Source organism: Duganella paludis (genome assembly GCF_054461335.1).
The window spans coordinates 5,111,221-5,167,201 of sequence record NZ_CM136922.1 but is presented as its reverse complement, the minus strand read 5'-3'; the positions used below and the strand labels follow the sequence as shown (position 1 = coordinate 5,167,201).

Annotated in this window: 49 protein-coding genes, 1 tRNA gene and 1 other RNA gene (2 of these 51 running past the window's edge); 26 read left to right on the top strand and 25 right to left on the bottom strand. The window is 64.4% G+C overall.

Annotation, left to right across the window (positions count from 1 at the left end; all coding sequences use genetic code 11):
* A protein-coding gene (locus ACXZ1M_RS22810) for an FAD binding domain-containing protein (RefSeq protein WP_459049894.1) crosses the window boundary here: on the bottom strand, positions 1-418 show its start. It extends 536 nt beyond the left edge of the window; only the first 418 of its 954 coding nucleotides appear in the window; the start codon lies at positions 416-418; its stop codon lies beyond the left edge, outside the window.
* The gene (paoA, locus tag ACXZ1M_RS22805) at positions 415-1,056 is read right to left on the bottom strand and encodes an aldehyde dehydrogenase iron-sulfur subunit PaoA (protein ID WP_459049893.1); all 642 of its coding nucleotides are present in this window, start codon (positions 1,054-1,056) and stop codon (positions 415-417) included. The genes ACXZ1M_RS22810 and paoA overlap by 4 nt, the downstream gene beginning before the upstream one ends.
* 186 nt (positions 1,057-1,242) lie before the next feature.
* Between paoA and ACXZ1M_RS22800 the strand changes: the two genes are divergently transcribed.
* Positions 1,243-2,340: an alkene reductase gene (locus ACXZ1M_RS22800; protein WP_459049892.1), complete on the top strand. Its 1,098-nt coding sequence runs from the start codon at positions 1,243-1,245 to the stop codon at positions 2,338-2,340.
* Between the two features lie 16 nt (positions 2,341-2,356).
* On the opposite strand, the gene ACXZ1M_RS22795 is transcribed toward ACXZ1M_RS22800, so the two are convergent.
* Together ACXZ1M_RS22795 and ACXZ1M_RS22790 are read right to left on the bottom strand one after the other, a co-directional pair.
* The gene (locus ACXZ1M_RS22795; RefSeq protein WP_459049891.1) at positions 2,357-5,152 is read right to left on the bottom strand and encodes an ATP-binding protein; all 2,796 of its coding nucleotides are present in this window, start codon (positions 5,150-5,152) and stop codon (positions 2,357-2,359) included.
* A gap of 367 nt (positions 5,153-5,519) precedes the next feature.
* The gene (locus ACXZ1M_RS22790; RefSeq protein ID WP_373991327.1) at positions 5,520-5,732 is read right to left on the bottom strand and encodes a hypothetical protein; all 213 of its coding nucleotides are present in this window, start codon (positions 5,730-5,732) and stop codon (positions 5,520-5,522) included.
* A 96-nt stretch (positions 5,733-5,828) separates the two neighbouring features.
* On the opposite strand from ACXZ1M_RS22790, the gene ACXZ1M_RS22785 reads away from it, so the two are divergent.
* The gene (locus tag ACXZ1M_RS22785; protein WP_459049890.1) at positions 5,829-7,748 is read left to right on the top strand and encodes a DUF4214 domain-containing protein; all 1,920 of its coding nucleotides are present in this window, start codon (positions 5,829-5,831) and stop codon (positions 7,746-7,748) included.
* An 11-nt stretch (positions 7,749-7,759) separates the two neighbouring features.
* Here the strand turns inward: ACXZ1M_RS22785 and ACXZ1M_RS22780 are convergent, their stop codons facing one another.
* The 3 genes from ACXZ1M_RS22780 to ACXZ1M_RS22770 are packed head-to-tail and all read right to left on the bottom strand — an operon-like array spanning position 7,760 to position 12,170.
* Positions 7,760-9,637, bottom strand: coding sequence for a hybrid sensor histidine kinase/response regulator (locus tag ACXZ1M_RS22780; RefSeq protein WP_459049889.1), 1,878 nt, complete (start codon positions 9,635-9,637; stop codon positions 7,760-7,762).
* Positions 9,637-10,242, bottom strand: coding sequence for a YfiR family protein (locus ACXZ1M_RS22775; RefSeq protein ID WP_459049888.1), 606 nt, complete (start codon positions 10,240-10,242; stop codon positions 9,637-9,639). Before ACXZ1M_RS22775 ends, ACXZ1M_RS22780 begins: the two co-directional genes overlap by 1 nt.
* A gap of 5 nt (positions 10,243-10,247) precedes the next feature.
* Positions 10,248-12,170, bottom strand: coding sequence for a TonB-dependent receptor plug domain-containing protein (locus ACXZ1M_RS22770; protein ID WP_459049887.1), 1,923 nt, complete (start codon positions 12,168-12,170; stop codon positions 10,248-10,250).
* A gap of 191 nt (positions 12,171-12,361) precedes the next feature.
* On the opposite strand from ACXZ1M_RS22770, the gene ACXZ1M_RS22765 reads away from it, so the two are divergent.
* From ACXZ1M_RS22765 to ACXZ1M_RS22755, 3 genes are all read left to right on the top strand, one after another.
* Complete coding sequence (locus ACXZ1M_RS22765; protein ID WP_459049886.1) at positions 12,362-12,733, top strand: hypothetical protein; 372 nt, start codon at positions 12,362-12,364, stop codon at positions 12,731-12,733.
* On the top strand, positions 12,734-12,949 hold the full coding sequence (locus ACXZ1M_RS22760; RefSeq protein ID WP_459049885.1) for a hypothetical protein: 216 nt from the start codon (positions 12,734-12,736) through the stop codon (positions 12,947-12,949).
* Positions 12,950-13,041: 92 nt separating this feature from the next.
* Positions 13,042-13,503, top strand: a complete 462-nt coding sequence (locus tag ACXZ1M_RS22755) for a nuclear transport factor 2 family protein (RefSeq protein WP_459049884.1) — start codon at positions 13,042-13,044, stop codon at positions 13,501-13,503.
* 38 nt (positions 13,504-13,541) lie between these two features.
* On the opposite strand, the gene ACXZ1M_RS22750 is transcribed toward ACXZ1M_RS22755, so the two are convergent.
* Both ACXZ1M_RS22750 and ACXZ1M_RS22745 read right to left on the bottom strand, forming a co-directional pair.
* Entirely contained in the window at positions 13,542-14,102 is a 561-nt protein-coding gene (locus tag ACXZ1M_RS22750) for a lipocalin-like domain-containing protein (protein ID WP_459049883.1), read from the bottom strand.
* Positions 14,099-15,115, bottom strand: a complete 1,017-nt coding sequence (locus ACXZ1M_RS22745) for an AraC family transcriptional regulator (protein WP_459049882.1) — start codon at positions 15,113-15,115, stop codon at positions 14,099-14,101. Before ACXZ1M_RS22745 ends, ACXZ1M_RS22750 begins: the two co-directional genes overlap by 4 nt.
* Before the next feature lie 185 nt (positions 15,116-15,300).
* On the opposite strand from ACXZ1M_RS22745, the gene ACXZ1M_RS22740 reads away from it, so the two are divergent.
* From ACXZ1M_RS22740 to ACXZ1M_RS22705, 8 genes are all read left to right on the top strand, one after another.
* Positions 15,301-16,947 carry a 3-(methylthio)propionyl-CoA ligase gene (locus tag ACXZ1M_RS22740; protein WP_459049881.1) on the top strand — a complete coding sequence of 549 codons (1,647 nt, stop codon included), beginning with the start codon at positions 15,301-15,303 and terminating at the stop codon, positions 16,945-16,947.
* A 32-nt stretch (positions 16,948-16,979) separates the two neighbouring features.
* Positions 16,980-19,136: a TonB-dependent receptor gene (locus tag ACXZ1M_RS22735; RefSeq protein ID WP_459049880.1), complete on the top strand. Its 2,157-nt coding sequence runs from the start codon at positions 16,980-16,982 to the stop codon at positions 19,134-19,136.
* Between the two features lie 16 nt (positions 19,137-19,152).
* Positions 19,153-20,022, top strand: coding sequence for an alpha/beta fold hydrolase (locus ACXZ1M_RS22730; protein WP_459049879.1), 870 nt, complete (start codon positions 19,153-19,155; stop codon positions 20,020-20,022).
* 85 nt (positions 20,023-20,107) lie between these two features.
* Positions 20,108-20,944, top strand: a complete 837-nt coding sequence (locus tag ACXZ1M_RS22725; protein WP_459049878.1) for an SDR family oxidoreductase — start codon at positions 20,108-20,110, stop codon at positions 20,942-20,944.
* A complete protein-coding gene (glpD, locus tag ACXZ1M_RS22720; RefSeq protein ID WP_459049877.1) occupies positions 20,941-22,503 on the top strand; it encodes a glycerol-3-phosphate dehydrogenase in 1,563 nt (520 codons plus the stop codon). Before ACXZ1M_RS22725 ends, glpD begins: the two co-directional genes overlap by 4 nt.
* Positions 22,496-23,983, top strand: a complete 1,488-nt coding sequence (glpK, locus tag ACXZ1M_RS22715; RefSeq protein ID WP_459049876.1) for a glycerol kinase GlpK — start codon at positions 22,496-22,498, stop codon at positions 23,981-23,983. The genes glpD and glpK overlap by 8 nt, the downstream gene beginning before the upstream one ends.
* Before the next feature lie 3 nt (positions 23,984-23,986).
* Positions 23,987-24,697 (top strand): triose-phosphate isomerase, encoded by a 711-nt coding sequence (tpiA, locus tag ACXZ1M_RS22710; RefSeq protein ID WP_459049875.1) that lies wholly within the window; start codon positions 23,987-23,989, stop codon positions 24,695-24,697.
* 167 nt (positions 24,698-24,864) lie between these two features.
* Positions 24,865-25,461 (top strand): RNA polymerase sigma factor, encoded by a 597-nt coding sequence (locus ACXZ1M_RS22705; RefSeq protein ID WP_459049874.1) that lies wholly within the window; start codon positions 24,865-24,867, stop codon positions 25,459-25,461.
* On the opposite strand, the gene ACXZ1M_RS22700 is transcribed toward ACXZ1M_RS22705, so the two are convergent.
* Entirely contained in the window at positions 25,458-25,988 is a 531-nt protein-coding gene (locus tag ACXZ1M_RS22700) for a molybdopterin-dependent oxidoreductase (protein ID WP_459049873.1), read from the bottom strand. The genes ACXZ1M_RS22705 and ACXZ1M_RS22700 overlap by 4 nt on opposite strands.
* A gap of 118 nt (positions 25,989-26,106) precedes the next feature.
* Between ACXZ1M_RS22700 and ACXZ1M_RS22695 the strand changes: the two genes are divergently transcribed.
* Positions 26,107-27,366, top strand: a complete 1,260-nt coding sequence (locus ACXZ1M_RS22695; protein ID WP_459049872.1) for a DUF2325 domain-containing protein — start codon at positions 26,107-26,109, stop codon at positions 27,364-27,366.
* Between the two features lie 24 nt (positions 27,367-27,390).
* On the opposite strand, the gene ACXZ1M_RS22690 is transcribed toward ACXZ1M_RS22695, so the two are convergent.
* Entirely contained in the window at positions 27,391-27,738 is a 348-nt protein-coding gene (locus ACXZ1M_RS22690) for a winged helix-turn-helix domain-containing protein (RefSeq protein WP_459049871.1), read from the bottom strand.
* 109 nt (positions 27,739-27,847) lie between these two features.
* On the opposite strand from ACXZ1M_RS22690, the gene ACXZ1M_RS22685 reads away from it, so the two are divergent.
* Positions 27,848-28,219, top strand: a complete 372-nt coding sequence (locus ACXZ1M_RS22685) for a gamma-glutamylcyclotransferase family protein (RefSeq protein WP_459049870.1) — start codon at positions 27,848-27,850, stop codon at positions 28,217-28,219.
* A 449-nt stretch (positions 28,220-28,668) separates the two neighbouring features.
* Here the strand turns inward: ACXZ1M_RS22685 and ACXZ1M_RS22680 are convergent, their stop codons facing one another.
* From ACXZ1M_RS22680 to ACXZ1M_RS22650, 7 genes are all read right to left on the bottom strand, one after another.
* Positions 28,669-29,094, bottom strand: a complete 426-nt coding sequence (locus tag ACXZ1M_RS22680; RefSeq protein ID WP_459049869.1) for a hypothetical protein — start codon at positions 29,092-29,094, stop codon at positions 28,669-28,671.
* Between the two features lie 1,147 nt (positions 29,095-30,241).
* A tRNA-Ser gene (locus ACXZ1M_RS22675) sits at positions 30,242-30,331 on the bottom strand.
* 153 nt (positions 30,332-30,484) lie between these two features.
* Positions 30,485-31,231: a lecithin retinol acyltransferase family protein gene (locus tag ACXZ1M_RS22670; RefSeq protein WP_459049868.1), complete on the bottom strand. Its 747-nt coding sequence runs from the start codon at positions 31,229-31,231 to the stop codon at positions 30,485-30,487.
* A gap of 24 nt (positions 31,232-31,255) precedes the next feature.
* Positions 31,256-33,340, bottom strand: coding sequence for a putative bifunctional diguanylate cyclase/phosphodiesterase (locus tag ACXZ1M_RS22665; RefSeq protein WP_459049867.1), 2,085 nt, complete (start codon positions 33,338-33,340; stop codon positions 31,256-31,258).
* Between the two features lie 3 nt (positions 33,341-33,343).
* Positions 33,344-34,513, bottom strand: coding sequence for an EAL and HDOD domain-containing protein (locus tag ACXZ1M_RS22660; RefSeq protein ID WP_459049866.1), 1,170 nt, complete (start codon positions 34,511-34,513; stop codon positions 33,344-33,346).
* A gap of 253 nt (positions 34,514-34,766) precedes the next feature.
* Complete coding sequence (locus tag ACXZ1M_RS22655) at positions 34,767-35,384, bottom strand: response regulator (RefSeq protein ID WP_459049865.1); 618 nt, start codon at positions 35,382-35,384, stop codon at positions 34,767-34,769.
* A 7-nt stretch (positions 35,385-35,391) separates the two neighbouring features.
* Complete coding sequence (locus tag ACXZ1M_RS22650) at positions 35,392-36,753, bottom strand: cache domain-containing protein (protein WP_459049864.1); 1,362 nt, start codon at positions 36,751-36,753, stop codon at positions 35,392-35,394.
* A 167-nt stretch (positions 36,754-36,920) separates the two neighbouring features.
* On the opposite strand from ACXZ1M_RS22650, the gene ACXZ1M_RS22645 reads away from it, so the two are divergent.
* The 6 genes from ACXZ1M_RS22645 (at position 36,921) to ACXZ1M_RS22620 (ending at position 42,985) form a co-directional block, all read left to right on the top strand.
* Positions 36,921-38,996: a carbon starvation CstA family protein gene (locus ACXZ1M_RS22645; RefSeq protein WP_459049863.1), complete on the top strand. Its 2,076-nt coding sequence runs from the start codon at positions 36,921-36,923 to the stop codon at positions 38,994-38,996.
* Positions 38,996-39,196: a YbdD/YjiX family protein gene (locus tag ACXZ1M_RS22640; RefSeq protein ID WP_459054065.1), complete on the top strand. Its 201-nt coding sequence runs from the start codon at positions 38,996-38,998 to the stop codon at positions 39,194-39,196. The genes ACXZ1M_RS22645 and ACXZ1M_RS22640 overlap by 1 nt, the downstream gene beginning before the upstream one ends.
* A 91-nt stretch (positions 39,197-39,287) precedes the next feature.
* The gene (locus ACXZ1M_RS22635) at positions 39,288-40,151 is read left to right on the top strand and encodes a ThiF family adenylyltransferase (protein WP_459049862.1); all 864 of its coding nucleotides are present in this window, start codon (positions 39,288-39,290) and stop codon (positions 40,149-40,151) included.
* Entirely contained in the window at positions 40,148-41,257 is a 1,110-nt protein-coding gene (locus ACXZ1M_RS22630) for a nitroreductase family protein (protein ID WP_459049861.1), read from the top strand. Before ACXZ1M_RS22635 ends, ACXZ1M_RS22630 begins: the two co-directional genes overlap by 4 nt.
* Positions 41,257-41,922, top strand: coding sequence for an acyltransferase (locus tag ACXZ1M_RS22625; protein ID WP_459049860.1), 666 nt, complete (start codon positions 41,257-41,259; stop codon positions 41,920-41,922). The genes ACXZ1M_RS22630 and ACXZ1M_RS22625 overlap by 1 nt, the downstream gene beginning before the upstream one ends.
* Positions 41,923-42,064: 142 nt before the next feature.
* The gene (locus ACXZ1M_RS22620) at positions 42,065-42,985 is read left to right on the top strand and encodes a PEP-CTERM sorting domain-containing protein (protein ID WP_459049859.1); all 921 of its coding nucleotides are present in this window, start codon (positions 42,065-42,067) and stop codon (positions 42,983-42,985) included.
* Positions 42,986-43,038: 53 nt separating this feature from the next.
* Here ACXZ1M_RS22620 and ACXZ1M_RS22615 read toward each other — a convergent pair whose 3' ends face one another.
* Positions 43,039-44,241 (bottom strand): glycosyltransferase, encoded by a 1,203-nt coding sequence (locus ACXZ1M_RS22615; RefSeq protein ID WP_459049858.1) that lies wholly within the window; start codon positions 44,239-44,241, stop codon positions 43,039-43,041.
* Between the two features lie 132 nt (positions 44,242-44,373).
* On the opposite strand from ACXZ1M_RS22615, the gene ACXZ1M_RS22610 reads away from it, so the two are divergent.
* From ACXZ1M_RS22610 to ACXZ1M_RS22595, 4 genes are read left to right on the top strand one after another with little or no spacing between them, the layout of a single operon-like run.
* Positions 44,374-47,187: a response regulator gene (locus ACXZ1M_RS22610; RefSeq protein WP_459049857.1), complete on the top strand. Its 2,814-nt coding sequence runs from the start codon at positions 44,374-44,376 to the stop codon at positions 47,185-47,187.
* 2 nt (positions 47,188-47,189) lie between these two features.
* Complete coding sequence (locus ACXZ1M_RS22605; RefSeq protein ID WP_459049856.1) at positions 47,190-49,328, top strand: putative bifunctional diguanylate cyclase/phosphodiesterase; 2,139 nt, start codon at positions 47,190-47,192, stop codon at positions 49,326-49,328.
* The gene (locus ACXZ1M_RS22600; protein ID WP_459049855.1) at positions 49,325-49,612 is read left to right on the top strand and encodes a hypothetical protein; all 288 of its coding nucleotides are present in this window, start codon (positions 49,325-49,327) and stop codon (positions 49,610-49,612) included. Before ACXZ1M_RS22605 ends, ACXZ1M_RS22600 begins: the two co-directional genes overlap by 4 nt.
* A 13-nt stretch (positions 49,613-49,625) precedes the next feature.
* Positions 49,626-49,934: a hypothetical protein gene (locus tag ACXZ1M_RS22595; protein WP_459049854.1), complete on the top strand. Its 309-nt coding sequence runs from the start codon at positions 49,626-49,628 to the stop codon at positions 49,932-49,934.
* A 2-nt stretch (positions 49,935-49,936) separates the two neighbouring features.
* On the opposite strand, the gene ACXZ1M_RS22590 is transcribed toward ACXZ1M_RS22595, so the two are convergent.
* From ACXZ1M_RS22590 to dnaX, 4 genes are read right to left on the bottom strand one after another with little or no spacing between them, the layout of a single operon-like run.
* Positions 49,937-51,151: a CaiB/BaiF CoA transferase family protein gene (locus tag ACXZ1M_RS22590; protein WP_459049853.1), complete on the bottom strand. Its 1,215-nt coding sequence runs from the start codon at positions 51,149-51,151 to the stop codon at positions 49,937-49,939.
* A complete protein-coding gene (gene recR / locus ACXZ1M_RS22585) occupies positions 51,148-51,738 on the bottom strand; it encodes a recombination mediator RecR (RefSeq protein ID WP_008446752.1) in 591 nt (196 codons plus the stop codon). The genes ACXZ1M_RS22590 and recR overlap by 4 nt, the downstream gene beginning before the upstream one ends.
* A 6-nt stretch (positions 51,739-51,744) precedes the next feature.
* Positions 51,745-52,071 (bottom strand): YbaB/EbfC family nucleoid-associated protein, encoded by a 327-nt coding sequence (locus ACXZ1M_RS22580; RefSeq protein WP_373991292.1) that lies wholly within the window; start codon positions 52,069-52,071, stop codon positions 51,745-51,747.
* Between the two features lie 38 nt (positions 52,072-52,109).
* Positions 52,110-54,719, bottom strand: a complete 2,610-nt coding sequence (gene dnaX / locus ACXZ1M_RS22575) for a DNA polymerase III subunit gamma/tau (protein ID WP_459049852.1) — start codon at positions 54,717-54,719, stop codon at positions 52,110-52,112.
* Between the two features lie 116 nt (positions 54,720-54,835).
* Between dnaX and ACXZ1M_RS22570 the strand changes: the two genes are divergently transcribed.
* Entirely contained in the window at positions 54,836-55,489 is a 654-nt protein-coding gene (locus tag ACXZ1M_RS22570; RefSeq protein ID WP_459049851.1) for a hypothetical protein, read from the top strand.
* Positions 55,490-55,530: 41 nt separating this feature from the next.
* On the opposite strand, the gene ffs is transcribed toward ACXZ1M_RS22570, so the two are convergent.
* Together ffs and ubiD are read right to left on the bottom strand one after the other, a co-directional pair.
* Positions 55,531-55,629: signal recognition particle sRNA small type (ffs, locus tag ACXZ1M_RS22565), an RNA gene on the bottom strand.
* Positions 55,630-55,644: 15 nt separating this feature from the next.
* Positions 55,645-55,981, bottom strand: the 3' end of a protein-coding gene (gene ubiD / locus ACXZ1M_RS22560; protein WP_373991289.1) for a 4-hydroxy-3-polyprenylbenzoate decarboxylase. It continues 1,148 nt past the right edge of the window; 337 of the gene's 1,485 nt are visible here — the last part of the coding sequence; the start codon falls outside the window, past its right edge — the gene reads right to left on this strand; the stop codon is at positions 55,645-55,647.

Here is a 55,981-nt window from a genome sequence, read left to right as displayed (position 1 = left end):
CCGAACAGCCGCTGCCCGGTTGACGCTTGTTGCAGGGCTGGTTGGTGTCGTAGAAGTACGGGCAGCGCGTACGTTGCAGCAGGTTGCCGGCAGTGGTCGCCTTGTTGCGCAGTTGTGCGGAGGCGCCGGCCAGCAGGGCGCGCGACAGCACCGCGTAATCGCGCCGCACGCGGGTATCCGCAGCCAGATCGGTGTTGCGCACCAGCGCGCCGATGCGCAGGCCGCCGCCGGGCAGTACTTCGATCTTGTCGAGCGCCAGGCCGTTGACGTCGATCAGGTGCTGGGGCGTTTCGATCTCCAGCTTCATCAGGTCGAGCAAGTTAGTGCCGCCGGCGATGAAACGGGCGCCGGGAGTACGCATGGCCGCAGCGGCGGCTTCGGCGGGCGACTGGGCGCGCTGATAAGTGAAGGCCCTCATACGCGCCCCGCCACTTCGGTGATCGCATCGATGATGTTGGAATACGCGCCACAGCGACAGATGTTGCCGCTCATGCGCTCGCTCATTTCGGCGGCGTTGAGCAATGGCTTGGCGTTGAGGTCGGCGCTGACATGGCTCGGAATGCCTTGCTTGATTTCATCGAGCACCGCCACGGCCGAACAGATCTGCCCCGGCGTACAGTAGCCACATTGGTAACCGTCGTGCTTGATGAAGGCGGCTTGCATGGGATGGAGCTGCTCCGGCGTGCCCAGGCCTTCGATGGTGGTGATTTTGTCGCCCTCGTGCATCACCGCCAGCGACAGGCAGGAATTGATGCGACGGCCATTCACCAGCACCGTGCAGGCGCCGCACTGGCCGTGATCGCAGCCTTTCTTGGTGCCGTTGAGGTGGAGATGTTCGCGCAGGGCGTCGAGCAAGGTGGTGCGGGTGTCGACCTCCAGCGTGTGCGGCTTGCCGTTGACCTGGAACGTGAATTTGGCGCTCGACGGCGGCGATGGCGCGGGCGCCGGCGTGGGCTGCGCATCGGCCGTCAAGGGAACCGTGGTCGCCGTGGCGGACAGCGCGCCCGCGATCAGCAAACTACGTCGGGAAAGACTGATATCGCAAAGGTCGTTCATGTCGTCGCATCCTCTAGCCTGTAGGGTCAGGCCTAGTGTAAATGCGATATCGTTTCAGGTTAAACACTGTTGGCCAGCGCGGCGGCGGCATGGCAGGCCGGCTAACCTCAATTAACCAGGATTAACTATTGATTCAAAAGGGGCGGTGCTAACCTTGTTCATCAATCACTCTCCTGGAATCAAGCCATGTCCACCAACATCCTACCGAACCTGTTTTCCCCGCTCAACGTAGGCGCCATCCAAGCCGCCAATGGCATCGTCATGGCGCCGCTGACCCGCTCGCGCGCCAACATGGAAGGCGTGCACTCGCCACTTGCCATCGAGTACTACCGCCAGCGCGCCTCGGCCGGCCTGATCATCAGCGAAGCCACCAATATCTCGCGCGAAGGCCGCGGCTACGCCTTCACGCCAGGCATCTACACGCCGGCGCAAGTCGCGGCCTGGCGCCAGATCACCGACGCGGTGCACGAGGCCGGCGGCAAGATCGTCTGCCAGCTGTGGCACGTCGGCCGCATGTCACACGTGTCGTTGCAGGAAAACGGCGCCGCACCGGTGGCGCCGTCGGCCATCCAGGCCGATGAGCAAGTGTTCCTGGAAAGCCAGACCGTCGAGCGTCCATCGATGCCGCGCGCCCTGGAAACCGATGAGATCCCGCGCATCCTGGCCGACTACCGCCACGCCGCCCGCTGCGCGCTGGAAGCCGGCTTCGACGGCGTGGAAATCCACGCCGCCAACTGCTACCTGCTGGACCAGTTCATCCGCGACAGCACCAACCAGCGCACCGATAGCTACGGCGGCTCGGTACACAACCGCACCCGCTTCCCGGTGGAGGTGGTGTGTGCCGTGGCCGAAATCTGGGGCCCGGACCGGGTTGGCGTGCGCCTGTCGCCGATCACCCGCGCGGTCGGCGACACACCACTCGACAGCGATCCGCAAGCCACCTACTTCTACCTGGCGGAACAACTGGGCAAGATGGGCCTGGCCTATCTGCACTGCGTGGAAGGCCAGACGCGCGGCGACAACGGCGCCGGCGATTTCGACTTCATGCGCCTGCACGCCAAGTTCGGCGGCCGCTACATCGCCAACAACAGCTATGACCGCGACATGGCCATGGAAGCCGTGGCCTCGGGCCATGCCGACATGATCGCGTTCGGCCGTCCCTTCATCGCCAACCCGGACCTGGTGGAACGCATGCGCCGCAACGCGCCGCTGGCGCAAGCCGACCACGCCACTTTCTACGGCGGCGGCGCGGCAGGCTACACCGACTATCCAGCGCTGGCATGAGGCCGCATGGCCTGGCTCAGGACGCGGCCGCAGACGCGGCGCCGCCCTCCAGCAGGGCCTTGGCCTGGCGCAGGTCGGCACTGCCGTGACCTTCACCAAAGCGCTGGTACACCGACGCCAGCAGTTGGCGCGCCGCCGCCCCCTCCGCGCCGGGCGGCGCCGACTGCATCAGGCTCATCGCCGCGCGCAACTGCCACGACAGCGCATCCTGCCGGCCCGCCAGCTCCAGCGCCTGACGGTAGAGCTGTGCGGCGGCGGCAGGTTGCTCAGACTCCAGCAGCTCGCCCTTGATGCGCAACAGCTCGGCGTGATACCAGCGCTCAAGACCGCGCTCGCACGACGCCAGCGCCTGGTCGACCACCAGCAATCCCTCGCTGCGGCGGCCCTGTTTCCCCAAAGCCGCCGCCAGCGTTCCCTGATAGCTGTTCACGCGCAGATGAAACTGGCTGGCGCGCCGTTCGTCTAGCGCTGCGCACAGCAGCGGCACGCCGGCGGCGTCGCCGCACCGCACCTGCAGCACGGCGCGCAGACAACGCAGCAGCGAATCCCACAGCGGCAAGGCCAGCTTGTCGAGATGGCCCGACAACTCATCCAGCAAGCGCTCGGCGGCCGCATAGTCGCCAACGTGCAGCATCACCGGAAAGGCGGCGTGGGCCAACACATGCAGCAGCGACGGCGCGTGATCGGCCGCGCGCACCTCCGCCAGCGCGGCGTTGATGGTGCGCACGGCCTGGTCCGGGTAGCCTTGCAGCCACAGCACATTGGCCAAGGTGCCGAGCAGCGCACTGCGCTGGTCCAGATGGAAACTCGCCATCGCCGGGCGCTGCACAGGCTGAACCAACTGCGCCAGCAACTGCTCCAGCCGGCAGCGCGCGGTCTTCTGGTCGCCGCCGTAATGCATGGCCGTGGCGATCAGCCGGTCCAGGCTGAACGCCGCAAAGTGCCCGGCGCTGCCGCTGGCGGCGATGCGCCGCACTTTGCCGCCCAGCGCCAGCACGGCATCGTCGTCGCCCGTGTAGCTGCTGTAGACCGCCATGCCCCACATGGCGCGCAATCGGTAGTCCTGGTCGTCGAGCTGCTCGGCCAGCGCCAGCACGCGCGTCCACGCCTGCATGGTTTCCGCCACCGGTCCGCGCGCATACAGAATGGCCGCGCCCAAGGCCGCGCGCAGTTGCATCTCGTCGCCGGCCGCAGGCGCGCCGGCCAGGGCGCGCTCGACGCCCAGGCGGCACTCCTCCAGCAGCGACAGTTGCATCCACAGCGGAATCGCCGCCACCGTCAGCGCCACGCCGATGTCGACATCGCCGGCCGGCGCGTAGGCCCAGGCCAATGCGTTGCGCACGTCGTCCAGGCTGCGGCCATGCGCGGCCAGCCAGTCGGCGGCGGACAGTTGTTCGTCTGCCGACTTCGCCGCCGTCAGCGCCTGCCGGTGAAACTCCGCATGGCGCCGCCGCATGGCGTCCATCTCGCCGCACTGGTCCAGCTTGTCCAGCGCATAGGCTTTGGTGGTGTCGAGCAGGCGGTAGGTCACCACGGCGCCGCCGACATCGGCCGACAGCATGGACTTGGCGACCAGGTTGGCCAGCGCGTCCACCAGCATCCCCGCATCGGCGGGCGCGACGGCGCACAGGCCGATGGCGGCGTCGAGCGTAAAGGCGCCGGCAAACAGCGACAGCTGGCGCAGCAGCGCGGCTTCGTCCGGCGGCAGGAATTCATAACTCCAATCGAGCGCGGCGGCCAACGTCGAGTGGCGCGGCTGGGCGCTGCGGCGTCCGCGCTTGAGCAGCCGGAAGCGATCGTCGAGGCGCGCCGCCAGTTCGCGCGCGCCGAACGCGTCGATGCGCATGGCCGCCAGCTCGATGGCCAGCGCGATGCCTTCCAGCCGGCGGCAAATCTCCGCCACGGCCGGGGCGTCGGCGTCCGACAACTGGTAGCCCTCCAGGCATTCCGCCGCGCGCTCGGCGAATAGCTGCACCGCCGGAAACGCCAGCGCCTGGCGCGCCGTGATCGCCGCGTCGGCCTTCGGTGGATAGTCGAGCGGCGCCAAGCGATGCACCATCTCGCCGGTCGCGCGCAGCGGCTCGCGGCTGGTGGCCAGCACCGTCACACCCGGCGCGCCGCTGACGATGCGCGCCGCCAGCACCGCCGCCGTTTCCACCACGTGTTCGCAACTGTCGAGCACCAGCAACAGGCGGCGTCCGCGCAGGCCGGCGATCAGCGCCTGCCCGCCGTCGTCGGTGTTGACGGCCAGACCCAGCGTCGAGGCCAGCGCACTGGCGACAAAGCGCGCGTCGGACACCGGACTGAGATCGACAAAGCAGATCTCCGAGCCGGTTTGCTGATGCAACGCCTCGGCCAGCGCCACCACCAGCGTGGTCTTGCCGATGCCGCCCGGACCGACGATGCTGACCAGCCGATGCTGCCCCAGCATCTGCAACAGCGCGGTGACGGCCGGCGCCCGGCCCAGCATGCGCGTGACCGGCGCCGGCAGCTGAAGCTGAGGCAGCGGCAAGGCGGCGCCCGGCGTGGTCGCGCGCGCGCCATCGCCCTGGCGGCAAACGACGGGCGCCACGAAGCGATAGCCGCGCCCGCTGACGGTGGCGATATGGGCATTCCCCTCCATGCCCGATTCCAGCGCGCGCCGCAGCGCGGCGACGTGGACCTTGACGTTGCTGTCCTCAACCACGCTGTTGGGCCAGGCGGCGGCGATCAACTCCTTCTTGGTCACCAGTTCGCCGGCGCGCTCGACCAGGACGGTCAGGATGTCGAGCGCCCGCCCGCCCAGCCGCAGCGGCGCATCGTGATGCAACAACAGGTGTTGGGAGGGGATGAAACGGAAGCAGGCAAAAGTGTATTCCCGGTCCCGGGGTGACATCGCATGATCGCTGCCGGTGTACATCGGAAATCCTGGTCGAAGATGGTGGCTTGATTCTAGAGCGGCCGCAAGCAAAGGCGCAACATACCAGAAGTGGGAGCGCCATCACGAGTAAAGAAAGGTTAATTATGGTAAAGCGCAAGCGCCTTGAAATAACCAAAAGTTACAACAGCAAATACCACAATTTACTTCGATTAACTATCTGTTATCATGATCGTTCTGTCATGATCAATGCGTTACGAATCTCCGTAACTTGGCTCTTTCCCCGGGTCCTGACACTCCCCAGGACCCGGTTTTTTTGCGCCTACGACTTGCCGGCCTCGGTGTTCAGCGCCGCGATGATGGTCGCCGCGTAACTGCGCGGGAAGGCGACGATGGCGTCGTCCTCGCCCTGCTGGCCCTGCTGGCGAATCACGATTTCGCCGCGCACGTTGGTGTACACCGCAATCGCATCGACCTGCTGCACCACGATGCTCTTTTGCTTCTCCGGATTCCAATCCCAATCGTTTGCCATCATGCCCTCTAAAAAAAGTTGAATTCACATCATACCGCGAGGTGTGGCGGTTAAGAAGGATGTTATTCTTGCATCATTCAGACCGGCAATGAGGTTCCTATGGCATCGAAGCGCATCCTGGCTGGCATCCTGCTCCCGCTTGTTCTGCTCAGCGCCTGCGGCGGCAGTGGCGATCGCCCGGCACCGGCGCCCGCCGCCAAACGGATGGGCCTGACCGCCGGCCCGGTCTTGCTGCCGGTCGCCAAGGATTACCACCGGCTGGTGCAGATGCTCTACGTCGGCTATTTCGGCCGCCCCGCCGATCCGGCCGGCTTGCGCTACTACGCGCAAACCTTCGCCGCCAGCGGCGTGCCCGTTACCCTGACGGCCTTCAGCCAGGCTTACGGCGCCGACCCGGTGATCCGCCAGACCATCGACGGCTTCGCCACCAGCCAGGAATCGCAGGACCTCTACCCTGGCGACAACGATGCCTTCGTCACCGCCATCTACAAAAACCTGTTTAACCGCGCGCCCGACACCTTGGGCAAGGAATACTGGGTGCAGCAGCTGAACGCCGGCCTCGTGACGCGGGGCAGCGCCGCGCTGTCCATCATGGCCGGGGCGCAGTCCAGCGACATCACCATCATCGACGTCAAGACCGACCTGGCATCGTCCTTCACCACGGCATTGGACACGCCGGCGCGCATCGTCGTCTACAGCGGCATGGCGCCGAACGACGCCGTGCGTCAGGTGCTGCAACAGGTCGCCACCAGCGCCGACGCGGCCACCCAGGCGCCGGTGCTGGAAACCCTGGTGCAAACGCTGCTGGCCGCCGCACCGCCGGCCGGGGCGCCCGGCGCCCCCGAACTCGCGGGCGCCAGCGGCGGCGATGGGCTGGCGATCCTGCCCTTCTCCGGACCGTCCAGCGGCGCCGGCGGCGCACTCAGCTACAGCGCCGTCTGTATCGGCGACGGCGTGGTGACCACCGCCACGTCGCCCACCAGCCCGGTCATCGTCAGCGGCCTGCCGAACGACGTGGCGCAAACCTGCGCCGTGCGCGCCAGCAACGGCAGCGGCGCCGGCCCGATGTCGGCGGCGGTGAGCGTGACACCCAAGGCCGACGCCGCCGGCTGGGCGGCGCCCACCGCCCTCACCGCAACCGGCCTGGCCACCGCCAGCGCCGGCCGCGCCTTCCTGGCCTTCACCGCGCCGCCGCGCGTGAATGGCGCCGCACCCGCCGCCTATCTCGCCAGTTGCGTCGGCAACGGCGAAACACATTATGGCTACGCGGCCGCCAGCCCTATCGTGTTGGAAGACTTGCGCAACGGCTTGCAATACCAGTGCGTGGTGCACGCCGCCGGCGGCGTTTCGGCCTCGGCCGCTGTGGTGGTCGACGTACCGCTTGCCAATCCAAATCGCCTGCAATACATCTACGCCTATCCGACCGACCGGACCTACAACGCCGGCTGGTCGCGCGCGCTGCAGGCGTCGGCGGCACATTTGCAGCAATGGTTCAAGAGCCAGCTGGGCGGCCCCACCTTCACGGTGCAATCGGTGGAACCGAAGATCTGCCAGCTGCCCGGCACCTCCGCCGCCTACTTCGACACCAACACCTGGAACACCGTGAGCAAAGACCTGCGCGATTATTGCGGCGTCGACTACTCGCGCACCGACGCCGACTGGATCGTCTACGCCGACGTGCTGCACAAGGTGGATACGCCGGGCCGGCTGGGCGCCGGCGCGCTCGGCCTGGCGATGTTCCCGCGCCAGGACCTGGAAGGCATGGGCGGCGCGCCATGCGTGGTCGCCGACGAAGGCGTGACCTACTGTTTCCCCCAGGCGCGCTGGTCCGGCGGCGGCGCCCATGAGATCGCCCACACGCTGGGCGTGCCGCACCCGGCCGGCTGCGACAGCGGCCTGCCCTCATGCGACAGCTACGCCGCGCGCTCGATCATGTGGACCGGCTACACGGATTATCCCGACACCTACTTCGTGCCCGAGGCCAAAACCATCCTGCTCAACTCGCGCTTTATCCGCTAGCGGAGGGATCACTAAGTCTTCAGCTTGGGCTCCAGCTGGGCCACGATTTGCTCGATTGTCACCGGCTTGACCAGGTGCACGTCAAAGCCGGCCTCGGCGGCTGTCTCGCGGTCCTTTTGCTGGCCCCAGCCAGTGATGGCGATCAGCGTGGTGTGCTGCAATGCCGGCATCGCGCGCAACGCGCGCGCCACGTCGTAGCCGTTCATGCCCGGCATGCCGATGTCGAGGAAGGCGTACTCCGGCACGAAGTCGGCCACCGCCGCCAGCGCCTCGATGCCGTCGTGCCCGACCACCACGGTATGCCCCATGGACGCCAGCAGCTGGCCCATGCTGTCGACGAAGTCGATATTGTCGTCCGCCAGCAGGATGCGGCGTCCCGATCCGCCCATCGGCGACGCGGCCGCTTCCAGCGCCTGGCGCAGTTGCCGCGAAAACGGCAGCTTGAGGATGAACTCGCTGCCGCCGCCCAGGCCGGCGCTGCGTGCCGCCAGGCTGCCGCCGTGCAATTCCGCCAGGCGCCGCGCCAGCGACAGGCCCACGCCCAGCCCGGCCGTGCTGCGTTCGAGCGAGGCGTCGACCTGCACGAACATCTGGAAGATGGCGTCGATCATCTCCGGCGCGATGCCGATGCCGCTGTCGCTGACCCGGATCACCACCTGGCTTGCTTCCAACTCGACCGCCAGCCGGATCGTGCCGCCGCGCGGCGTGTACTTGGCGGCGTTGTTGAGCAGGTTGGACAGGATCTGCGTCAGCCGCGTGGGATCGCCTTCCAGCATGATGGGCCGCTCGGGCATCGTCACCGTCAGTTGATGGTTGTGCAGCTCTACCAGCTGGCGCACGGCTTGCAGCGCGTCCTCCACCACCGCTTGCAGCTGCGTCTGCTCGCGCCGGATCGCCAGCTTGCCGGTGTTGATGCGCGAGACGTCGAGCAGGTCGTCCACCAGCCGTATCATCTGCCGCAGCTGGCGCTCCATGATGGTCCGCGAGCGCGCCATGCCGTTCAGGTCGCCGGGATTGAGGCGCATGATGTCCAGGCAGGTGCGGATCGGCGCCAGCGGGTTGCGCAGTTCATGCGCCAGCGTCGCCAGGAATTCGTCCTTGCGCCGGTCCGCCAGCAGCAGCGCCTGCTCGGCGTGCTGGCGCACCGTCATCTCGCGCTCCAGGATCTGGTTGGCCTCCTGCAGGTCGGCCGCACGCCGGTCCACCTCGCTCAGCATGGCGTTGAAGGCGTCGACCAGGGTGCCGATTTCGCCGCTGCTGTGCTGGGCCACGCGCAGGCTGAAGTCGCGCCGCCGCATCACCTCGCGCGCCACGGCGGTGACCGCCTCCAGCGGCTGCGTGATGTCGCGCTGCAAGCGGCTGGCCACGACCGCCGCCAGCAACAGGCTGCACACCATCACCGCGCCCAGGATCGAGAGGTAGGACAGCAGCCGCTCGCGCCCCGGATAGCGCGCCTCCAGATACACCGTGCCCAGCTTCTCGCCCTGGTCGGCGATGACGTGGTACAGCATCAGGCGGTCGCCGTCGATCAGGTGGCCCGGCTCGCCTGGACGGTCGAGGAACACCACCTTCTCCTGCTCCGAGCGGGCGTACGAGGCGAACAGGCGACCGTCGGCGCCGTAGATGGCGCCGGCCAGAATCTGCGGCCGCACTTTCAGCAAGGCCAGATTCTGGCGCGCGACGGTGGCGTCGTTGAAATTGAGGGCCGGCGCAGTGGCCTGGGCCACGATTTCGGCCTGGGTCTGCATGTCGTCGATCCAGGCCTGGCGGAAGGTCGTCAGCTCGTACGCCAGCATCGCGCCGGCGCACAGCAGCAGCGCGGCGAAAGTGGTCGCCAGCGCCATGACGATCAGGCGCGCACGCACGGTGAGGACGCGGATCACCGGCATCACGAGCCGCCTTTCTGCACTGCGTAGGCCACCGACAGCAGGCGCGAGCTGAGCTTGACGTTGCTCTTCTCGGCCGCCTCGACCGACACTTCGAAACGCACGCGGTTGTCGACCAGGCGGAAGTTGATCACGCTGCCCAGTTGCAGGGCGTCCGGCGTTTCCGTCACGCTCAGCACGTTCGCCTTCTGCGCCGCGCGCAGCCACGACGTCGCCTGCCCACTCTCGGTGGCGCCGATGAACAACAGGTGCAGGCCGGCCACGCTGTCGCCGCTGCGCAGCACGCGCACCTGCACCGGATGGTTGTTGACGTTGCGGCCCTCGGTGAGCCGCGCCAGCTCGGCCGCGATATCGTCGGCGTTGGTCACGCCGATCACGTACGGCGCGTCCGCCGCCAGCAGGCCGGCCGGATACTCGACATAGCTGAGGAACTTGTAGAGGAACGCGGCCTTCACGTTGCGCTCGACGCTGGCCACCTCGGACGCAGCGAGCGCGTGCGTGAGCGGCGCCGCCACGGCGGCCAGGCCGCAGGCCAGCAGCAGCGCGCGCGCCAGCGCGGCCATGCGGTGGCGCGCGGCGCGGCGCGGAGTCGTCCCGGTAGGCGTCATGGCGGTCAGAACCGTTTACTCAGTTTGAGCTGCACGCCACGCTCCAGCGCGCTGCGCGACGTCCCGCCGCCGAACTCCACATGGCGGCGGTGCAGCAGGTTCTGGCCGATCAGGGCCACCTCGATGTCGGCGCGCGGACGCCACAGCAGCTGCGCCTCCAGTTCGGTGTAGGACGGCACGTAGGGACGCGGCAAGGCGCCTGTATGGCGCAGGTGCAGGTCCAGCATGACGTGCTCGCTCACGTCCAGCGACGAGCGCAACAACCAGTGCTGCGCCGGGTCGTTGGTCTCCAGCCCGCTATCGCCCGCCGCATTGACGCCGCCTGGCGCCACCCCGGTGAGCAGGTGCTGCAGCACCAGGCCGCCGTTCATGCGCCAATACGAGATCGGTTGCCAGGTGGCCCACATCTCGATCCCGCGCAGGGTGCCCCGGCCGAAATTGCGGAACACGGCGGCGGCCGGCGCACCGATCGGCTGCGGTTCCAGCGTGCGCAAGCGGTCGAAGTCGGTGAAATAGACGGTGGCGGAATACGACCAGGCCGGCGTGGCCTGGAAGCGATAGCCGAGTTCGGCCGTGCGCGCCACCTCGGACACGAAATCCGGGCCGCCGCCCAGCAGATAGAACGGCTTGCCGTTGACGATGCGTGGCTGCGTCGGCGAATACAGGTCGCGGTCGATGCGCGACGGCGTGCGCACGCTGCGGGTCAGGCTGCCCCACACCAGCGCGGCCGGGCCGGCCTCCCACGCCAGGCGCAGGCTGGGCAGGTATTCGCCGCCGACGTAGCTGTCGTGCTCGAACTTCAGGCCGGCCGTCAGTTTCAGGCCCGGCGCCAGCGCGATCTCGTCCTGCATGAACACATTGCCCCAGTGCAGATTGACTTGCGCCGGGAAGAAGCCGAACGCCGGCCCGTTGACCACCCGATCCCAGGCGTAGCGGTAGCCGGCGCCCCAGATCAGCTGGTGTCGCGCGCCGAGCCGCAGGCCGTGCTGGAGCTGGATGTCCAGGATATCGAGGGTCTGGTCGAACGCCAGCGGCTGCTTGCGCTCGGTGTGATCGAGCACCACGTCGAGCCGCAGGCTGCCGCCGTCGTCCAGGCTGCGTTCCATGCGGCTGAGCACGTTGGCGCCGGAGATCAGGATGTCGGGCGTGCCCGCCTGCGCCAGCACGCCTTGGTAGGCGTCGCCGGAAGCGCTAAGGGCCAGGCCGGCGCGCGACCAGTCGACGCGGAAGCCGGCCAGGTTGCGGCGCCACTCAGTGAAGGTGTGGCCGCCACCCTCGTTGACGGTTTCGTCCGCCTGGCTGTGTTTGCCATACACCCGGTAATGGCCGTTCTCGCCGAAAGTGCCGCCGTAGCGCAGCACGCCATCGCGCGCCTCTTCGCCGGCCGCCACGGAGGCCAGGCCGCCCTGGGTGTCGCGCGCGTTCTTGGTGATGACGTTGATCACGCCGTTGACCGCGTTGGCGCCCCAGATGGTGGCGCCGGGGCCGCTGATGACCTCGATGCGTTCGATGTCCTCCATCGCCACGTCCTGCGCGTCCCAGTACACGCCGGAGAACAGCGGGCTGTAGATGCTGCGGCCGTCGATCAGCACCAGCAGCTTGTTTTCGAACGGGCTGTTGAAGCCGCGCGCGGTGATCGCATAATTGCGGGAATCAACTTTCGCCACCTGCAGATTGGGTGCCAGGCGCAGCGCCTCGGGAATCGACCGCACGCCGCTGCGGCGGATATCGGTGCCGGTGATCACAAACGCCGAAGCGGCCGCATCGCTGAGGCGTTCCTCCTGGCGGGAGACGGACGTCACCACAACGTCGCTCAATTGTTCGAGCGACAGGTCGGCCAATTCCTTCGTATCCGGACGTGCTTGCGCTGCGCTCCCGAGAGAAATGAACAATCCAAGGGAACCCAAAGCGATGACCGTGCGTCTCATGCGATCCCCTTTGTGTGACTTCGCAAATTATACTCAAGACAATAATTAGCCCGAGCACGATTGATGTTGTTTGACAACATTTCTTCGTGTGCCTTGCAATACTGGAGGCAGGGGGAGTTTTCGCTTGCATTTACTTCCACTCCACTTGCCTCTACAATAATATTTCCCGGAATCAATTAAGGTAATCTACGATGGCAATCGGCTGGCTCGCAATCTTACAAAACGTTCCGTGGCAGGACGTCCTCAGCGCAGCGCCCAAGGTGGCGGGCGGCGCGCGCAGCTTGTGGCAGGCGGTGTCGAACCGGTCGGCCGACAAGCCGCCGCAGGCTCTGGATGCGGGCGCCGACGCCGTGGCCACGGCCATCAAGCAGCACGAGGAATCGATCGCCTCGTTGAATTCGCAGATGTTGTCCGCGTCCGAGCTAATCACAACGCTGGCCGATCAAAACGCCAACCTGGTCTCGAATATCGCCAGGATTCGAACGCAGCTCATGTGGTCTCTGATCATCGCCGGGACATCGCTTTGCGTCGCGGTGGGTAGTCTCGTTCTGGTGTTGAAATAAATGAGAACAATCATCGTGGCGCTGGGACTGACGTTCCTTATTTTTATTTTTTCTTCAGCAGTCTTCGCCGTTCAGCAGTGGAGAAAACCGGGAGAAAAGTCTGCCAATAAAGCTGTGAACGCCGTCGCCGCTATCGGCCGATTTTTCGTCCGTGGGACGCTGGCATTTATTGGCTTCGCAATCGTAGTCTTCTTCGCCACCTATGCTTTGAGCTAGTCGCAAGCCCGAGGCAATTGGGCATCGTGCAGATTGCATGAGGTTGGGTTTTATGTTTTCATGGGCCTCTTACCTACTGCACAAGGTGATTCATGAAACGCTGCTTTCTGGTACTTCTGTTCGCGGCCGCGCCGCTGCTGGCGCAGGCCACCGAGGCCACCGACAATCAGCTGATCGAAGCTGCGGTACGCGACTACATCGAATCGCAACACCAAGCCGACCCAGTGCGCATGGAGCGCGGGCTGGACCCCAAGCTGGCCAAGCGCACCTACTGGCAGGCGGCAGACGGGTCGGAATTCGTCATGAACACGGACTACGACGCGATGGTCAAGGTCGCCAAGAACTATAACAAGGACGGCACCAAATTCCCCGCCAAGCCACGCGTAGACATCAAGATCCTGGACGTCGACCAGCGCGTGGCCACCGTCAAGCTGACCGCCGACGAGTGGATCGACTATATGCACCTGTATAAAAACCAGCGCAGCGAATGGAAGATCGTCAACGTGCTATGGCAGTACCATGACACCGCGCGTCAGGTCAGCAAGAAGAAGTGACGGATTGCGGAACTTGCTGGCGCCGTCTAATCCACGGTTTATATCGGTGGCGTGCGTTCAAGAACCCGCTCCGCCCGCACTGTACGCCCTGCTTCTTCATAGCTTTCCGAGATTACCAGCCGGTTGCCGAGCAATTCGAAAGTCCTTGTTTGGTGCGTTCCGACGTATGTCGGGATGTTCCCGCCCTCAACCAGCGCGATCCATTGGCGCCCACCTTCCGCAAGACGATACGTGCCAAAGTACGAGCAATACCAGGCGGGAATACAGGCGTCAGGTTCGATATCAACCGATGCTGTGCTTGGCGCAGGAGGATTCCGCATGATGTTGATGGAGAAATTTCCATCGCTGGTAAAAATAAACTGGCCCACTGGATGCTCACCAAACGCATAAATCGGCGCGGCTCCCGCAGGCGTATCGACATACCGCGTCAATCTCCACACACCAACCAACTGCTTCCCGATGTTTTTGACCTCAGCAGGGGAAGTGGCAGGCGCAGGAATTTGCCCCCATGCCGAGGATGAAAATATAAGTCCACAACTGACCGCCAGTAAGACCCGGATATTCTTCATGTGAACGCTTTCTTCGACGAGATAACTCACGTTGAACTACTTTTTTTCTTGCGGAATTCCTTAGGCGAAGTGCCGAACCATCGCTGACAAGCCCTGCAGAACGTGCTCTGATCGGCAAAGCCGACCAGGAAAGCAACCTGTCCCAGCGCCATCTGCTTCTTGGCCAGATATTCGCGTGCCAGGTCACGCCGTGTTTCATCCAGCAGATCGTTGTAGGAAGTGCCTTCATCTTCCAGCCGGCGCTGCAAGGTGCGCTCGCTGATGCATAGCGCCGCTGCCGCCACGCTACGCGGCGGCGAACCATCCGGCAGGCAGCGGACGATCACTTCGCGCACGCGTGGCGCAAAGCGCTGCTGATCCATCTTATCCAGGAACTCCACCGCAAACCGCTCGTGCAGCGCCGACAAGGCCGCGTTCGACGCCGGCAGCGGCGCATGCAGGTCGGCGGCGGACAACAGGAAGCCATTGTGGGCCGCGCAAAACCGCACCGGCCCGCCAAACACCCGCGCATGCATCTGCGTGCTGCCCGGCTCCACATGCGCCAGTTCGATCGCCAGCGGATTGATTTGCTTGCTCGCGATCCAGCGGCAAATATTGAGGATGGTGATCAGCACGAACTCGCAGCGCTGACGCGGCACCGCCAGCTCGCCGCCGTTGATGGTCAGGCGCAGCCACTGCGCGCCCTCCGCATCGGGCTCCAGCGAGAACACCGCCGCATCGCTGATGATGCGGATGTAGCGAATGAAGCGCTGCAGCGCCGCCTCCATGGTCGGCGCGGTGATCATCGTGTACATCAATAGATCCAGCGTGGCCGGGCGCGGTTGCTCCGACGCGGCCAGCGACACCGCCTCGTCGCCCGATACTTCGGTGATCACATTCCACAACATACTGAGCTTGTCGCTGGCGATGCGCTGATGCGGATTGCGGAAGCTCTCCTCCTCGATACCGGCGCGCGCGAATATCGGCTGCGGATCAAGTCCTATCGTCAGCAGCATCTCCCAGATACCAATCAGCCACGATCCGGCCGTGGTGGGTTGTTCCATACACTTCGTCTCCAGATTGTCTTTATCGGTCAAAAACTTGGCTTTCAGAAGCAAGACGGTTCTTGGCGCCGTCTTTACAGTCACACCTAACAAGTTCGACCCTAAATAAATACTAAACGAAAACGCGCACCGCAGTGAGGAAGAATTAGACCTTCCGATCACAGCGCGTGCGCCTGGAGACACGCATGCCCGAATTAAGCCGCAGCCCCCTTCCCGGCCAGATGATGCGCCGGCCCTTGCTGATCTCCTCATTGCTGCGCCACGCCGACCGCTATTTCGGCAACCGCGAAATTGTGTCGCATGGCGACGACGGCAACGTGCATCGCTACACCTGGCACGACTGCCACCAACGCTCGCAACGCCTTGCGCGCGCACTGGAGCAACTCAATGTCCGCATGGGCGACCGCATCTCCACGCTGGCCTGGAATGGCTACCGCCACCTGGAGCTGTACTACGGCATCTCCGGCATGGGTGCGGTGATCCACACGCTCAATCCGCGCCTGCATGCGGAGCAATTGGCCTACATCCTCAACGACGCCGGCAGCCACTACCTGTTCTTCGAGCGCTCCTTCGCGCCGCAAGTGCGAGAGCTGGTTGCGCACTGCCCCGCCATCAAAGGCTACGTGCTGCTGGGCGACGAGGCCGCGCTGCAAGGCATTGAAGGCATTCCAAATTTACTCAGCTACGAAGCCCTGCTCGCGCCGGACGCCGACAACTGGAGCTGGCCCGTCTTCGACGAAGACGCCGCCTCGGGCCTGTGCTACACCTCAGGCACCACCGGCAATCCCAAGGGCGTGCTGTACTCGCACCGCTCCACCGTGCTGCACGCCTACGCGCAGGTCGCGCCGGACGCCTTCAACCTGTCCGCCGCCGACTGCATCCTGCCGGTGGTGCCCATGTTCCACGTCAACGCCTGGGGCCTGCCCTACTCCGCCGCGCTGGTCGGCGCCAAGCTGGTGTTGCCGGGACCGGCGCTGAGTGGACCCGCGCTGCACGCTATGTGTGAACAGGAAGCGGTGACCTTCTCCGCCGGCGTGCCCACCATCTGGCTCGGCTTGCTGAACTACGTGCGGGAACAAGGCAAACGATTTACCACGTTTAAACGCGTGGTCATCGGCGGCTCCGCCTGTCCGCCGGCGCTGATGGACAGCTTGCGCGACGACTACGACATGCAAGTCATCCACGCCTTCGGCATGACGGAACTGTCGCCGCTGGCCACCGTCTGCACGCCGCAAGCGCAGCACGCGGAATTGCCGCCGGAAGAACTGCGCGCACTGCTGCAAAAGCAAGGTCACGTGCTCTACGGCCTGGACGCCCGCATCGCCGACGACGAAGGCAACGAACTGGAATGGGACGGCGCCACCTGCGGCCACCTGCAAGTACGCGGCCAGTGGGTGGTGGATTCCTATTACGGCCATCCGCCCGGCAGCGCCGTCAAGGACGGCTGGTTCCCCACCGGCGACGTGGCCCACATCAGCAGCGACGGCTATGTCCAGATCACCGACCGCAGCAAGGACTTGATCAAGTCGGGCGGCGAATGGATCGGTTCCATCGACCTGGAAAACATCGCCATGTCGCATCCGCAGGTGCAACTGGCCGCCTGCGTGGGCGTGGCGCACGACAAGTGGGACGAGCGTCCTTTGCTGGTGGTGGTGCGCAAGCCCGGCACGGACATCGATCCCGCCGAACTGCTCGCCCTCTACGACGGCAAGGTGGCCAAGTGGTGGATACCGGACGACGTGGTGTTCGTCGACAGCCTGCCGCTCGGCCCCACGGGAAAAATTCTGAAGCACCGTGTACGTGAACAGTTTCGCCAGCATCTGAAAACATAAAAATTACAACCACAACAAAGAAGGAGACAAACATGATCAGCACAAAAGAAATGTGTACCGTTGCCGCACTGGGCCTGGCAATGTCGGCACAGGCGCAGCAGGCGGCACCGGAAACCGCTCCGGCGGAAGCGGCCGACGTCAACACCGTGGTCGTCACCGCGCAAAAGCGCGAGCAGCGCCTGCAGGACGTGCCGGTGTCGGTGAGCGTGATGAATGCGCAATCGCTCACCAGCGCCAAGATCGACACCGGCACCGAAGTGGCCCGCCTGGTGCCCAACCTGCGCGTGTCGACCCTGGGCGACGAATCGCAGCCGAAGTTCTCGCTGCGCGGCATCTCCACTTCCGAATTCAACCTCAACGCCATCTCGCCGACCGGCGCGTTTTTTGACGAAGTCTATATCGGCGCCCAATACCTGGGCGGCGCGCAAATCTTTGATATTGAACGTGTTGAAGTGCTGCGCGGCCCGCAAGGCACGCTGTTCGGCAAGAACACCACGGCCGGCGCGGTCAACTTCATCTCCAAGCGTCCGCGCTTCAAGGAGGAAGCGGAGATCACCGTCGGTGCCGGCACCGACGGCTACCGCGAAACCAAGGGCGTGGTGGAAGTGCCGCTGGTCGAGGACCGTCTGACCGCGCGCTTCGCCTTCACCGGCGCGCACTCGGACGGCTACGTCAAGAACGTCAATCCCGCCGGCCACGACTTGTCCAATATCGACCGCAAGGCCGCGCGCCTGACACTGGCCTACAAGGACGGCGACGGCCTGAATGGGACGCTGCGCCTGTTCGGCGTGAACAGCAATCCGGACGCCATCGGCGTGGTCAATACCGGCATGCTGGCCGGCGGCCTGAACGCCAACGGCAAGAATCCGCGCATCAATCCCTTCAACGGCCAGCCGCTGGGCGACCGCGAAGTGGCGGACGACCGCTCCGGTGAAATCGCCGTGCGCGGAACCGGCGGCTACCTGACCCTGAACAAAAGCACCGACCTGGGCACCATCACCTCGATCACTTCGTTCCTCAACGGCCGCTTCCAGAACCTGGTCGATGCCGACGGTACCATGGACCCGCTGTTGCACATCGACTTCCACTCACGCAACCATGAGTTCAGCCAGGACTTGCGCTTTGCCACCGCGTTTGACGGCCCGTTCCAGTTCATCACCGGCTTGTACCATCAGCGCGACAACGTCGACATCGGCACCACCTACACCATCTTCGGCGGCCCGCCGGTGCTGCCCATCCTGAACCAGCAATACCTGCAGGAGCGCCGCTCCACCGCGCTGTACATCGACGGCACCTACGACATCGACAAAGTCTGGAGCATCTACGGCGGCGTGCGCTACACGCGTGACGAAGGCCGCCTGGCCGACTTCCGCGTAACGCCGGTGATTCCGGTGCAACCGGAGCTGCGCTACGACGACCGCAAGCCCACCGGCCGTCTCGGCGTCGACGCCAAGCTGACCCGCAGCCTGATGCTGTACGCCCACTATGCACGCGGCTACCGCAGCAGCGCCTTCAACGGCGGCGCGCTGACCAATGCGGCAGACCTCAACGTGGCCAAGCCGGAGTACTTGAACTCCTACGAAGGCGGCGTCAAATCGCAGATGCTGGACAACAAGCTGACCCTGAACGTATCGGCCTTCCGCTACGACTTCCGCAACCAGCAGTTCCTCAACGTGATCGGCATCGGCAACCAGCAACTGGTGAACGCCGGCCAGTCGCGCATCACCGGCATGGAGATCGAGAGCTTCCTGCAGGTGAACAAGCAACTGCGCTTGAGCGCCAGCCTGGGCCTGCTGGATGGCAAGTACCGCACCCTGATCCTGAACGGCGCAGACCTGTCCGGCAAGCGCATGATCGAAGCGCCGCGCTACACCGGCAACGTCGGCATCGACTACAGCATCCCGGTCAACGCCTACCTGCTGACCGTGCATGGCGACGCCAGCTTCATCGGCGAGCAGTACTTCCTGGCCACCAACGCGGACAACTCGCGCGTGGGTGCGACGCGGGACGTATCGGCGCGCATCGCCCTGCTGTCGCCGTCGAAAAAGGTGGAAGTCGCCGTTTATGGTAAAAACCTGAGTGACAACCGCAATCCGACCGGTATCGTGCTGGACGCCACGTCGCAGACCAAGTTCACGCCTGTGCCCTACCCGCGCCGCTACGGTATCGACGTCACCTTCCGTTACTAAAAGCATGGAGACCAGCATGAGCATCAAAATGGAACGCTACACACTCGGCGCCAATGACGGCCGGGCCATCCACGTCATCTCGTGGTCCGGCCCGGTGATCAAGGGCGTGGTGCAGATCGTCCACGGCATGGCCGAGCATTCGGTGCGCTACGAGCACGTGGCCGCCGCATTGATGGCGGCCGGCTACCGCGTCATCGCCAGCGAGCACCGTGGCCACGGCCAGGCAGCGCTGGACGACGGCAGCCTGGGCGACTTTGGCGCGCGCGGTTTCCAGGGACTGGTGGATGATATGGCGGTGGTCACGCGGCACGCGCGCGCTGGCCACTTCGGCCTGCCGGTGCTGATGCTGGCCCACAGCATGGGTTCGATGGCGGCGCAGATCTACCTGTTGGAGCACGGCGCACTGCTGGACGGCTGCGCGCTGTCCGGCACCACCGCGCTGGAGTTACTCGATCCGCGCGTTTCCGGCTGGACGGTGGAAAGCGCCAACGCCACAGTGGCCGATGCGCAAACGCCGGTGGACTGGCTGAGCCGCGATCCGCAAGTGCCGGCCGCCTACATGGCCGATCCGCTGTGCGGCTTTGCGCTAACCTTGCCGTCGCTGTTCTCCATTTTCGATGTCGGCAACAGCACGGCCGATCCGGCGCAGCTGGCGCGCATGCGCAAGGACTTGCCGTTGCTGCTTTTCACCGGCGACCACGACCCGGTGAACGGCATGCTGGCCTGGTTCGATCCGCTGGTGCGGCGCCTACGTGAAGCCGACGTGCAGGACTTGTCCACCCACGTCTACGGCGGCGCACGCCACGAAGTGCTGAACGAAACCAACCGCGCCGAGGTCATAACAAATCTGGTGGCTTGGTGCGACCGGGTGACCGCCTCACTCTAGCAATCCCTTCCCCTGCACAGTACCGGACAGCAGCGCCGCAAGGCGCCGCTGGCGGTCCCGTGCGCCCCAACGCAAAGGAATGAACATGACCCAGATATTTGTCGACGGCCTGCTGAAAGGCAAAGTTGCCCTGATTACCGGCGGCGGCAGCGGCATCAACCAGCGTATCGCCGAGACTTACGCTGCGGCCGGCGCGGCGGTTGCCATCGTCGGCCGCAACCTGGACAAGGCGGAGCTGGCTGCGGCGGCCATCCGCGCCGCCGGCGGGCAAGCGATAGGCCTGTCGGCCGACGTGCGCGACCACGACCAGATCTACGCCGCCCTGTTCCGCACGCACCAGCATTTCGGCCGGCTCGACATCGTCGTGGCCGGCGCGGCGGGTAACTTCGTCGCCAATGCGGTGGACATGTCGGCGCGCGGCTTCCGCACGGTGATCGATATCGACTTGATCGGCACCTTCAACACCGCCCACGCGGCGCATGAATTCCTGTCCAAGCCGGGCGGCATGCTGCTGGCCATCTCCGCCATCCAGTCGCGGCTGCCGACGGCCACGCAAAGCCATGTGTGCGCCGCCAAGGCCGGCATCGACATGCTGATCCGCACGCTGGCCATCGAATGGGGCGCGGTGGGCATCCGCTGCCTAGGCATCGCGCCCGGACCGGTGGGCGATACGGAAGGCATGCGCCGCTTGGCGCCGGACGGCCAGCGCAGCTGGGACCGTCTGCTGCGCGGCATCCCATCGGGCCGCGCCGCCAGCCGCGACGAGGTGGCAGCGTTCGCGTTGTTCCTCGCCAGCGGCGCGGCCGACTACATCAACGGCGCCGTCTTGCCGATCGACGGCGGCCAGACGGCGGTCGGCAGCCTGGAGTTCGGCGCCATGCTGAGCGAATCATTGGGACATGCGACGGCGGCGGTGGCATGATGAAAACCGCATCCGTGCTGCGCTGCGACCTGCTGGTGGTGGGTGGAGGCATCAACGGCGCCGGCATCGCGCGCGACGCCGCCGGCCGTGGCTTGTCGGTGGTGCTGTGCGAGCAGGATGATTTGGCGGCGCATACTTCATCCGCCTCCTCCAAACTGATCCACGGCGGCCTGCGCTACTTGCAGTACGGCGAACTTGGGCTGGTGCGCAAGGCGCTGCGCGAGCGCGAAGTGCTGATGCGCTCGGCGCCGCATCTGATCCGGCCGCTGCGCTTTGTATTGCCGCAGTTGCCGGGACTGCGTCCGGCATGGATGCTGCGCTGTGGGCTGTTCCTGTACGACCATCTGGCGCGGCGTGAACTGCTGCCCGGATCGGCATCGCTGGACTTGCGCACGCACGCGACAGGACAAGCGCTGGCGGCCGGTCTGCGCAGTGGCTTCATGTATTCCGACGCCGCCGTCGACGATGCCCGGCTGGTGGTGCTCAACGCGCTGGATGCGCACGAGCGCGGCGCCACCATCTTGCCGCGCACTCGTTGCGTGTCTCTCCATGCCAGCAACCAGACCTGGCACGCCAGCCTGCGCGCCGAGGACGGCACCACCACCACGGTGGAAGCACGCTGCCTGGTCAACGCCACCGGCGCCTGGGCGCTCGACCTGTTGCAACAAGCGCAGATCGCCAGCCAGCGCAAGCTGCGCATGGTCAAGGGCAGCCACATCGTGGTGCCGCGCCTGTTCGAGCATGAGGAGGCCTATCTGTTCCAGAACGACGACGGCCGCATCGTCTTCGCGCTGCCGTTTGAACAGCACTACACGCTGATTGGCACCACCGACGTGGAATTCACGGAAGACCCGCGCCGCGTAACCATCAGCGCCGAGGAAACTACCTACCTGTGCAACATCAGCAACCGCTACTTCCGCAAGCAGATCGGCCCGGCGGACGTGGTGTGGAGCTATGCCGGCATACGCCCGCTGCTCGATGACGGCGCCGGCAACGCGGCCGCCGTCACTCGCGACTACGAGCTGCTGACCGACACGCGCGCCGCGCCGCTGTTGTCTGTATTCGGCGGCAAGGTCACCACCTATCGCAAACTGGCGGAGGAAGCCCTGAACCGCATCGCCGGCATGATACCCGTGCCCGGCGCGGCGTGGACCGCCGTCGCCTGCCTGCCCGGCGGCGACGTGCTCGGCGCCGCGCCCGCCAATGCCTCGGTCCTGAACTTTGACGATTTCATCGGACGCATCCAGCGCCAATATCCATGGCTCCCCGCCACGCTGGCCAAGCGCTACACCCGCGCCTACGGCACACGCGTGCACAAGCTGCTGGCCGGCTGTCAATCGCTGGCCGACCTCGGCGTCGCCCTATCGCCCGGCCTGCACGAAGGCGAACTGCGCTATCTCATGGAAGCCGAATGGGCCCGCAGCGCCCACGACGTGCTGTGGCGGCGCACCAAGCTGGGCCTGCAAGCACCGCCTGGTGCGGCACGCCTGATCGACGCCTGGATGCAACGCCATCTGCGCCAGACGCCTGTTCTCGCCGCAGGAGGCCGGCATGGATGACTACATCCTCGCGCTCGACCAAGGCACCACCAGCTCGCGCGCCGTGCTGTTTGACGCCGCAGGCCGTGTGGCCGGCTGCGCGCAGCACGACATCCGCCAGATCTTTCCCCAGCCGGGCTGGGTGGAACACAACCCGAACGAACTGTGGCACTCGCAATTGACAGCGGCGCGTGAAGTGCTGGAGCGCTGCGGCGTGAGCGCCACGCAAGTGCGCGCCATCGGCTTGGCCAACCAGCGCGAAACCACCATCCTGTGGGACCGCGCCAGCGGACAGCCGCTGATGAACGCCATCGTCTGGCAAGACCGCCGCACCGCCGCGTATTGCGACGCGCTGCGCCGGGACGGCTACCAATCGCTGATCGGCGAGAAAACCGGGCTGGTGATCGACGCCTATTTCTCCGCCTCCAAACTGAAATGGATGCTGGACCACGTCCCCGGCGCTCGCCAGCGCGCACTGCGCGGTGAGCTGGCCTTCGGCACAGTCGACAGCTGGCTGGTCTACAAGCTCAGCGGCGCGCACGTGACCGATGCCAGCAACGCCTCGCGCACCATGTTGTTCAACATCCACACCGGACGCTGGGACGAGGAATTGTTGGCGCTGTTCGACATACCGGTCGCAGTGATGCCCGAAATCGTCGATAGCAGCGGCCACATCGCCACCGCCTCGGCCGACTTGCTTGGCTGCGCCATACCCATCACCGGCATCGCCGGCGACCAGCAGGCCGCCACCTTCGGCCAGGCCTGCCATCAGCGTGGCAGCGCCAAGAACACCATCGGCACCGGCAGCTTCCTGCTGATGAACGTCGGCGACGTGCCGGCGCCATCGGCCAACCAATTGCTGACCACCGTCGGCTGGCGCCTGGGCGGCCGCACCACGCACCTGATCGAAGGCAGCGTCTTCATGGCCGGCGCCACCTTGCAATGGTTGCGCGACGGGCTCGGCATCGTGAACGAAGTCAGCCAGGTGGAACAACTGGCCGGCATGGTGGCCGATGCGGATGGCGTGGTGCTGGTACCGGCCTTCTCAGGACTTGGCGCACCGCACTGGGACCCGTACGCGCGCGGCACCATCCTCGGCCTGCATCGCGGCTCGACCCGGCACCACATTGCACGCGCCGCGCTGGACGGCATCGCCTACCAGACCGTGGACGTGTTGCGCGCCATCGAGGCCGATTCCGGCGTGGCGCTGCGCGAACTGCGGGTTGACGGCGGCGGCGCTCGAAGCGACCTGCTGCTGCAGTTGCTGGCCGATGCACTGGGCATTCCCGTGTTACGGCCGGTGAATATCGAGACGACGGCGCTGGGCGCCGCGCAATTGGCCGGGCTGGGTGCGGGTCTGTGGGAAGGTATTGAGGAGCTGGAAAGTCATTGGCAAGTGGAACGTTGCTTCACACCAGCGACCTGCGCCGACCGCCGCGCCTGGGCCATGTCGCGCTGGCACGATGCCGTGTCGCGTTCAGTTGCGTGGGCAACATCATAGGAGATGGACTTGGCTAGAAAACTTATCGTCGGCAATTGGAAAATGAACGGCAACCGCGAGACCATCAAAGCGCTGTTGGCGGAGATCGTTGCGGCGGGTTGTGAGGCAGCCGTCTGCGTTCCCCACCCTTACCTGGCGCTGTGTGCGCATCTACTTGCCGGCAGCAAGGTCCGGCTGGGCGCGCAAGACCTGTCCGCACACACAGCTGGCGCCTATACAGGAGAAGTCTCGGCCGCCATGCTGCGCGAGTTCGGCTGCGCCTATGTGCTGGTCGGCCACTCGGAACGCCGCGTCTACCATGCCGAGTCCGATGCAGTCATCGCCCGCAAAACCGAGCGCGCCGTTGACGCCGGCTTGATCCCCATCGTTTGTATCGGCGAAACGCTGCACGAGCGCCAAAGCGGGCAAACCGAAGCCGTCCTTGCGCGGCAATTGCATGCGCTGCCCTTTGCCGGACTGGGGAATGTGGTCATCGCCTATGAACCCATCTGGGCCATCGGCAGCGGTGCCAGCGCTTCGCCCGAAGTCGCCCAGCAGGCACATGCGGCGATCCGAGGCCACGTAGGCGCCACCACCAAAATCCTCTACGGCGGCAGCGTCACGGCCTCCAACGCCGCCAGCCTGCTAGCCATGCCCGACATCGACGGCGCGCTCATCGGCGGTGCCTCCTTGAACGCCAAGGACTTCCTGCGCATTGCCCAAATGGCTCAGTGAGCGGCGGTTGTGAAAAAGCATCAAAAAATTCCTGTCGCTATGAATTAGGTGTGCTGCCGCACCATCAATGGAAAAACCGCAGGCGGCCTCAAGTGCGATTCTGTAATCTTGATGAACGACATTAAACTAATTTCATGATTCGTCCGACAAGAAGGCAGAGAGATTCCATGGGCATCGCCAAAATCGACCGCAGGCACCGAGCTGAGCTGCACCCTGAGGCAATTTGCAAGAGATCGAACAAAGGGGGCGGTTGGGTGTCGCTGGCCGATTTATACAAGTCGCAATGGCGTTCCGTATTGTCCCAGGCGCAATTTATTACGCGGTCACGTCAGGCCGCCGAAGAAATTACGCAGGACGTTTTTGCTTTCGTTTGGCAGCACGGCGACTCCTACGAATCAGCCAAGAGTAGTTTAGCCACTTGGCTTTCGATGCTATGCCGCAGCAGGTCCCTCGACTATCTCCGCTCTCAGCGAGCAGGATACCGAACGGCCGATGTCGATGCCCGGATAACTTCGGCTCATGAGGAGTCCGACCCGGAGGCGCAGCATGCCAGCAGCAGGTTGCGAGATGCTGTGAGCATCGCACTGAGGGCATTGCCCAAGCAGCAAAAGCAGCTCTTGGTCATGCATTATTACTCCGACTTATCGCATGCAGAAATTGCGATCCTTGCCGACCTTCCGCTCGGCACGGTAAAGACAACGATACGGCGAGCTAGAATCGCCTTGGGCATGAACCGGATGCTTGATGCATTCGACGTTCACTAGTCAACGATCTGGCGCACATCCACCGACTGCAGCCATTTGACATGGCGCGGTCCGGTGCGGATGTCCTTGCCCGAGATGAGGGCCAACGGACCTTCGGCGGCCGCCAACGGTTTGCCGTCGCGCTCGAACAGCACCAGCACCAAGTCGCCCAGCTCGGTGTTGAACAATTCGCTCCACGAGAACACCACCTTGTAGCCATCCGTTGCAGTGGCGATGATAACCAATTTTTTTACGGTGTTGTGATCGGTGGTCTGCACCTTGGCGCGTTCCAGCACGGCACGCAGGCGCACGCCTTTCAGCACGCTGGGCGGCGCACCAGCCTCGCGGGCCGGGAGTCGTAATTCTACAATCTGATCGGCAGTGAACTGGCGCAAGTCTTCCACGCTCAGCGACTGCGCTTGCTGTACCGCCCCGCCTATCGCCACGCGACCGGCAGGTGCCGATGGCGGCTGCGTATCGTGGGCTTGCGCCGCCAGGCCCGAGCCGAGGGCAATCGTCAGTACCACTCGCAACAGCAAAGAAGTCATCTCGGGTTCCGTAGTCAAAGATCAGTAGCGTTATATAGTAAATTATACTGCGGTGTGGCGCCGAGCTCCGCGATACGTTATATTTCTGCATATACAGCGCACTCCACAAGGACTTTCGATGCTCCAGCATGACCAGCAACCGGTGTTTGGCACCCGGCTTCCGCCTGCGGTGGAAGCGCGCTGGGATCCGTGCTGCACGCCGCCCGCCCCGGCGGCAGTGGCAGCGCCGGCAAAGCGGGCGCGACTGGCGGAGCTCGATCCCAACATCCATTGCTCCATCGTCGGCACTTGCCTGAGCACGGCGGAACTGCGTCGGCTGATTCCACGGTATGCGCCACAGCTGGACCGCAAGCATGCGACCGACCTGCAAATCCATCACACTGCGGTGGAGCTTTCCACCAACGGCGGCGTGGTCGCCAAGGAACTCAACAAAGCACTCGATACACGCCATGCGCTGACCATCAAGAAATTCCGCGCCGCGAACGATGAACACGCGTTGAAACTGCTGTGGCAAGAAGCGCTATCGAACGGCGACGTGCCCGGCGCCTACTGGGCGCTGATGACGCATCCGGCGGCCAGCTTCGACCTTCGCACAGTCGCCTTTGGCGATGTTCACATGCTGTCGCACCTGGTCGGAGCCTCCAACCGCGCCGACATTCGCCGGCTGGTGCAACTGGAAGAAGAATGCGAACGCCTCAAGGAGCACAACGCCGATCAGCAAACGCGCCTGCATGAAATGAGCCAGCAACATACGGCGGCGATGGAACGGTTGCAGCGGCAGTTGGCTACCCGACCGGCGCAAAGCGAGTCGGATCCACTGCCGACGGAAGTGTCGCAGCTGCGTGCCGCGCTGGCGGACCGCGACCAGAAACTGGCGCTGCACACCGAGCGCCGTAACGACACGGAACAAAGACTACTAGCCGAGCAAGAACGTAACACGGCCTTGCAGTTGTCCGTGCAGCAGGCCAGCGAGGAAGTGGAAACGGCACGCACGGAGCTGCGTGCCCTGGAGCAAGCGTTAGTGCAAACGATGAAAGCCGACGGCGACGATACTGCCGGCGTCTCGCTGCCGCAGTTGCACGGCAAATGTGTGGTGTATGTGGGCGGCCGCCCCGGAGCGACGGCCGTGCTTGGCAAACTGGTGGCGGCGGCCGGCGGTGAGCTGCTGGTGCACGACGGCGGCATCGAGGATCGTAAGGGGATGCTGCCGACCTTGCTGCCGCGTGCGGACCTGGTGGTCTTCCCGGTCGACTTCATCAGCCACAACGCCATGCACGTCACCAAGCAGGCCTGCGTCCGTCACAACATTCCCTGCCATCCTATCCGCAGCGCCAGTGTCGCCAGCTTTGTGGAACTCATGCAGCGTCTTATACCTTAACGCAAGCTGGTGGCCGCATTCAGGTTAGCGCTTCAGCTCCTTCAGCAATGGTGCCATTTGCTCGTTAGCGGCCGCTACTGCTGCCGCTTCCATGGCGCGGAATTGTTCCAGCACGCGCACACCGGCTTCGGTCAATTGCGCGCCGCCGCCGCGCGTGCCGCCGACTGCGCTCTGCACCAGCGGCTCACGAAAACTACGGTTCATCACGTCCACCAACAGCCATGCGCGGCGATAGGACATATCCATGGTGCGCGCCGCCGCGCTGATCGATCCGGTTTCACCGATGGCAGCCAACAGGTCGGCCTTGCCCGGCCCCATTGCCACCTCATCGTGGTGCCAGACGCGTAGTTTCAAAGCGAGTTTCGCTGCCATCAAGACTTCTTCCGACGAAAAAATTCATTATATCGCCGCCCATGAGGCAGATATAATTTGTCATCGTTATATCCGTCTGAATATAGTGAACTTCGAAAGGAATTTGTAGATGGCCTCACCACCAAACGAAGCGACAGAGCGGCTGTTTTCATACGGCACACTGCAACAGCCTGAGGTGCAAATGGCCACCTTCGGCCGGCTGCTTGTATCCAGCCAGGACGTCCTGCCCGGATATCGCCTGTCCTCAGTGGCAATCGACGACCCGGATGTGGTCAAGACCAGCGGCAAGACCCACCACCCCATCATTTCCCACACAGGATCACCGGCAGACACCATCGCCGGCGCAGTGTTGGCCATATCCACCGAGGAGCTGCGGCACGCCGACCGCTACGAGGTAGCGGCATATCGTCGCCAAAGCGTCACCCTGGCTTCCGGCGCGGTCGCTTGGGCCTACGTCGATGCGCGCGACGAGCTGGCATGACGGCGGGCTTCAGGGTGACGGGGTCCAGGGCGACGGGGTCTGCTCTGTCATTCGGACATGCAGAGGCATCGCTTGAGAAATCTCAAGGTGATAAAGACAGATCGTGATCTAAGCCACCGACGGGTGATTAGGTGCAGAACGCGCGCCCTCGGCGCGTGAGGCTGGGCGCTTGGCGCCCAACAGTTGGGCGATTCGGGGCGGGATGGCCCGGTAGGGCCATGCCCTTCGAATCTCACACGCAAGGCCCGCAGGGGCCTTGCTCGCTTCCACCAGGAAATAAAAAACCGCCAGCCTGAACGCGATCAAGATCGCGCTCAGTGCCGGCGGCTTTTTTATTGTCCTGGCGGAAGCGGTGTAATGCACACCACTAGCATCCATACGCCCTACAAAAGAGGCTATGCAGCACGTACCTACATTCATGCCTACCGCAACGTCGAGATTACAACTGGTCAGTCTGCACGAATCGGAGAGGCCACCCGCGCCTTCACAAACTCTTCTAGCGGCTGATCAATTAGCTCAGTGATCGGCAGGAAACCGTTCGGCTGAAGCACATCTCCGGTAGCAACCGTCTTCCAATCGCCTGAATCCGTGCAGATAAACAAAATGCCGCCTGGAGTTATTTCAGCGCTAAAGTTAACTTGTGCATTTGCCAACACCTCACCGCCGTGTGTGAAGCGAACGACAATGGTAAAAAAGTATTTTCCATCGCAAAACTGGGGGGTAATCAGCGATGCCGCCGGATCGATCTGGATTTTTTTATTGAGCGCGCCGAGAAACAGCATCGCCGATTGGCGGAGTGCTTCTCGTGCGCGTTGATCATTCTCGGACTTCTCTATCAAGTCATTGCGCAGCTTGTTGTAAAACGCCTGGTCCATTGGTGACTCCGTTGACTGCCGTAAAGTTTCAAAGAAAGTGCTTCGCGGGGCCGGGAACCGAACTGGTTCCCGGGTTACTTCTGCCGTTAACGCTTACTGTTCGGCGTCACCTTTGCTGGCACCCAGGTCGCGCCTGGCTTCGACGTTGGTGGTGCACGACGATTATCGGGAATGGTTGCCCAATTGTCAGTCTGGCCACCACGTGGACCTTGCTCACGGTAGATGCCACCATTGTTGCCAGGGTTCTGGCCGGGTTTGATGCCTGAGGTCATAAAGACTCCATAATTTATTAGCTAAAATAAGTTGTTCACCGTGTTTTACGGTATTAAAATGGAGTCCTCAGTTCGTTGTTTACGACACTGAGGACTGGTCAACCATCCTACGATCTCCTGATCATATGGGTGAAAGCCATATCCGATCCCTGCCTTTCCAGCACAACATTGCTGGCTATGTTTCCGCCTCCCAGCGGCTGGGTTCAAAATTGCGGGGTCTTCGGTCTGAACACCGGAGATCCCCACCTCTACAAGCCGAAGCCCACTAGATCTAGTGGCTACTCCCTACTTGATGACTGATTGTAGTAGCCTGCAATTTTGCTTACAAGGGGAAAATTTTGTCTCCGAAAACACTTTTGCTCTTGACATTAAGGGGCGCCATTCATGAAGCCGAGTTCCGCGCTAGCACTCACTAACATTGCTTATTTATTAAGGTTTATTTGATAATGTTTTAGCCAAAAAATGCTACCTTACCTATGAAAGAAGCTTCGGCGGCCGTGACTATTGAAGAAAACATCACAAGTCACCCGGTCAAGTTTCGATGATGCAGCAGTACAGCTTCGCTCTGTAGTAGCCACCAGCACGGCGACGGGGTTTGCTCTGTCATTCGGACATGCAGAGGCATCGCTTGAGAAATCTCAAGGTGATAGAGACAGATCGTGATCTAAGCGACCGACGGATGATTAGGTGCAGAGCGCGCGCCCTCGGCGCGCGGGGCTGGGCGCTTGGCGCCCAGCAGTTGGGCGATTCGGAGCGGGATGGCCCGGTAGGGCCATGCCCTTCGAATCTCACACGCAGGGTGCGCAGGCACCCTGCTCGCTTCCGCCAGGAAACAAATAAAAAACCGCCTCATGGGCGGTTTCTTATTTGTTTCCTGGCGGAAGCGGTGAGATTCGAACTCACGAACGGCTCACACCGTCGGCAGTTTTCAAGACTGCTGCCTTCAACCACTCGGCCACGCTTCCTAAGTGTGCAGCATTATACAGATTTCCCACACCAAAACCACCTTCGGTCGCCTTTGCCGATAAGCTCGCCCTGCCCTGCGCCCATTTTCCGCTCAAGGCGCATGCGAATACCTTCACCTTGAGCGCCTGCGGTACTCACTCACTGGCACGAATCTATTCCGTTACCCTCAGCTTGCCCTGCTTCATCTGCGTCACGTAATCCTGCAATTGCTCGCGCCTGGCTTGCAGCTTGCTCTCATGCTGCAGCACCTCCTCCAGCGCCGCAGACGTGGCGCCGGGTGTAAGCTGCTGTTCCAACACGATCCGTCTACTGGCAAGCTCGTCAAGCCTTGCGTTGACCTTCACCATCGCCGCGATCATGCTTTTAAGATGCGGGGCGCTGGAAAAGCGGTTTTCCTCGCGCTTGCGGTCGAAGATCCAGCTGGCCCATTTGGTCGCGCCCAAAGTCCTGGAAGCCTCATCCTTCAGCATCCACAGGAAATTATGCGGATTGTCGAATGCCGCCGTCAGACAGCCGGAGGAAAACTGATGGCAGTTGTCCATGAGGAAGCCGTAATCGCGGCGCTCGCCGATCATGGACTCCGCGCGGTCGGCCACCTCCTGCGAGCCCACCGGCCCGTTTTCATCACAGGATACGAAGATCGACAGGCCGGTCGACAGGCCGCCGAGCCGGTTCAGGAAAGTCCAGGCCGAGACGGCTTCGATGTCGCCATCGCCATTCAAGTGGACGATGCGGCCGTCACCGATGTAGACGCCGGAGTGCTCGGCAATGCCGGTCACGATCGGGCTGTAGAGAATCGAGCCAGGCACCGGATCTACCACCACGCCGCCGGCCAAGCCGTCATAAACCTGCTTCGCGCCAAACAGTGCGAGAGCGCCATACGCCGCCGTGATGATCATCCGATGTTTGCCTGAATCTGAATTTTACGCCGCCCGGCTGGCCCTGCCCGGCGCCCAGTTCTCGCGCAGGGCGCGTTCGAACGCGTCCGCTTCCAGCGGCTTGGAGAACAGATAGCCTTGCACTTCGTTGCAGCCGGAGTTCTTCAGGAAGGCCAACTGCTCCACCGTTTCCACGCCCTCGGCGATCACTTTGTGCTTCAACTGCTGGGCGATGCTGATGATCGTATTGGCGATCGCACAGTCGTTGGTGTCGCCCGGAATGCCGATGGTGAACGAGCGGTCGATCTTGAGCGTGTCGATCGGGAAGCGCTTCAGATACGACAGCGACGAGTAGCCGGTGCCGAAATCGTCCAGCGACAAGGTCACGCCCATGGCCGTGATCCGGTCCATGATGCCGATCACGCGGTCGATGTTGTGCATCAGCGTGCTTTCGGTGATCTCCAGCTCCAGCCACGATGGTTCCAGCCCGTAACGCCGCAAGGTGTCGCTGACGCGCCCCGGCAAGGCCGCCGTGAATTCGCGCGCGGAGACGTTGACCGCCAGCCGGATCGGCGGCAGCCCGGCGTCCTTCCACACTTGCGCCTGCGCGCAAGCCGCTTCCAGCACCCATTCGCCGACTTGCACCACCAGCCCGGTGGCCTCGGCCAGCGGGATGAATTCCGACGGCGGCACCAGGCCGCGCTCGGGATGGCGCCAGCGCACCAGCGCTTCGGCGCCGATGATCTTGCCGTCCGCGATGGCGTACTTGGGCTGGTAGTGCAGCAGCAGTTCGCCGTTGCCCAGCGCGTGGCGCAGGCCGGTTTCGATGCGCATGCGTTCCTGCATGCCCTGGTTCATGTCCTGGCTGTAGAACGCCACGTGGTCGCCGTCCGCGCTGCCTTCCTGCTTGGCGCGGTACATGGCGATGTCGGCCAGCCGCAGCAGGGTTTCGGCGTCGCCGCCGTCCTGCGGATAGACGCTGATGCCGATGCTGCCGCCCACGCGCAGGTCGTGGCCGTCGATCAGGATCGGCGCGGCCAAGGTGGCCAGCAGTTTTTGCGCCACCATGCTGGCTTCGAAGTGCTGGCCGATGTCGAACAGGCCGACCGCGAATTCGTCGCCGCCCAGCCGCGCCACCAGGTCCTGGTCGCGCAGCACGGTGCGGAAGCGGCGCGCCACTTCCACCAGCAACTCGTCGCCGATCTTGCGGCCCAGCGTGTCGTTGATGAGCTTGAAGCGGTTGAGGTCGATGAACAGCACGCAGCCGTGCGCCTTGTTGCGCTGCGCGACCATCAACGCCTGGTCGACCAGCTTGGTCAACAGTGTGCGGTTGGGCAGGCCGGTCAGGGCGTCGTAGTAGGCCAGGTGGTGGATGCGCTCCTCCGCCATCTTGCGTTCGGTGATGTCGGTCAGGTAGGCGATCAGGCCCACCGAGCGATTGTTGATGTCGCACAGCGCCGACAACGACAGGCTGGCCCAGAACACTTCGCCGCTTTTCTTTTTGCGCCGCACTTCCATCAGCCGCCCGCCCTGCTCCAGGAAGGCGTCGTGGAAACCGATGTCTTCGTCATCGTAGAGGAACAGGATGTTGCGGCCGACCGCTTCCACGGCGGTGTAGCCGAACAGGCGCTCCGCGCCCTTGTTCCAGCTGATGATGAAGCCGTTCATGTCCATGGTCAGCACGGACTCGTGGATCTGGTCGAGGATCTGCGCCTGGTGCTGCAGCTTGGCCTCCACCTGCACGTAGGCGTGGGTGGTGCGCTGTGCCACCGAGTGCACCTGCAGCACGCTGGCCGCGAGGCTGGCCAGGCTGGCCAGGTGCTGGCGGTCCAGATCGCTGTAGTGGGCGCGGCCGGACACCACGAAGCGGCCGAACAGGTTGCCGTCGAAACTGATGTCCTGGCTCAGGCTCGGCACGGCGTCGTCGTTGGCCGCCAGCACCGGTTCCACCGGCGGGTGCAGCAGCATCGAGAACGAGTCGGCCGGGATGTATTCGCCCAGCGGACTGTTGAGCACGGCGCGCACGATGCGTCCGAGTTCCTCGGCCAGGGCGGCGCCGCGCAGGCGCAGCACCGCGTCGCATAAGGCCGCGCTGTTGGTCAGGAAATCGGAGACGGGTTGCGCGAGCATCGGTTAGATATTCCTGCTCACCTGGATCGCCCAGTGGTAGGCCTGCAGCTGCGCCTCCCAGTAGACTTCGTGGGAAATGCCGGCCTGCTCCAGGGCGGCGCTGTCGTGCTGCTCCACCAGCTTGAGCAGGTCGCCCAGCGGGCCGGCGCGGTCCAGCAGCGCCATCACCACGTCCAGGTCGAGGCTGAGGGCGGCGACGATTTCGGTCATCGGCATGGCCAGCAGCACGTCCAGCAGCGAGAACACGCCGGCCACGAAGGCCATGTCCTGCTGATCGCGGTCCCAGCCCTGGGCCTTGGCCAGCCCTTCCATCAGCGCGGCGCGCACGGCCGCCAGCGGCAGCAGCGGATTGGCCAGGCCGTCGTCCTGTTGGCGCGCGTACAACAGCAGTTGCAGCCAACGCTGCAACTGGCGGCGGCCCAGCACGTTGATGGCCTGGCCGAAGCTGTGGATCGGCGAACTGAGCGCGAAGGCGGCCGAGTTCACCAGTTTCAGTAAATGATAGGCCAGCGCCGGATCTTGCTTGAGCAGCACTTCCAATTCGCGCGAGTCGGCGTCGCGCGCCAGCAGGCCGAGCAGCGCCAGCAGGCGCTTGCGCGAAGTGCCGTCGCCTTGCGTACAGTCGGGATCGGGATGCAGGGCGAAGTCGCCGGCGAACCAGCTGAAGCCGGCCTTGGCGCAGTCGGCGATGCGTGCTTCGCTGTGCATGCCGGTGGCCAGGTGCGGCCCCGGCTGGGCCACCAGCGCCAGCACCGGCGGCAAGCTGAGCGATGCGTCCACCATCAGCGAACGGGCGCCGCACATGGTGGCGGCCGAGCCTTCGGCCACGCCGTCGAGCATGATGCGGTAGCCGGCGTCGGCGTAGCCGGAAAGCTTTTTCTGGACGGCGACATCGGCGCAGGCGGCGGCCGGCACGCGCAGGATGACGCGGTTGGCTTGCAGCGACTCCAGCTGCGATTGCTCCAGCAGCTGCGGTTGGGGAACGGGGAGGATGCAATCCATGGGCGCCAACGCGGCAAACACGTCGGGCGTTTTCAAGAGCGTCAAAGCTGCCTGGAAGGCGTCGCCGCTGTCGGGCGATAGCTCAAAAGTCAGTGCCACCCACTCGTTGTGAGCGTTGGATACTGCTTGTAATTCCACCAGTGGAAACGGGCTGATTTCAGGCGCAGACATCAATATCTCATCGAGGTTATGCGCGCCATCTTAGACCAACACTTGACTTAAGGCAACCAATTACCATAAAGATACCAGTAGAGGACCAATCGACAGCGCGTGAAACGTACTTCTTTTGCACAATTGCAATAATCTGCGGTCGGAGCAGAAATATAGCAGATATTGCCCTGCAAACACGCACTGTTAAATTTTGCTCAATGGTATTAGTAGCAAGCGTCAGTATTTTCCGACAGGTCCAGCTTTGGTAGCGTTCTCATCTTGCATTCTGCACCGCGAAGCGGATCAGTTCGGCCTGCCCTTCGATGCCGAGCTTGCGTTTGATGTTGAGGCGGTGGGTTTCCACCGTGCGCACGCTGAGGTCCAGGGCGCGGGCGATCTGCTTGTTCGATTCGCCGTTGGCGATGTGGCGCAGCACCTCGTGCTCGCGGGTGGTGAGCTGGTTGTCCTGGTTCTGCGGCTGGGCCAGCTGGCGGGCCAGCGCGGCGCTGTAATAGATGCCGCCGGACATGACGGTCTCGATGGCTACCACGATGTCCTTGCCGGGCGCGTCCTTGAGCACGTAGCCGCGCGCGCCGGCCTGGATCGCCTGCGAGACGTATTCCACCTTGTCGTGCATCGACAGGATCAGCACGGCGATCTGCGGGAAGGCTTGCTTGAACAGCGCGGTGGCCTCGATGCCGTTGGTGCCGCGCATATTAATATCCATCAGCACCAGGTCGATGCGGCAGCGCGCCGCCTGTTCCAGCGCTTCGGCCGCGCCGCCGGCCTCGGCCACCACCTCGAATTGCGGCATCGCTTCGAGCCGGGCGCGCAGGCCGTCGCGCACCAGGGGGTGGTCGTCTACCAGCAGGATTTTGATCGTTTCGGTCATAAAGGATTCAACTATTGTTAGGGGCATGGGCCGTCACCAGCGTGCCGTCGGTGGACGAGACGATCTCGAAACGGCCGCCGACGGCGTCCATCCGCTCCATCATATTGCGCAGGCCGATGCCGCGTTGCGGATGCTGGGCGATGCCTTCGGCGTCGAAACCGTGGCCGTCGTCGCGGATGCGCAGCGTGACGCCGGGCTCGGCGCCGTCCAGCGTGATGTCGATGCCGGTGGCGCCGGCGTGGCGTTCGATATTGGTCAGCGCTTCCTGCGCCAGCCGGAACAGCACGGTGTTGGCGACGTCGGACAAGCCGTCGGTACAGCCCGACGCCTCGAAGTGTACCGGGGTTCCGCTGCTGAGGGTGTACTCCTTGGCCAGATGCTGGAGCGCGGCCGCCAGGCCGAGGTCGTCCAGGATGGCCGGGCGCAGGTTGTGCGAGATGCGCCGCACCTCGGCCATGACGTTGCTGAGCTGGTCGGCGGCGTGCTCGAACACGGCCTGCGCGGCCTCCTTCTGCTCGGGCTTGGCCGACGACAGGCGGATGATGCCGGCCTCGATCTGCAATTTGATCGACACCAGCCACTGGCTGATGCCGTCGTGCAGGTCGCGCGACAGCCGAGCCCGCTCCTCCTCCTGCGACTCGACCACGCGCTGGGCCAGCACCTTGAGCTTGGCGTCGGCCACGCGCAGCTCGCTGATGTTCAGCGCCAGGCCGGAGCTGGCCACGGCCACGGCGGCGGCAATCGCGATGCCGGTAATCCACAGCATGGTGTTGTGGATGTTGCCCGATTGCTGGACGTCGACCTTGGCCAGCGCCTGCTCGACGTCGTCCAGGTAAATGCCGGTGCCCATCATCCAGCCCCACTTCGGCATGGCGATCACGTAGCCGAGCTTGGCCACCGGCTTGTGGGTGGACGGCTTGACCCACATGTAGCGCTCCAGCCCGCCGCCGTTGCGGGCGCGCTGCAGCAGGTTCTGGATGGTGGGCTGGCCATGCTCGTCGCGCAGGCCGATCAGGTTGCGGCCGACCAGCTCGGGCTGGCGCGGATGCATCAGGGTGTTGCCGCCCATGTCGTACAGGAAGAAGTAGCCGTCGTCGCCGTAGCTGAGCGAGGACAGGATGCGCATCGCCTCGTCGCGCGTGGCCTGGTCGTCGCGGCCGGAATCGTAGAGATGCGAAATCGAATGCGTGGCCAAGGTCACGTAATGCTTGAGCTCGGCCTCCTTGCTGCTCAGGTAAGCCTGCTGGATGGTGGCGCGCTGCTGCTGCGCCAGCAGCACCGATTGGTGGCGCACCGCCAGCGCGATCGCGCACAGCGCCAGTATCAGCGGCGTGATGGCCAGGAAAATCACCTTTTGCCGTAATTTCATCCGGCTGCTCCCTCAAATTTCATCCCGCGATTCTACGCTCCCGCACGCCGCCGCCCCTACGTAGTTATACGCAGCGGGCATCAGTAGTGCTGCGCTTGCGGGTGATATCACAATCATGAATACTGCCCATAAGCTAAACACAATACCGACCAACTCTTGGAGGAAGCATGAACGCTCTACCGAATACCCTGGCCAGCAAGCTGGGCTGGGCCGCGCTGGCCCTGTGCGGCGCCTCGGCGCTGGGGGTGGTGGCCCTGCACCGCGGCGAATCGATCAGCGCCATCTGGATCGTCATCGCGGCGGTCTGCGTCTACCTGATCGCCTACCGTTTCTACAGCCTGTACATCTCCGACAAGGTGCTGGGCCTGGACGGCCGCCGCATGACGCCGGCCGCCAAGCTGAACGACGGTCTCGACTACGTGCCGACCAATAAGAACGTGCTGTTCGGCCACCACTTCGCCGCCATCGCCGGCGCCGGTCCGCTGGTCGGCCCGGTGCTGGCCGCGCAGATGGGCTACCTGCCCGGCATGCTGTGGATCCTGGCCGGCGTGGTGTTCGCCGGCGCGGTGCAGGACTTCATCGTGCTGTTCATTTCCATGCGCCGCGACGGCCGCTCGCTGGGCGACCTGATCAAGTCCGAACTTGGCCCGATTCCGGGCAACATCGCCTTGCTCGGCACCTTCATGATCATGGTCATCATCCTGGCGGTGCTGGCGCTGATCGTGGTCAAGGCCCTGACCGGCTCGCCGTGGGGCAGCTTCACCGTGATGGCCACCATCCCGATCGCGCTGTTCATGGGCGTGTATTCGCGCTTCATCCGCGTCGGCCGCATCGGCGAGGTGTCCATCATCGGCTTCGTGCTGCTGATGGCGGCCATCTTCGGCGGCCAGTGGGTGCAGGAAAATCCGGCCCTGGCGCCGATGTTCACCTTCACCGGCACCGAGCTGACCTGGATGCTGATCGGCTACGGCTTCATCGCTTCCGTGCTGCCGGTGTGGCTGCTGCTGGCGCCGCGCGACTACCTGTCGACCTTCCTGAAAATCGGCACCATCGTCGGCCTGGCGCTGGGCATCATCTTCGTGGCGCCGCATCTGCAAATGCCGGCCTTCACCAAGTTCATCGACGGCACCGGCCCGGTATGGTCGGGCTCGATGTTCCCCTTCCTGTTCATCACCATCGCCTGCGGCGCCGTGTCCGGCTTCCACGCGCTGATCGCGTCGGGCACCACGCCGAAGATGATCGAAAACGAAACCCACGCCCGCTTCATCGGTTACGGCGCCATGCTGATGGAATCGTTCGTCGCCATCATGGCGCTCGTCGCCGCCTCGACCATCGATCCGGGCGTGTACTTCGCCATGAACTCGCCGGCCGCGCTGCTCGGCACCACGGCCGAGTCCGCAGCGCAGGCGGTGACCCAGATGGGCTTCTACATCACGCCTGAAATGCTGATCCAGACCGCCAAGGACGTCGGCGAACACAGCATCATTTCGCGCGCCGGCGGCGCCCCGACCCTGGCCGTGGGCATGGCCCACATCCTGTCGAACGTGCTGGGCGGCCGCGAGATGATGGCTTTCTGGTACCACTTCGCCATCCTGTTCGAGGCGCTGTTCATCCTGACCGCCGTCGACGCCGGCACCCGCGCCGGCCGCTTCATGCTGCAAGACCTGCTGGGCTCGTTTGCACCGTCGATGAAGCAGACCGACAACACCTTCGCCAACCTCACCGCCACCGGCCTGTGCGTGGCGGCCTGGGGCTACTTCCTGTACCAGGGCGTGGTCGATCCGCTGGGCGGCATCAACACCTTGTGGCCGCTGTTCGGCATCGCCAACCAGATGCTGGCGGCCATCGCGCTGATCCTCGGCACCTGCGTGCTGTTCAAGATGAAGCGCGGCCAGTACGCCTGGGTCACCATCGTGCCGACCATCTGGCTGCTGCTGTGCACGCTGACGGCCGGCTGGCAGAAGATTTTCGACGCCAATCCGAAGATCGGCTTCTTGGCCCACGCCGCCAAGTACCAGGCCGCGCTGGCCGAAGGCAAGATCCTGGCGCCGGCCAAGTCGGTGGCGCAGATGCAGCAGGTGATCTTCAACGACTATCTCGATGCGTCGCTGGCCGGCTTCTTCGTGATCGTGGTGCTGAGCGTGCTGATCTTCGGCGCCCGCACCGTGCAGGCGGCGCGCGCCAACAGCCGCCCGAGCGCCAACGAAAGCCCGATGGTCCTGTCCACCGCCAAGGTGCAATGATGCTCGGCGACATCGCCAAGGCCGGCCGCTACCTCGGCCAGAGCGTGCGGCTGATGATGGGCCTGCCCGATTACGATGTCTACGTCAGCCATCGCGAGACCACGCATCCGGGCGAGCCCTACATGACGTACGAGGAATTCTTCCGCGAACGCCAGGAGGCCCGCTACGGCGGCGCAGGCAAGCGCGGCGGTTGCTGCTGACGATGAAAACCGGCTCCCCGCGAGCCGGTTTTTTTTCGGTTTTTTTCTCCCGCGCACGGAACTTCTCAGCCCGCCATGGCGTCAAACCTGGATGGCTTACATTTACCAACAGGCATACGCACGCAATATCGGCTGGGTGACGGCAGCCGAGCAGGCCACGCTGCGCAACAAGCGCGTGGCCATCGCCGGCATGGGCGGCGTCGGCGGCGTGCATTTGCTGACGCTGGCGCGGCTCGGCATCGGCGCCTTCCATATCGCCGACTTCGACACCTTCGACATCGCCAACTTCAACCGCCAGGTCGGCGCCACCATGTCCACCCTGGGCCAGCCCAAGGTCGAGGTGCTGGCCGCCATGGCGCACGACATCAATCCCGAGCTCAAGCTGGTACGCTTTCCCGCCGGCCTCACCCAGGACACCGTGCACAGCTTCTTCGAGGGTGTAGACTTATATGTCGACGGCCTCGACTTCTTCGCCTTCGAGGCGCGCCAGATGGCTTTCGCCGCCTGCGCCCGGCTCGGCATTCCGGCCGTGACGGCGGCCCCGCTCGGCATGGGCACGGCCGTGCTCAGCTTCCTGCCGGGGCAGATGACGTTCGAGGAATACTTCGGCTGGGGCGACCGGCCGGACATGGAAAAGGCGCTGCGCTTCCTGGTCGGGCTGGCCCCGGCCGTGCTGCACGGCGGCTACCTGGTCGACCCGTCGGCCATCAACCTGCAGGAGCAGCGCGGCCCGTCCACCATCATGGGCTGCGAACTGTGCGCGGGTGCGGCGGCCACCGAGGCGCTGAAGATACTGCTCAAGCGCGGCGATGTGCGGGGGGCTCCATGGGGCTACCAGTTCGACGCCTTCCGTAACAAGCTGGTGCGCACATGGCGTCCCGGCGGCAACCGCAATCCCCTGCAGCGCCTGGCCATGATGCTGGCGCGGCGACGACGTCCCGGAGACAAGACATGAACAAGATGGAACAGCAGCCGGTGCGGCAACTCGATCCGACGCTGGAACAAATCCTCGAACTGGCGCGCTGGGCGCCCAGCGGCGACAACACGCAGCCCTGGCGTTTCGAAATCCTCGACGCGCGCCGGCTGGTGGTGCACGGCCACGACACGCGCGACCATTGCGTCTACGACCTCGACGGCCATCCGAGCCAGATCTCCATCGGCGCGCTGCTCGAAACCATGGCCATCGCCGCCAGCACCTTCGGGCTGGAGCTGCGCAGCTCGCGCCACGCCGACACGCCCGATGCGCGCCCCACGCTCAGCGTCGAGTTCGTTCCCGCGCCCGGCATGGAACCCGATCCGCTGGCCGACGCCATCCTGCCGCGCAGCGTGCAGCGCCGCGCGCTGAGCCGGCGGCCGCTGACCGGCGCCGAAAAATCCGCGCTGAACCTGACGCTGCCGCCCGGCTACCGCGTGCACTGGCTGGAAGGCAGCCAGCGCCTGGCCGCCGCCCGCCTGATGTTCCGCAACGCCAAGCTGCGCCTGACCATGCCGGAAGCGCACCGCGTGCACAAGGCCATCATCGAATGGGACGCCCGCTACAGCGAAGACCGCATCCCCGACCAGGCGCTGGGCGCCGACGCCATGACCACCAAGCTGATGCGCTGGGTCATGCACGACTGGAAGCGCGTGCACTTCTTCAACACCTGGCTGGCCGGCACGCTGGCGCCGCGCCTGCAGATGGACCTGATACCCGGCCTGGCGTGCGCCGCGCACTTCGTGCTGGTGGCCGAGCGCCGGCCGCAGCGCATCGACGACTACATCGCCGCCGGCCGCGCCATGCAGCGCTTCTGGCTGACCGCCACCGCGCAAGGCCTGCAGCTGCAGCCGGAGCTGACGCCGCTGATCTTCGCGCGCTACGTGCGCGAAGGCCGCACCTTCTCCGGCACGCCCGGCATGCGGGAGCGGGCGGCGGCGCTGTCGCGCCAGGGCGCGGCGCTGGTCGGCGACCAGGACTGGGACGCCGCCGTCTTCATGGGCCGCATCGGCGCCGGCGCGGCGGCACAGTCGCGCTCGCTGCGGCGGCCGCTGCGTGAATTGCTGGTGCCCGGCGGGAGCAGCTGATGCGCGCCATCAAGCCCGGCCAGGTCGCGCTGTTCCTCGGCTTGCTGGCGCTGATCCTGGCGCTGGCCATCGCCACCACCGCGCTGCTGTTCGGCAGCCTGCCACTGGGCGATTTTCGCGGCGTGGCGCTGTGCGCGCTGGCGGTGCTGCTGATCTACCTGTACGCCTTCCTGGTGTACCGCTGCTTCCTGCTGGCGCTGCCGCTGCACGAAGGCGAGGTGGCGGAACACTCGCGCCATGAGCTGGCCGCCAACGTCAACATCCTGTTCTACCTGTTGCTGTTCAATTCGCTGATCCGCACCCACTTCATTCCGGTGCCGATCCAGCGCCTGATTTACCTGGCGCTGGGGGCCGAATTGGGCGCCAACACCTACAGCGCCGGCGCCCTGCTCGACCCGCCGCTCACGCGCATCGGCAGCAACACCATCATCGGCCACGACGCCGTCATCTTCGCCCACGTGATCGAAGGTTCGCGCCTGGAACTGAAGTCCGTGGTCATCGGCAACACCGTCACCATCGGCGCCCACGCGGTGGTGATGGCGGGCGTGCGCATCGGCGACAACGCCATCGTCTCCACCGGCGCGGTGGTCACCAAGGATACCCAGATCGCCGCCGGCGAAGTGTGGGGCGGCATACCAGCACGCCGCATCAAGGCCGCGCAGTGACGGATTTCTTTACACCGGCGCCCGAAAAATTCGTCAATCCGCACGCAAGCTATTGATTTCAAAAGAAGTGCAGGTACTGGCAAGGCTTTTGCTCTTTGATGGTCACGGCCTCGATTCCCGTGGCCCTTCTCGAGGAGTACACATGAAAACCTATCAACCCGCGCTGGCCGGCGTCATGCTGGCAGCTGTGCTGGCAGCGCCACTGAGCGCAAGCGCCGCGCCCGCCTTGGGCCTGGATCCCACCGGCACCGGCACCTACACCACCTACGCCGACCTGTGGACCAACGTAACCGATACCGGCCTCGCCACCGGCTTCGTTCCCGGTCGGATTGTCGGCCCTGGTGGCGCCGCGCCCTACCTGACCGAGCTGCGTTCGCAAATGGTGGTTGGCACCATGTCTAACAGCAATATCCCAGCCATCGTCACGCCAGCTGGCCTGAACACTACTTTCGAAATCAGCAAAGTGGTGCGCTTCCAGGAGCTGGTGACCGCGCAAACCGCCACCACCGTCAACTTCGGCATGCCAGCCGCGCAATCGCTGGCCATGGACGTTGACCCGCTGCGTGCCGGCGTGCAAAACCTGGCCATCTTCCTGGACAACATCGGCGACGGCAGCAAAGCCGTACCCGGCAACGGCGCCAACACCGTGCGCTGCTACGGCGAGGGCGTGACCTCCGCCGGTTGCGGCGGCGCCGGTGGCGATGGCGATGGCATCATGATCCTGTCCGGGCACCTGGTGTTCAACGAAGCGAGCTTCAGCGCCTCCGGCCTGGTCGGCACCGGCTCCTTCGATTCGCGCTTCATGATCGACTACGTCGATCCGCTGTACCTCGATGCGGTCAGCGGCTCGATCTTCGTCGACAAATTCACCGGCACCACCAACGTGCCATCGTTCTTCACGCCAACCATGATGTGGGACGGTTCCACGCCCACCACGGTGCCATTCCTGAAGGTGGACTCGTCGCAGAGTTTCGCCACCATTCCGGAGCCTGCCACCCTGGCACTGATCGGTCTGGGCTTTGCGGGACTCGCGCTGGGCACGCGCCGCAAAGTTCAGTCCTGACCGCAGCAGCGGTCCTTTCGCAACGGATCGGCAAGCTTGCCGGTCCGTTTTTTTTATGACTGGAACTGCGCCAGCAGGCCGGCCAGCCGGGCGCCGGCGTCGTAGCGCCGCAGTTGCTGGGCCACCAGCGCGGCCGCCGCGCGCGGCTCGGGCTGCTCCAGCAGGCGCAAGGCCGTCGCGCGCAGCTGCTTCTCGACCAGCCGGTCCGAGCGCAGCAGAGCGCCGGCGCCGGCGCGCAGCACGCCATCCATGTTCAGGTATTGGTCGAGATTGCCGGCGATGCCCAGCACCGGCACGCCGGCCGCCAACGCCTGATGGCTGGTCGGACTGCCGCCATTGCAGATCACCAGCCGCGAGCGCAGCGCCGCCTGCTCGCCGGGCAGGTAGTCGGCCACGCGTGCGTTGTCCGGCACGCGGCCCGGATCGACTTTGCCGGCGGTGGCGGCCAGCACCGTCACCGGCAACGGCGCCAGCGCCTGCAGCACCGCAGGCAGCAAGGCGCCCTGCCCCGAACTGCCCAGGGTGACATAGACGATGTCGCGCCCGCCAGGCAAGTTCTCCCACCACCGCGGCAGTTCGGTCGGCGGCGACCAGGTTACCGGCCCCAGGTAGGAATGCGTCAGCGGCAAATCGAACGCGGGGAACATCTCGGGGATGTCCGCATACAGCACGCGGTCGGCGTCGGTGTAAATGCGCCGCAGGTCGCGCCCCAGCGACGGCATGTGGTAAGCGCGCCGCACGCGGTTGAGCGGACGGCTGTGCAGCGCGAACGCCAGCGGCCGCACCAGGTTGAACAGCCGGTCGGCCAGCGGCAGCGGCAACACCTTCGCCAGCGGGATGGCCGGCACGCGGTAGTGCTGCTGGACGTAGGGACTCCAGTAGGCGTTGATCAAACTCACATACGGCACCTCGGCCAGCCGCGCGCTGACCGACAGCGAGAGGCGGAAATCCCCCACCACCACATCCGGCCGCACCGCCTGCAACAGGCGCATGTCATCCAGCACATATTGTTCCAGCGTGCGCGTGTCGTACACCGGCTTGCCCGCCGCCAGCGCAGCCAGAAACCGCGCGCTGGAGATGCTGTGCAGACTCCACAGCGTGATATCGCTGCCCTTGAAAAACATGTCGTAACCGGGCGCGCACGCCAGGTGCACGTCGTAGCGGTGGCGGTCCAGCGTTTGCGACAGCGCCAGCGGCCGGCCCACATGCGCCAGCGTCACAGCCTCGGCAACGAACAGGATTTTTTTGCGTTTCATCCTCCTAGCTTGCGACAGTCGATATGTCGTTGTTTGAGGCAGCGCAAACGTGCCTGCATTAGATGCAGATCAAAGCCCAGCTCGCCGGATAAAGATACTTTGCCTAATAGCATTTATAAATGGGCCCTCGCAATGTTCAACTTTGAACGCTCAGGTCTGAGTCAGAAACTGACGATGATGTCCGTGTTGTCGACCGGCGGCGCCTTGCTGCTGGTGTTCGCAACGTTTGCTACCACCTCGGTGCTCAGTCACAACGATGATGCGCGCCAGCAGCTGTCCTCCCTGGCGGGCGTGATCGGCAACAACAGCCGCACCGCCCTGCTCTACGCCGACCGCAAGCAGGCTGCCCAGATGCTGGCCACGCTGGCGGTCGAGCAGGACATCCTGCAGGCTGCCCTGTACGACAGCGATGGCACGCTGCTGGCGCGTTACCTGGCGCCGGGCCTGCCGCCGGAACAGGCCGGGCCGGATGCGCTGACGCCGCCGGCCGCCATCGCCACCGCCGACGACGCCGATGTCCGCACCGAGCACAGCGGCAAGCCATGGGCGCCGGCCATGCGCGTCTACCGCGTGCTGCGCCATGGCGACACCACCGCCGGCGCGGTGATGGTGGAGCTGTCGCAAACCCGCATGTGGCTCGACATCCTGAAGAACCTGAGCGCCGCCATGGTGGCCGCCGCGCTGTCGTTCATGATGGCGCTGCTGACGGCAGCGCGCTTCAAGGGCAGCATCGCCGAGCCGGTGGGCAAGCTGATCGCGGCGGCGCAGCAGGTCAGCCGTGGCCAGGCCACGCAGCACATCGTCCACCAGCGCAGCGACGAACTGGGCGCACTGATCGACAGCTTCAACGACATGCTGGCGCAGGTCGAAGGACGCGACGCCGCACTGGCCCAGTACCGCGACCAGCTCGAACGCCAGGTCAGCGTGCGCACCGAGCAGTTGGAGAAGGCCAAGAACGCCGCCGAGGCCGCCAGCCAGGCGAAAAGCGCCTTCCTCGCCACCATGAGCCACGAAATCCGCACGCCCATGAACGGCGTGCTCGGCATGACGGAACTATTGCTAGCCACACGCCTGAGCGAACAGCAGCGCCACTACACCAGCATGGTCAAGCGCTCCGGCGAGCACCTGCTGGTGATCATCAACGACATCCTGGATTTCTCCAAGATCGAGGCCGGCAAGTTGACGGTGGAGTACATCCACTTCAGCTTCCACGACCTGCTCGACGACATCGACAACGTGTTTTCGCCACAGGCGCAAGCCAGGGGGCTGCAGCTGGAGCTCGACATCGCCCACAACATCCCGCTCAACATCTGTGGCGATCCGAACCGGCTGCGACAGGTGCTGTTCAACCTGCTCGGCAACGCCATCAAGTTCACCGACGCCGGCCGCATCATGGTCAGGGTGGTGGTGGCAAAAGAGGATGGTCAATCAGTGCAGCTGCGCTTCGAGGTGCACGACACCGGCATCGGCGTCTCGTCCGAGTCGCGCGCGCGCATCTTCGATTCCTTCTCACAGGCGGACGGCTCCACCACCCGCAAGCACGGCGGCACCGGCCTGGGACTGGCGATTTCAAAGCAACTGGTCGAGCTGATGGGAGGCGTTATCGGCGTCGATCATGCGCTAACTCAAGGTTCGGTGTTTTGGTTTGCCGTAAATTTCGATAAGCGTCGCGTTGACAGCGACGATCCATCCACCGCAACGCAGGGAATCCACGCTTTGATTGTCGATGAAAATCCCGCCAGCCGCGCCACACTGGAGCGGCAACTGGCGGCCTGGCGCATTGTCTGCGTCCACGCCACCGCCAACGACGCCCTGCCTGCGCTACAGCAGGCGGCGGCCCACGGCCACGCCTACGACGTGGTCCTGCTCGACATGGAACTGCCCCGCACCAGCGGCCTGTCGCTGGCCGCCGCGATCCGCAGCGAACGGCCGTCCACCCGCCTGCTGCTGCTCAGCACCGCGCGCAACGCCGCCGACCGCGTGCAACAGCGCGCGGCCGGCGTGGCGTTCCAGCTCATCAAGCCGCCGCGCGACTGCGACCTGTACGACGCCATCGTCGCGCCGATGCGCGGCCGCGATGCGCGCACGGCCGTTGTATCCGCAGTGGCGCCGGCAGCGCCGCCGGTCACCACACTCAGCAGCGGCCCGGTCACGGAAGCCCGTCCCCGCAAGCGCCGCAAGGTGCTGCTGGCGGAAGACAATCCGGTCAACGTCGAGGTCGCCAGCGCCATGCTCGAAGGCCTGGGCCTGGACGTCAGCCGCGCCTGCAACGGCGAGGAAGCCCTGCACTCGGTCATGGCCGACGACTTCGACCTGATCCTGATGGATTGCCAGATGCCGGTGATGGATGGCTTTGCCGCCACCACCGAAATCCGCCGCCACGAGCAACAACGCGGCCGCGCGCGCAGCATGCCCATCATCGCCATCACCGCCAACGCGCTGCAGGGCGACCGCGAATCGTGCCTGGCGGCCGGCATGGACGACTACCTGAGCAAGCCCTTCACCCAGCAGGCGCTGGGCCAGACCCTGTCGCGCTGGATCAACCTGCCGCGCGTGGCGGCGCCGCCGGCCGAGGCCGCGCAGCCCGATGACGACGGCATCAACCGCCAGGCGCTGGACAACATCCGCGCGCTCAGCCCGAACAACGGCGACGCGCTGCTGGAGCGCGTGCTGCAAGCCTTCCTGCGCGACACGCCGGCCCACCTGAACATCATCCGCCAGGCCATCGCCATCGACGATGCCGAGCAGCTGCGCAAGGCCGCCCACAGCCTCAAATCGAGCAGCGCCAACGTCGGCGCCAGCGCGCTGTCCCAACGCAGCAAGGAACTTGAACAATTAGGACGCAATGACACCACCGCCGGCGCCGCAGCTTTGCTGGCTGACATGGAACGATATTTCCAGGCCGCGCGGCAGGCGTTGGGAGCACTCCTGGAAAAGGAAACCTGATCATGACAACCTCCCCCAAGCGCGGCCTGGTCCTGGTCGCAGACGACGATCCCACCATGCGCCTGCTGATGCTGGAGATGCTGGCGCAGGTCGGCCTGGACGCCATCGAAGCCGAGGACGGCCTCAAGGCCCTGGCCTGCTTCCAGAGCGTGACGCCGGACCTGGTGCTGCTGGACGTCGACATGCCCGGCATGGACGGCTTCAGCGTCTGTCGCGCGATCCGCGCACTGGAAGCGCAGGTCGCCGTGCCCATCATCATGGTCACCGGCGGCGACGAGCTGGAATCGGTCACCCGCGCCTACGAGGCCGGCGCCACCGATTTTGTCTCCAAGCCGATCAACTGGCCCATCCTCGGCCACCGCGTGCTGTACGTGCTGCGCGCCAGCGACGCCATCAGCCGCCTGCGCATCGCCGACGCCCAGCACCGCGCGGTGCTGGCGGCGATTCCGGACACCTTCTTCCGCATGAACAAGGACGGCTACTACCTCGACTACGAACAGGGTCACGAAGCCAGCAGCGTGTTCTCCAGCGAACTGTGCGTGGGCCGGCACCTGAGCCAAGTGCTGCCGCCGGACATCGCCGGCCACATGATGGAACAGGTGCACAGCGTGCTCGACACCCAGCACATCCGCTCGCTCGACTACGAACTGCCACTGCCCGGCCCGGCGCCGCGCGTGCGCCAGGGCGAGCATACGGCGCTGCTGCCGGTACGGCATTTCGAAGCGCGGCTGGTGGCCACCGGGCCCGACGAGGTGCTGGGCCTGGTGCGCGACATCAGCGAGCGCAAACGCAGCGAGGAGCAAATCCGCCGCCTGGCCTATTGCGACTCGCTGACCGGCATCCCCAACCGCCAGGCCTTCCTGGAAACGCTGGAGGCCGAGCTGGTGCGCTCGCGCAAGGCGAACAAGAAATTCGCGGTGCTGTTCATGGACCTGGATGCCTTCAAGCGCATCAACGACACGCTGGGCCACGACGTCGGCGACCATCTGCTGAAAGCCGTCTCCGAGCGCCTGCGCGAAACCACGCGGCCAGGCGACCTGGTTTCGCGCACCGAAGCGGCCACCAACCTGGCGCGGCTGGGCGGCGATGAATTCACCATCCTGATTCCCGACCTGGAGCGCGTGGAAAACGCACTCAACGTGGCGCACCGTGTGAAGGAAGCCATGCGCCGGCCCTTCCTGCTGGACGCGAACGAAATCTTCGTCACGGCCAGCATCGGCATCTCGCTGTATCCGGAGGACGGCGAGGACTGCAACTCGCTGCTGAAATACGCCGACACCGCCATGTACCACGCCAAGAACTGCGGCAAGAACAACGCCAAGCTGTACAGCTCTTCGCTGACCATGCAGATCATGAGCCACGTCAAGCTGGAGGTGGGCCTGCGCAAGGCCTTGCAGAACGACGAGCTGTATTTGCTGTACCAGCCGCAGATCGACGTGCGCAGCTCACGCATTACGGGTTTTGAAGCGCTGGTGCGCTGGCGCCATCCCGAGCGTGGCGTGATCTCGCCGACCGAGTTCATCCCGCTGGCCGAGGAGACCGGCCTGATCGTGCCGATCGGCGAATGGGTGCTGCGCACGGCGTGCCAGCAGGCCACCACCTGGCAGCTGGAAGGCAAGCCGCCGGTGCGGGTGGCGGTAAATCTCTCGGCCAAGCAATTCAAGGACGAGAACCTGACCCAGATCGTGCTGTCGGCGCTGCACGACACCGGCCTGCCGGCCGAGCTGCTGGAGCTGGAGCTGACCGAAGGCACGCTGATGGACGACGCGCGCGCCACCATGGTCACGCTGGAGCAGCTGCGCGGCATCGGCGTATATTTGTCGATCGACGACTTCGGCACCGGCTACTCGTCGATGAACTACCTCAAGCGCTTCGACGTGCGCGCGCTGAAGATCGACAAAAGCTTCATCAGCGGCCTGCCGCTCGACTCCGAAAACGCCGCCATCACCCGCGCCATCATCGCCATGGCGCACGGCCTGAAGATGGCCGTGGTGGCCGAAGGCGTGGAAACCGACGCCCAGCTGGTGCTGCTGGAACAATACGGCTGCGACATGGTTCAAGGCTACTACCTCGGCCACCCCTCCCCGCCAGACACCATCTACCGCATGCTGAGCAACCAAGGCGCGCTCGCCATGACATGATCAACATCACCCGGCGGGGCTGGCAGCATATTTTGCGACACCATACCGGCACGCAATTTACACGCCATAAATCGAAGAGTAAATTCTATAGTACGATCAATTTGGTGGATTTGATTAACCAAGCGGCCTGTTGCCCGCCCAGCACCTGCAAGGATAAACTGCAAAGAATCTTCGATGCAGGTTACGCTGTCGGAATAGATCGAAACACCGGCAAACCCACTTCAATTGTGAGCGTTTTCACTCGGCTCAATGGCGACCTCATCACCATGTTTCCAGGCCGCTGATAGGGGAATCTCCATGCCTCTCGACTTCGCGATACTATTCAAAGACGGTACGCCAAACCAAACAGTGCCGCTATCGATGGAGCTACACGATGAATTGATGGCTAACGCACGTGAGCTAAAGCTTTACCGCATTCTTAGGTTCCACGACTATTTTGAAGACGTTGATACCAGCCCTATAGAGTTAGTTGGGCTACAGAAAGAGATTCTCTCAATGCAGCGCACTGCCTCCACTCAACAAGCACTACAGTTTCTACGTGAATTGTATCGGTTGACAGAACTGGCAGCCGTACAAGGTCAAACTATTTACGCCATTGCCGACTAGCGCTACAGCACGCCGTCCTGTTTCATGGCGGCGATGGCGTCGGCGCTGTAGCCTAGCGATTGCAGAACCTCGTCGTTGTGCTGGCCCAGGGTTGGACCCAGCCACTTGGTGTGGCCCGGCGTGGCGGAGAGCTTGGGCGAGATCGCCGGCAGCTTGACCGGCGTGCCGTCGGCGAACTGGTGTTGCTCGAACATGTCGCGTGCCAGGAACTGCGGGTCGGTCATCATGTCGCGCACCGAGTAGATCTTGCCGGCCGGGACGTCGGCCGCTTTCAGCACCTCCAGCGCGCTGTCGATGGTCTGCGTGTCGCACCAGGCCTGGATCGCGTCGTCGATCATCTGCGTGTGCTTGACGCGGCCGTCGTTGCGCTCCAGTTCCGGATTGCCGGCCATGTCGATGCGGCCCATGGCCAGCACCAGGCGCTTGAAGATCGCGTCGCCATTGCCGGCGATGACGATGTTCTCGCCATCCTTGGTGGTGTAGGTATTCGACGGCACGATGCCCGGCAGCGAGCCGCCGGTGCGCTCGCGCACCACGCCCGCGTGGTCGAACTCCGGCACCAGCGATTCCATCAGGTTGAACACGGATTCATACAAGGCCACGTCCACCATCTGGCCCTCGCCTTTCAGCTTGCCGCCGGTCGCGTCGCGGTGGCGCAGCGCCATCATGGCGCCGATCACGCCGTGCAGGGCCGCCACCGAATCGCCTATCGATACGCCCACGCGCACCGGCGGACGGTCCGCATGGCCCGATACATAGCGCAGGCCACCCATCGATTCGCCGATGGCGCCGAAGCCCGGCAAGTCCTTCATCGGCCCGGTCTGGCCGAAGCCCGACAGGCGCACCATGATGGTCGATGGATTCAGCGCCTTCAGCTGCTCATAGCCCAACTCCCATTTCTCCAGCACGCCGGGACGGTAGTTCTCGATGATGATGTCGGCTTCCAGCGCCAGCTTGCGGGCGATCTCGCGGCCTTGCGCGTGCTTCATGTTCAAGGTCAGCGATTTCTTGTTGCGCGACTGCACCGACCACCACAGCGAGGTGCCATCCTTGAGCACCCGCCATTTGCGGATCGGATCGCCGCCGTCGGGCGACTCGATCTTGATCACTTCCGCGCCGAACTCCGCCAGCATGCGCGCACAAAAAGGGCCCGCGATCAGCGTGCCCAGTTCCAGTACCTTGATGCCGGCCAGCGGGCCGGAAGTATTCTTAGTCATGTTGCCCTTCGATCCAGCATGGCGCGGGCGATGGTGCCGGCGTCGACATATTCCAGTTCGCCGCCGACCGGCACGCCGCGCGCGAGGCGGCTCACGCGCAGGCCGCGCGCCTTCAGCATCTCGCTGATGTAATGCGCGGTGGCTTCGCCTTCATTGGTGAAATTGGTGGCCAGCACCACTTCGGTGACCAGGCCGTCGGTGGCGCGCGCCACCAGTTTTTCGAGGTGAATGTCTTTCGGGCCGATGCCGTCCAGCGGCGACAGGCGGCCCATCAGCACGAAGTACAGGCCCTTGTAGGTCAGGGTCTGCTCGATCATCAGTTGATCGGCGGGCGTCTCGACCACGCACAGCAGGCGGCGGTCGCGCTGCTCGTCGTTGCAGGTGTCGCAGACGTCTTCTTCGGTGAAGGTATTGCACAGCGCGCAGTGGTGCACGGCGTTGACCGCCTGGTGCAGCGCGCGCGACAGCATGTCCGCGCCTTCGCGGTCATGCTGCAGCAGGTGGAACGCCATGCGCTGCGCCGACTTGGGTCCGACGCCGGGCAAGCGGCGCAAGGCTTCGGTCAGGAACTCCAGCGACTTGGACATGGTTCCTTAGAAAGGCATCTTGAAGCCGGCCGGCAGGTTCATGCCGGAAGTCAGGCCGCCCATTTTCTCGGCGGCGGTGGCTTCGGCCTTGCGCACGGCGTCGTTGAAGGCGGCGGCGACCAGGTCTTCCAGCATGTCCTTGTCGTCGGCCAGCAGCGATGGATCGATCTGCACGCGCTTGACGTCGTTCTTGCAGGTCATGGTGACCTTGACCAGGCCGGCGCCCGATTGGCCTTCGACTTCGATCAGCGCCAGCGATTCCTGGGCTTTCTTCATGTTGTCCTGCATTGCCTGGGCTTGTTTCATCAGGCCGGCCAATTGGTTTTTCATCATGGTGGAGTTCTCCGTGTTTCGGTAAATTAAAGAGGCGATCAGTTGGCAGCGACGGCTGCCGTCTGCGGCGGCACGATGGAGCTTGGGACGACCCAGGCATCCAGTTCGCGGATCATGCTGTTCACAAAGGGATCGTTGGCGATGGTTTCCTCGGCGGCGCGCTGGCAGGCTTCGCGGTAGGCTTGGGCCTCGGCGCTGGCGGTGAACCAGACGGCGCCCAGTTCGCTGTCCACGCGCACGATGCGGCCGAAGCGCTCGCTCAAGGCGGTGGTCAGTTTTTCGATGTTGCCGGGCGTGCGCCAGGTTTCGATCGGCACGCGCAGGTTGAACACGGCGGCGTTGCCTTCGAAGTAGCACTGGACCATCTCGGCCTGCATGGCCAGTTGCTGGGCCGTGCCACGCAGTGGCAGCGCGGCCGCGACTGCGGGCCAGTTGCCGTCCCAGTTCAGTTCCGGCACCGGTTTGATGACGTATTCGTATGGCGCTTTGGAAGGCGCGGGTGCGGCGCGCGCCGGCATGGCGATGGCGTGCGGGTCGTTGGCCTGAGCCGCTGCGGATGCCTGCATAGGTGCTTGCGATGCCGGCTCGGGGGCGTACGGGTGCGCCGACGAGGCGGCGACTGCGCTGTCGTCGGAAAATTCGGTTACCCAGGGTGGCAGGTCGTCTTCAGCGGCGACCGGCTGTTGTTTGGCTTGCGGCGCCGGAGCGACGTACTGCGGTGCGGCGACCGGCGGCGCGACGCGGACAGACGCTTCCAGAACTGCTGCGCCGCCGTCGGCTTCCGCTGCGGGCGGCATATCTTCCCAAGGCGCTGGACGCGACGGTGCAGCCGGCGCGATGGCGCTCGGCGCGGCTGGCGGCGTGTAGGCAGCAGATGCTTGCGGCGCAGCAGACGGCGTGTAGGCAGCCGTCGGCGCTTGCGGCGCGACAGATTGCGGGTGGGCGGCGGCCGGAGCCTGCGGCACGGCTGCGGGCGCGTGAGCAGGCGGCTGCGCGACGGCTGGCGACGCGGCTGGCGCGCTGGCTGCGGCGTGCGTGCGTGCGCCTGGGCGCGACGCTGCGCGTGCGGCTTCCAGTGCGGCGTTGATCGCAGCGCGCGCGGTGCTAATTGGTGCTGCCGGTGCTGCTGGCACGGCCGGAGCAGGCGCCGGTGCGGCGGCGGCCGGCGGCGCGCTCTGCGTGGCGGCTGCATGAGCTGGCGATGCGGCGGCCGTCGGCGCGCTCGAGGTGCCGGCTGCATGGGCTGGCGATGCAGCCGCTGGCGATGCGTTCGGCATGCCGGCCGCAGTGGCCGGAGCTGCCGGCGCCATCGGCGCGGCGGGAACGGCAGCGACTGGCGGCCGGGCTGATGCTGGTGCTGGCGCGGCGGCAGCGGCGGCCATCGCTGCAGCACCGGCGACGACCGAAGGCGGCACCATGCTGGCGTGGTTGGCTTGCACATTGGCGGCCGCGCGCGCAGGCGCGGCACCCACCGCAGCGCGGGCCGAAGCCATCGCCGCCTGGCGCGATACCGCCGGAGCGGCCGCAGGTTGTCCGTCCGCCCCGCCTACGCCGGGGCGAAAGGCCAGCATCCGCAACAAGGTCATCGAGAAGCCGGCATATTCATCCGGCGCCAGACCCAGCTCATTGCGGCCATGCACAGCGATCTGGTAATACAGCTGCACCTCTTCCGCATCAAACGCGGCGGCAAGACGCACCACGTCGGCGTACTCCGGCAAATCCTCGGGCAGCGCGGTCGGCACGGTCTGCGCCAGCGCGATCCGGTGCAGCAAAGTGCCCAAATCCTGCAAAGCGCCGTTGTACGACAGACTGCGCGTCGCCATCTCATCGGCCACGGCCAACAGATCGGCGCCATCCTGCGCCGCCAGCGCATCGAGCAAGCGAATCAGATAAGACTGGTCCAGCGCACCCAGCATGCCCTGCACTGCATCCAGCGTCACCGCGCCGGCCGCATAGGCAATCGCCTGATCGGTCAGCGACAAGGCGTCGCGCATCGAACCATGGGCGCCGGTGGCCAGCAAACGCAAGGCCGGCTGCTCGAAGGTGATGCCCTCCTGCCCCAGAATATTTTCCAGATGGCCGATGATATGACCCGGCGGCATCTGCTTCAGATTGAACTGCAGGCAGCGCGACAGCACGGTCACCGGAATCTTCTGCGGATCGGTGGTCGCCAGAATGAACTTGACGTGCTCCGGCGGCTCCTCCAGCGTCTTCAGCATCGAGTTGAAGGCGTGGTTGGTCAGCATGTGCACCTCATCGATCATATAGACCTTGAAGCGCGCATTGGTCGGCGCATACACCGCCTGCTCCAGCAACTGCGCCATCTCGTCGACGCCGCGATTGGACGCTGCATCCATCTCGATGTAATCGACAAAGCGGCCCGCATCGATCGCCGTGCAGGCTTCGCACACGCCGCACGGCGTGGCGGTGATGCCGCCGTTGCCATCCACGCCCACGCAATTGAGCGACTTGGCCAGAATGCGCGACAAGGTGGTCTTGCCGACCCCGCGCGTGCCGGTGAACAGATAGGCGTGGTGCAGCCGGCCGCTATGCAAAGCATGCGTCAGCGCGCGAACCACGTGCTCCTGACCGACGAGCGTTTCGAAGTTCCGGGGGCGGTATTTACGGGCGAGGACTTGATAGGACATGCTGGGATTTTACCGTAGATAGCGGGTGCCAAAGCGGCAATTGTAACAAGTCGAGACTCGATTAGGTAAGTCTACGAATTCGCCCTACAATTTGTTTTTCTTTTAACATGTAAAAAATGAAAAACATTGCCCTCATTCCCCTGCTGTTGCTGTCCCTCACCGCCCAGGCCGACGAGCGCGAATGGGTGCCTTATAAGAAGCTGGTGGAAGACCTGCGCCTCGACAAGTTCTACGCCTTACCGGCCGCCGAGCGCGACAAGATCAACCTCTTCCTGACCGTGAAGCCGAAGAACAAGAACATCAAGCCGGCCGACGTGGTGCTGACGGTGGTGAGCGGCGGCGAGCGCCAGCCGCTGCCTGCGCTGTCGCCGGACTACCGCATCACGCTGGTACCCAATCCCAAGTGGATGAGCGACGACACCAAGATCTTGACCAGCCTGCCGAAGGAAGAAAAATCGCAGGTCGGCTACGACGCCGTCGCGCCGCTGCCGGAAGGCTTGCAATGGAATTACGCGCCGGTGATGGGCAGTATCGGCCAGATGAACCAGGCGATCAAGAAAATGGCCGGCGCGCTGAGCATGTTCGCGCCCAGCGTCAAGGTGGTGGTGTTCAAGTTCCATCACCCGGCGCAGCTGAAGGTGGGCGGCACCGCTTACAGCACCGATGCCAAGAACCAGATCCGCCTGAAGCCGGAATCGGCTTGGCTCAAGGAGAATCCTCTGATGGTGGCGTCCGAGCGGCCTTACGAGGCGGAATTGGACAGCGAATAAGCAAAAAAAAGCTCCCTTACGGGAGCTTTTCTCTTGAAGAAGGAGGCGAGCCTGATCTGCGGCACTTATGGTGAACGGCTGTGGCTGCTTCGTTCCCGACCTGACCAGGTTGACCATGCCACAATGCGCAGGGGCCCGCCAGCAATCATTATACCTTACAGGCCCAACTCCTGCCAAATTTGATCCACCCGTGTTTTCACCTCGGGCGACATGGTGATCACCGTGCCCCATTCGCGCGTGGTTTCGCCGGGCCACTTGTTGGTGGCGTCGATGCCCATCTTGCTGCCCAGGCCGCTTACCGGCGAGGCAAAGTCCAGGTAATCGATCGGCGTATTGTCCACCAGCGTGGTGTCGCGGGTAGGATCAACGCGGGTAGTGATCGCCCACATCACCTCGTTCCAGTCGCGGATGTTCACGTCTTCATCCACCACAATGATGAACTTGGTGTACATGAACTGGCGCAGGAAGCTCCACACGCCGAACATCACGCGC

What these genes read in the sequence shown, in the direction of transcription:
- ACXZ1M_RS22610 (WP_459049857.1), top strand. Translation starts at nt 44,374, where the DNA reads ATGTTCAACTTTGAACGCTCAGGTCTGAGTCAGAAACTGACGATGATG.
- ACXZ1M_RS22690 (WP_459049871.1), bottom strand. Translation starts at nt 27,738, where the DNA reads ATGGCAGCGAAACTCGCTTTGAAACTACGCGTCTGGCACCACGATGAG.
- recR (WP_008446752.1), bottom strand. Translation starts at nt 51,738, where the DNA reads ATGTCCAAGTCGCTGGAGTTCCTGACCGAAGCCTTGCGCCGCTTGCCC.
- ACXZ1M_RS22760 (WP_459049885.1), top strand. Translation starts at nt 12,734, where the DNA reads ATGAGAACAATCATCGTGGCGCTGGGACTGACGTTCCTTATTTTTATT.
- ACXZ1M_RS22570 (WP_459049851.1), top strand. Translation starts at nt 54,836, where the DNA reads ATGAAAAACATTGCCCTCATTCCCCTGCTGTTGCTGTCCCTCACCGCC.
- ACXZ1M_RS22780 (WP_459049889.1), bottom strand. Translation starts at nt 9,637, where the DNA reads ATGCCGGTGATCCGCGTCCTCACCGTGCGTGCGCGCCTGATCGTCATG.
- ACXZ1M_RS22605 (WP_459049856.1), top strand. Translation starts at nt 47,190, where the DNA reads ATGACAACCTCCCCCAAGCGCGGCCTGGTCCTGGTCGCAGACGACGAT.
- ACXZ1M_RS22705 (WP_459049874.1), top strand. Translation starts at nt 24,865, where the DNA reads ATGGGCATCGCCAAAATCGACCGCAGGCACCGAGCTGAGCTGCACCCT.
- ACXZ1M_RS22655 (WP_459049865.1), bottom strand. Translation starts at nt 35,384, where the DNA reads ATGACCGAAACGATCAAAATCCTGCTGGTAGACGACCACCCCCTGGTG.
- ACXZ1M_RS22630 (WP_459049861.1), top strand. Translation starts at nt 40,148, where the DNA reads ATGAACAAGATGGAACAGCAGCCGGTGCGGCAACTCGATCCGACGCTG.
- ACXZ1M_RS22590 (WP_459049853.1), bottom strand. Translation starts at nt 51,151, where the DNA reads ATGACTAAGAATACTTCCGGCCCGCTGGCCGGCATCAAGGTACTGGAA.
- ACXZ1M_RS22755 (WP_459049884.1), top strand. Translation starts at nt 13,042, where the DNA reads ATGAAACGCTGCTTTCTGGTACTTCTGTTCGCGGCCGCGCCGCTGCTG.
- ACXZ1M_RS22800 (WP_459049892.1), top strand. Translation starts at nt 1,243, where the DNA reads ATGTCCACCAACATCCTACCGAACCTGTTTTCCCCGCTCAACGTAGGC.
- ACXZ1M_RS22745 (WP_459049882.1), bottom strand. Translation starts at nt 15,115, where the DNA reads ATGGAACAACCCACCACGGCCGGATCGTGGCTGATTGGTATCTGGGAG.
- ACXZ1M_RS22660 (WP_459049866.1), bottom strand. Translation starts at nt 34,513, where the DNA reads ATGTCTGCGCCTGAAATCAGCCCGTTTCCACTGGTGGAATTACAAGCA.
- tpiA (WP_459049875.1), top strand. Translation starts at nt 23,987, where the DNA reads ATGGACTTGGCTAGAAAACTTATCGTCGGCAATTGGAAAATGAACGGC.
- ACXZ1M_RS22580 (WP_373991292.1), bottom strand. Translation starts at nt 52,071, where the DNA reads ATGATGAAAAACCAATTGGCCGGCCTGATGAAACAAGCCCAGGCAATG.
- ACXZ1M_RS22600 (WP_459049855.1), top strand. Translation starts at nt 49,325, where the DNA reads ATGATCAACATCACCCGGCGGGGCTGGCAGCATATTTTGCGACACCAT.
- ACXZ1M_RS22620 (WP_459049859.1), top strand. Translation starts at nt 42,065, where the DNA reads ATGAAAACCTATCAACCCGCGCTGGCCGGCGTCATGCTGGCAGCTGTG.
- ACXZ1M_RS22680 (WP_459049869.1), bottom strand. Translation starts at nt 29,094, where the DNA reads ATGGACCAGGCGTTTTACAACAAGCTGCGCAATGACTTGATAGAGAAG.
- ACXZ1M_RS22625 (WP_459049860.1), top strand. Translation starts at nt 41,257, where the DNA reads ATGCGCGCCATCAAGCCCGGCCAGGTCGCGCTGTTCCTCGGCTTGCTG.
- paoA (WP_459049893.1), bottom strand. Translation starts at nt 1,056, where the DNA reads ATGAACGACCTTTGCGATATCAGTCTTTCCCGACGTAGTTTGCTGATC.
- ACXZ1M_RS22635 (WP_459049862.1), top strand. Translation starts at nt 39,288, where the DNA reads ATGGCTTACATTTACCAACAGGCATACGCACGCAATATCGGCTGGGTG.
- ACXZ1M_RS22730 (WP_459049879.1), top strand. Translation starts at nt 19,153, where the DNA reads ATGAGCATCAAAATGGAACGCTACACACTCGGCGCCAATGACGGCCGG.
- ACXZ1M_RS22685 (WP_459049870.1), top strand. Translation starts at nt 27,848, where the DNA reads ATGGCCTCACCACCAAACGAAGCGACAGAGCGGCTGTTTTCATACGGC.
- ACXZ1M_RS22665 (WP_459049867.1), bottom strand. Translation starts at nt 33,340, where the DNA reads ATGCTCGCGCAACCCGTCTCCGATTTCCTGACCAACAGCGCGGCCTTA.
- ACXZ1M_RS22775 (WP_459049888.1), bottom strand. Translation starts at nt 10,242, where the DNA reads ATGACGCCTACCGGGACGACTCCGCGCCGCGCCGCGCGCCACCGCATG.
- ACXZ1M_RS22785 (WP_459049890.1), top strand. Translation starts at nt 5,829, where the DNA reads ATGGCATCGAAGCGCATCCTGGCTGGCATCCTGCTCCCGCTTGTTCTG.
- glpD (WP_459049877.1), top strand. Translation starts at nt 20,941, where the DNA reads ATGATGAAAACCGCATCCGTGCTGCGCTGCGACCTGCTGGTGGTGGGT.
- ACXZ1M_RS22725 (WP_459049878.1), top strand. Translation starts at nt 20,108, where the DNA reads ATGACCCAGATATTTGTCGACGGCCTGCTGAAAGGCAAAGTTGCCCTG.
- ACXZ1M_RS22735 (WP_459049880.1), top strand. Translation starts at nt 16,980, where the DNA reads ATGATCAGCACAAAAGAAATGTGTACCGTTGCCGCACTGGGCCTGGCA.
- ACXZ1M_RS22650 (WP_459049864.1), bottom strand. Translation starts at nt 36,753, where the DNA reads ATGAAATTACGGCAAAAGGTGATTTTCCTGGCCATCACGCCGCTGATA.
- ACXZ1M_RS22700 (WP_459049873.1), bottom strand. Translation starts at nt 25,988, where the DNA reads ATGACTTCTTTGCTGTTGCGAGTGGTACTGACGATTGCCCTCGGCTCG.
- ACXZ1M_RS22790 (WP_373991327.1), bottom strand. Translation starts at nt 5,732, where the DNA reads ATGATGGCAAACGATTGGGATTGGAATCCGGAGAAGCAAAAGAGCATC.
- ACXZ1M_RS22670 (WP_459049868.1), bottom strand. Translation starts at nt 31,231, where the DNA reads ATGATCATCACGGCGGCGTATGGCGCTCTCGCACTGTTTGGCGCGAAG.
- ACXZ1M_RS22695 (WP_459049872.1), top strand. Translation starts at nt 26,107, where the DNA reads ATGCTCCAGCATGACCAGCAACCGGTGTTTGGCACCCGGCTTCCGCCT.
- ACXZ1M_RS22640 (WP_459054065.1), top strand. Translation starts at nt 38,996, where the DNA reads ATGCTCGGCGACATCGCCAAGGCCGGCCGCTACCTCGGCCAGAGCGTG.
- ACXZ1M_RS22770 (WP_459049887.1), bottom strand. Translation starts at nt 12,170, where the DNA reads ATGAGACGCACGGTCATCGCTTTGGGTTCCCTTGGATTGTTCATTTCT.
- ACXZ1M_RS22645 (WP_459049863.1), top strand. Translation starts at nt 36,921, where the DNA reads ATGAACGCTCTACCGAATACCCTGGCCAGCAAGCTGGGCTGGGCCGCG.
- glpK (WP_459049876.1), top strand. Translation starts at nt 22,496, where the DNA reads ATGGATGACTACATCCTCGCGCTCGACCAAGGCACCACCAGCTCGCGC.
- ACXZ1M_RS22615 (WP_459049858.1), bottom strand. Translation starts at nt 44,241, where the DNA reads ATGAAACGCAAAAAAATCCTGTTCGTTGCCGAGGCTGTGACGCTGGCG.
- ACXZ1M_RS22765 (WP_459049886.1), top strand. Translation starts at nt 12,362, where the DNA reads ATGGCAATCGGCTGGCTCGCAATCTTACAAAACGTTCCGTGGCAGGAC.
- dnaX (WP_459049852.1), bottom strand. Translation starts at nt 54,719, where the DNA reads ATGTCCTATCAAGTCCTCGCCCGTAAATACCGCCCCCGGAACTTCGAA.
- ACXZ1M_RS22740 (WP_459049881.1), top strand. Translation starts at nt 15,301, where the DNA reads ATGCCCGAATTAAGCCGCAGCCCCCTTCCCGGCCAGATGATGCGCCGG.
- ACXZ1M_RS22595 (WP_459049854.1), top strand. Translation starts at nt 49,626, where the DNA reads ATGCCTCTCGACTTCGCGATACTATTCAAAGACGGTACGCCAAACCAA.